At 43.9% G+C, this 46,566-nt stretch carries 38 protein-coding genes and 1 other annotated feature (1 of these 39 only partly in view); of the genes, 16 read left to right on the top strand and 22 right to left on the bottom strand.

All coding sequences use genetic code 11. The features are described from left to right. Window positions 1-600: 600 nt before the first annotated feature. From clpB to rluD, 3 genes are all read right to left on the bottom strand, one after another. Window positions 601-3,174 carry an ATP-dependent chaperone ClpB gene (gene clpB / locus AACT19_RS06310; RefSeq protein ID WP_076645745.1) on the bottom strand — a complete coding sequence of 858 codons (2,574 nt, stop codon included), beginning with the start codon at window positions 3,172-3,174 and terminating at the stop codon, window positions 601-603. Between the two features lie 142 nt (window positions 3,175-3,316). Further along, window positions 3,317-4,057, bottom strand: a complete 741-nt coding sequence (pgeF, locus tag AACT19_RS06305) for a peptidoglycan editing factor PgeF (RefSeq protein ID WP_076645743.1) — start codon at window positions 4,055-4,057, stop codon at window positions 3,317-3,319. Window positions 4,058-4,059: 2 nt separating this feature from the next. Beyond that, a complete protein-coding gene (rluD, locus tag AACT19_RS06300; RefSeq protein WP_017077746.1) occupies window positions 4,060-5,034 on the bottom strand; it encodes a 23S rRNA pseudouridine(1911/1915/1917) synthase RluD in 975 nt (324 codons plus the stop codon). Window positions 5,035-5,171: 137 nt separating this feature from the next. Between rluD and AACT19_RS06295 the strand changes: the two genes are divergently transcribed. The 6 genes from AACT19_RS06295 (at window position 5,172) to yjjX (ending at window position 12,899) form a co-directional block, all read left to right on the top strand. Further along, window positions 5,172-5,900: an outer membrane protein assembly factor BamD gene (locus AACT19_RS06295; protein WP_004735032.1), complete on the top strand. Its 729-nt coding sequence runs from the start codon at window positions 5,172-5,174 to the stop codon at window positions 5,898-5,900. A gap of 137 nt (window positions 5,901-6,037) precedes the next feature. Beyond that, on the top strand, window positions 6,038-7,462 hold the full coding sequence (locus AACT19_RS06290) for a lytic transglycosylase F (RefSeq protein ID WP_339373538.1): 1,425 nt from the start codon (window positions 6,038-6,040) through the stop codon (window positions 7,460-7,462). 432 nt (window positions 7,463-7,894) lie between these two features. Next, window positions 7,895-8,230, top strand: a complete 336-nt coding sequence (gene hpf, locus AACT19_RS06285; protein ID WP_004735034.1) for a ribosome hibernation-promoting factor, HPF/YfiA family — start codon at window positions 7,895-7,897, stop codon at window positions 8,228-8,230. A gap of 110 nt (window positions 8,231-8,340) precedes the next feature. Continuing rightward, window positions 8,341-8,462 (top strand) — a sequence feature (Phe leader region). Between the two features lie 12 nt (window positions 8,463-8,474). Next, window positions 8,475-9,650 (top strand): prephenate dehydratase, encoded by a 1,176-nt coding sequence (gene pheA, locus AACT19_RS06280; protein WP_076645739.1) that lies wholly within the window; start codon window positions 8,475-8,477, stop codon window positions 9,648-9,650. Window positions 9,651-10,036: 386 nt separating this feature from the next. After that, window positions 10,037-12,415, top strand: coding sequence for a putative bifunctional diguanylate cyclase/phosphodiesterase (locus AACT19_RS06275; RefSeq protein ID WP_076645737.1), 2,379 nt, complete (start codon window positions 10,037-10,039; stop codon window positions 12,413-12,415). Continuing rightward, window positions 12,378-12,899, top strand: coding sequence for an inosine/xanthosine triphosphatase (gene yjjX / locus AACT19_RS06270; protein WP_076645735.1), 522 nt, complete (start codon window positions 12,378-12,380; stop codon window positions 12,897-12,899). The genes AACT19_RS06275 and yjjX overlap by 38 nt, the downstream gene beginning before the upstream one ends. A 123-nt stretch (window positions 12,900-13,022) precedes the next feature. On the opposite strand, the gene trpR is transcribed toward yjjX, so the two are convergent. Continuing rightward, window positions 13,023-13,316: a trp operon repressor gene (gene trpR, locus AACT19_RS06265; protein WP_017077742.1), complete on the bottom strand. Its 294-nt coding sequence runs from the start codon at window positions 13,314-13,316 to the stop codon at window positions 13,023-13,025. A gap of 172 nt (window positions 13,317-13,488) precedes the next feature. Next, window positions 13,489-15,438, bottom strand: coding sequence for a transglycosylase SLT domain-containing protein (locus AACT19_RS06260; RefSeq protein WP_076645733.1), 1,950 nt, complete (start codon window positions 15,436-15,438; stop codon window positions 13,489-13,491). Between the two features lie 264 nt (window positions 15,439-15,702). Between AACT19_RS06260 and ettA the strand changes: the two genes are divergently transcribed. The 3 genes from ettA to AACT19_RS06245 all read left to right on the top strand — a co-directional run bounded on the left by ettA (window position 15,703) and on the right by AACT19_RS06245 (window position 18,890). Beyond that, a complete protein-coding gene (gene ettA, locus AACT19_RS06255; protein WP_004735040.1) occupies window positions 15,703-17,370 on the top strand; it encodes an energy-dependent translational throttle protein EttA in 1,668 nt (555 codons plus the stop codon). 90 nt (window positions 17,371-17,460) lie between these two features. After that, complete coding sequence (locus tag AACT19_RS06250) at window positions 17,461-17,829, top strand: PilZ domain-containing protein (RefSeq protein WP_029225872.1); 369 nt, start codon at window positions 17,461-17,463, stop codon at window positions 17,827-17,829. A gap of 50 nt (window positions 17,830-17,879) precedes the next feature. After that, window positions 17,880-18,890 carry a M23 family metallopeptidase gene (locus AACT19_RS06245; RefSeq protein ID WP_017091345.1) on the top strand — a complete coding sequence of 337 codons (1,011 nt, stop codon included), beginning with the start codon at window positions 17,880-17,882 and terminating at the stop codon, window positions 18,888-18,890. Window positions 18,891-19,051: 161 nt separating this feature from the next. Here AACT19_RS06245 and tyrA read toward each other — a convergent pair whose 3' ends face one another. The 3 genes from tyrA to nagZ form a co-directional block, all read right to left on the bottom strand. Beyond that, the gene (tyrA, locus tag AACT19_RS06240) at window positions 19,052-20,179 is read right to left on the bottom strand and encodes a bifunctional chorismate mutase/prephenate dehydrogenase (RefSeq protein ID WP_017084805.1); all 1,128 of its coding nucleotides are present in this window, start codon (window positions 20,177-20,179) and stop codon (window positions 19,052-19,054) included. Window positions 20,180-20,296: 117 nt separating this feature from the next. Further along, on the bottom strand, window positions 20,297-21,370 hold the full coding sequence (locus AACT19_RS06235) for a 3-deoxy-7-phosphoheptulonate synthase (RefSeq protein ID WP_010434849.1): 1,074 nt from the start codon (window positions 21,368-21,370) through the stop codon (window positions 20,297-20,299). A 247-nt stretch (window positions 21,371-21,617) separates the two neighbouring features. After that, window positions 21,618-22,607, bottom strand: a complete 990-nt coding sequence (gene nagZ, locus AACT19_RS06230; RefSeq protein WP_076645731.1) for a beta-N-acetylhexosaminidase — start codon at window positions 22,605-22,607, stop codon at window positions 21,618-21,620. Window positions 22,608-22,728: 121 nt separating this feature from the next. On the opposite strand from nagZ, the gene AACT19_RS06225 reads away from it, so the two are divergent. Both AACT19_RS06225 and murQ read left to right on the top strand, forming a co-directional pair. After that, entirely contained in the window at window positions 22,729-23,844 is a 1,116-nt protein-coding gene (locus AACT19_RS06225; RefSeq protein ID WP_076645729.1) for an anhydro-N-acetylmuramic acid kinase, read from the top strand. 45 nt (window positions 23,845-23,889) lie between these two features. Beyond that, on the top strand, window positions 23,890-24,810 hold the full coding sequence (murQ, locus tag AACT19_RS06220; RefSeq protein WP_017077730.1) for an N-acetylmuramic acid 6-phosphate etherase: 921 nt from the start codon (window positions 23,890-23,892) through the stop codon (window positions 24,808-24,810). A gap of 109 nt (window positions 24,811-24,919) precedes the next feature. Here the strand turns inward: murQ and AACT19_RS06215 are convergent, their stop codons facing one another. Then, the gene (locus AACT19_RS06215; protein ID WP_017091341.1) at window positions 24,920-25,270 is read right to left on the bottom strand and encodes a DUF2799 domain-containing protein; all 351 of its coding nucleotides are present in this window, start codon (window positions 25,268-25,270) and stop codon (window positions 24,920-24,922) included. Window positions 25,271-25,522: 252 nt separating this feature from the next. Between AACT19_RS06215 and AACT19_RS06210 the strand changes: the two genes are divergently transcribed. From AACT19_RS06210 to btsR, 3 genes are all read left to right on the top strand, one after another. Next, complete coding sequence (locus tag AACT19_RS06210) at window positions 25,523-27,013, top strand: carbon starvation CstA family protein (protein ID WP_076645727.1); 1,491 nt, start codon at window positions 25,523-25,525, stop codon at window positions 27,011-27,013. Window positions 27,014-27,315: 302 nt separating this feature from the next. Further along, a complete protein-coding gene (locus AACT19_RS06205) occupies window positions 27,316-28,986 on the top strand; it encodes a sensor histidine kinase (RefSeq protein WP_017077727.1) in 1,671 nt (556 codons plus the stop codon). A 105-nt stretch (window positions 28,987-29,091) separates the two neighbouring features. Then, window positions 29,092-29,823, top strand: a complete 732-nt coding sequence (btsR, locus tag AACT19_RS06200) for a two-component system response regulator BtsR (protein WP_017087547.1) — start codon at window positions 29,092-29,094, stop codon at window positions 29,821-29,823. Between the two features lie 157 nt (window positions 29,824-29,980). On the opposite strand, the gene ispH is transcribed toward btsR, so the two are convergent. From ispH to murJ, 6 genes are all read right to left on the bottom strand, one after another. After that, the gene (gene ispH / locus AACT19_RS06195; protein ID WP_012603278.1) at window positions 29,981-30,937 is read right to left on the bottom strand and encodes a 4-hydroxy-3-methylbut-2-enyl diphosphate reductase; all 957 of its coding nucleotides are present in this window, start codon (window positions 30,935-30,937) and stop codon (window positions 29,981-29,983) included. 127 nt (window positions 30,938-31,064) lie between these two features. Then, complete coding sequence (gene fkpB / locus AACT19_RS06190; protein WP_017088633.1) at window positions 31,065-31,496, bottom strand: FKBP-type peptidyl-prolyl cis-trans isomerase; 432 nt, start codon at window positions 31,494-31,496, stop codon at window positions 31,065-31,067. Window positions 31,497-31,690: 194 nt separating this feature from the next. After that, window positions 31,691-32,191, bottom strand: coding sequence for a signal peptidase II (gene lspA, locus AACT19_RS06185; RefSeq protein ID WP_004735054.1), 501 nt, complete (start codon window positions 32,189-32,191; stop codon window positions 31,691-31,693). A gap of 160 nt (window positions 32,192-32,351) precedes the next feature. Further along, window positions 32,352-35,210, bottom strand: a complete 2,859-nt coding sequence (ileS, locus tag AACT19_RS06180) for an isoleucine--tRNA ligase (protein ID WP_004735055.1) — start codon at window positions 35,208-35,210, stop codon at window positions 32,352-32,354. A 63-nt stretch (window positions 35,211-35,273) separates the two neighbouring features. Further along, the gene (ribF, locus tag AACT19_RS06175; protein WP_076645725.1) at window positions 35,274-36,209 is read right to left on the bottom strand and encodes a bifunctional riboflavin kinase/FAD synthetase; all 936 of its coding nucleotides are present in this window, start codon (window positions 36,207-36,209) and stop codon (window positions 35,274-35,276) included. A gap of 70 nt (window positions 36,210-36,279) precedes the next feature. Then, on the bottom strand, window positions 36,280-37,842 hold the full coding sequence (gene murJ / locus AACT19_RS06170; RefSeq protein ID WP_050546228.1) for a murein biosynthesis integral membrane protein MurJ: 1,563 nt from the start codon (window positions 37,840-37,842) through the stop codon (window positions 36,280-36,282). A 251-nt stretch (window positions 37,843-38,093) separates the two neighbouring features. Between murJ and rpsT the strand changes: the two genes are divergently transcribed. Then, a complete protein-coding gene (gene rpsT / locus AACT19_RS06165) occupies window positions 38,094-38,354 on the top strand; it encodes a 30S ribosomal protein S20 (RefSeq protein ID WP_012603273.1) in 261 nt (86 codons plus the stop codon). Between the two features lie 412 nt (window positions 38,355-38,766). On the opposite strand, the gene AACT19_RS06160 is transcribed toward rpsT, so the two are convergent. Together AACT19_RS06160 and nhaR are read right to left on the bottom strand one after the other, a co-directional pair. Beyond that, the gene (locus AACT19_RS06160; protein ID WP_004735028.1) at window positions 38,767-39,060 is read right to left on the bottom strand and encodes an ArsR/SmtB family transcription factor; all 294 of its coding nucleotides are present in this window, start codon (window positions 39,058-39,060) and stop codon (window positions 38,767-38,769) included. A gap of 99 nt (window positions 39,061-39,159) precedes the next feature. Next, window positions 39,160-40,050: a transcriptional activator NhaR gene (gene nhaR / locus AACT19_RS06155; protein ID WP_004735027.1), complete on the bottom strand. Its 891-nt coding sequence runs from the start codon at window positions 40,048-40,050 to the stop codon at window positions 39,160-39,162. Between the two features lie 389 nt (window positions 40,051-40,439). Between nhaR and AACT19_RS06150 the strand changes: the two genes are divergently transcribed. Beyond that, window positions 40,440-41,585, top strand: coding sequence for a Na/Pi symporter (locus AACT19_RS06150; protein WP_076645723.1), 1,146 nt, complete (start codon window positions 40,440-40,442; stop codon window positions 41,583-41,585). Window positions 41,586-42,072: 487 nt separating this feature from the next. Here AACT19_RS06150 and AACT19_RS06145 read toward each other — a convergent pair whose 3' ends face one another. The 5 genes from AACT19_RS06145 to AACT19_RS06125 all read right to left on the bottom strand — a co-directional run. Continuing rightward, window positions 42,073-42,549 carry a hypothetical protein gene (locus tag AACT19_RS06145; RefSeq protein WP_029224686.1) on the bottom strand — a complete coding sequence of 159 codons (477 nt, stop codon included), beginning with the start codon at window positions 42,547-42,549 and terminating at the stop codon, window positions 42,073-42,075. A 217-nt stretch (window positions 42,550-42,766) separates the two neighbouring features. Further along, entirely contained in the window at window positions 42,767-44,167 is a 1,401-nt protein-coding gene (locus AACT19_RS06140; protein ID WP_076645721.1) for a winged helix-turn-helix domain-containing protein, read from the bottom strand. A 140-nt stretch (window positions 44,168-44,307) separates the two neighbouring features. After that, the gene (locus AACT19_RS06135; RefSeq protein ID WP_009848438.1) at window positions 44,308-45,159 is read right to left on the bottom strand and encodes a thymidylate synthase; all 852 of its coding nucleotides are present in this window, start codon (window positions 45,157-45,159) and stop codon (window positions 44,308-44,310) included. 9 nt (window positions 45,160-45,168) lie between these two features. Further along, on the bottom strand, window positions 45,169-45,990 hold the full coding sequence (gene lgt, locus AACT19_RS06130; RefSeq protein WP_004735021.1) for a prolipoprotein diacylglyceryl transferase: 822 nt from the start codon (window positions 45,988-45,990) through the stop codon (window positions 45,169-45,171). A 58-nt stretch (window positions 45,991-46,048) separates the two neighbouring features. After that, window positions 46,049-46,566: the 3' portion of a sulfite exporter TauE/SafE family protein gene (locus tag AACT19_RS06125; RefSeq protein WP_076645719.1), read on the bottom strand. It continues 274 nt past the right edge of the window; the window shows 518 of its 792 coding nt (coding positions 275-792); its start codon lies off the right edge, out of view — the gene reads right to left on this strand; its stop codon occupies window positions 46,049-46,051.

Below are 46,566 nucleotides of genomic sequence, written 5' to 3'. Positions count from 1 at the left end.
ACTGACTTCAAAACTAATATTCATCGAAATAAACATGTAATTCTAAAGCTATTACCATTCCAACAGAATGGTAATGAATTGACTGTGCCGCTTGTTGTTTTCACTTTTTAATAAAAAGCAAAACCAAAAAGCATTCGAACTATTTCTAGCTCAGGTCACTCAGTTCATTGAAATCAAGTTTGTTACCGAAGTAACTGTTTTACCCAAAGGATAAAACGTTTTGATATTCATCAACGAGTGCCCACACAGATTGATAGGTTTAAATTGTTAAAGAGCTTTACTTATTGAGCGTTCCTTTTAGTAAGGAGCCTCTCTAAGTGGACGGCCATTCTAGCGAATTGGGTTCCAGTGTCAAACACTTTTTCCAGCTAATTTTTCAAAGCATCTTAAATGCTTAATGTCGTCTCGTTACTTAGTTCAAACCGCTTAGTTATCCCTGGCAACGGAGGCGCATTATAGAGAGAATCCCCCTTTGCACAAGGCCAAAAACGAAAAAAGACCGCAGCAGGCGATCGTTCGGACACTATTCACACAAAGCGTTCAAAATAGGTACGATTACGTCTTAATTTTGACTAATCGTACCTATCGTTCTTACCTTGATTATTGGTGAGCAATAATTCGGTCGTTATTCACTAATAGCTGCACTTTCTTATCCGGATTGATTTTTCCTGCAAGTATCGCTTTCGCTAATGGGTTCTCAACACTCTGCTGAATTGCTCTTTTAAGAGGCCTCGCACCATAGACAGGATCAAAACCGACTTGAGAGATCAACTTCAGTGCTTTGTCCGAAACTTCAAGCTCATAGCCATTGTCTTCCATTCGTTTCTTCAAATGCTCAAGCTGAATAGCGGCTATTGACTCGATGTGAGCTTGACCTAATGGATGGAACACGACACTTTCATCAACACGGTTCAAAAACTCAGGGCGGAAATGCTTACCTACCACTTCCATCACCTCATTCTTTATTCCTTGGTAATCGAGCGTATTGAAGTTTTCTTGAATTCTCGAAGAGCCAAGATTAGATGTCATGATCACTACAGTATTTCTGAAATCGACCGTGCGACCTTGTCCATCGGTTAATCGTCCATCATCCAAAACCTGCAATAGAATATTGAAAACATCAGGGTGCGCTTTCTCTACTTCATCAAGCAGAATCACAGAATAAGGTTTTCGACGAACAGCTTCAGTTAAGTAACCACCTTCTTCATACCCAACGTAACCAGGAGGAGCACCAACCAAACGAGCCACTGAGTGTTTCTCCATAAACTCAGACATATCGATACGAACCATGGCATCGTCACTATCAAACATGAAGTTAGCCAATGTTTTACACAGTTCGGTTTTACCTACGCCCGTTGGACCAAGAAATAAGAAAGAACCAATCGGCTTATTTGGATCGGATAAACCAGCACGACTACGACGAATCGCATTCGATACCACTTCTACCGCTTCGGCTTGCCCAATAACCCGCTTATGCAGAACACCTTCCATTTTCAGAAGCTTCTCTTTTTCTGCCTCTAGCATTTTAGAAACCGGAATGCCGGTTTGCTTTGAAAGAACATCGGCAATTTCAGCGTCAGTTACCTTATTACGTAATAAGGTCATTTCTTGCATTTCAGCTTGAGTCGCGAGATCTAACTGCTTCTCCAACTCTGGGATTCGACCATATTGCAATTCAGACATTCGGTTAAGATCGCCAGCACGCCTTGCAAAGTCCATATCCATACGAGCTTGTTCTAACTCTGATTTGATATGTTGCGTCCCGGAAAGCGCCGCTTTTTCAGCGTTCCAAACTTCTTCAAGCTCAGCAAAATCCCGCTCCTTCTCAGAAAGTTCACTTTGCAGCGTGCGAAGCCTCTTTTCACTGGCTTCATCATTTTCATTCGTGAGAGCTTGCTGCTCGATCTTCAATTGAATGATTTTGCGCTCGAGCTTATCTAGCGACTCAGGTTTTGAATCGATCTGCATGCGAATGCTCGAAGCCGCTTCATCAATGAGATCAATCGCCTTATCCGGTAACTGGCGATCTGAAACGTATCGATGAGATAACGTTGCCGCCGCTACAATCGCTGGGTCAGTAATTTCTACATGATGGTGAAGTTCATAGCGCTCTTTCAAACCACGAAGAATCGCAACTGTGTCTTCAACGGTTGGCTCATCGACTATCACTTTTTGGAATCGACGCTCTAATGCAGGATCTTTCTCTATATACTGACGATGTTCATCGAGTGTCGTTGCGCCTACACAATGCAGCTCACCACGAGCCAATGCTGGTTTCAGCATATTACCGGCGTCCATAGAGCCTTCACCTTTACCAGCTCCGACCATGGTGTGAATTTCATCGATGAAGAGAATAATGTTGCCCTCTTCTTTCGATAATTCGTTGAGAACTGATTTCAAGCGCTCTTCAAATTCACCACGATATTTAGCACCTGCAATCAAAGAGCCCATGTCTAATGAAAGAACTCGTCGCCCTCTCAAGCCTTCCGGTACTTCATTATTGATAATGCGCTGCGCCAAGCCTTCAACGATTGCCGTTTTTCCGACACCAGGTTCACCAATAATAACGGGGTTATTCTTAGTACGGCGTTGAAGTACTTGGATAGTACGACGGATTTCATCGTCTCGACCAATCACAGGATCTAGTTTGCCTTGCTCTGCTCTTTCAGTCAGATCAATGGTGAACTTCTCTAATGCTTGGCGTCTGTCTTCGGCATTCGGGTCATCGACTTTTTGACCACCACGAACTTGCTCGATAGCTTGAGATAGTTTTTGCTCAGTAAGGCCTAACTCTTTAAGTAAGCTCCCTAAAGGACCTTTGTCTTCAATTGCAGCGAGTAGGAATACTTCTGAAGATATGTAACTGTCTTGGCGCTTTTGCGCGACCTTGTCACATAGGTTGAACAACGTTCCCATGGCATTCGAAAGCTGAACATCACCACCGATACCACTTACTTTTGGCACTCGGTCTAATATTTCACTCAATTTAGAACGCAATTGAACAACATCAATGTTCAGCATAGTAAGCAATGGACGAATCGCACTGCCATCTTGATTAAGCAAAGACACCATTAGGTGTACAGGTTCTATATATTGGTGATCACGACCTAATGCGAGCGACTGAGCATCAGATATCGCAATTTGGAATTTACTAGTGAACCGATCGAGACGCATGCCAACCTTCCTACTCTTAGATATGTTTATCTTATGGTTAGAAGATGGATACGGTAACGCGGATTTTCAAGGGATAAGAGTGAAGAATAGAGCTTATATGAAAATATAAATGAGCTGGATGAGTGGTTGTGCTAGCCAGAGATTACTCTAACCAAATAAATGTAGCCTGACGTCCAGTAATACCATCACGGCGATAAGAATAGAAAGCATCTGAATCTGCGTATGTACATAGATTCGAGTCTGTCACTGAAGTCACGCCAACTTTCATTAATCGTTGAGTCGCGAGTTGAGACATGTTTGCCAGCCATTTGCCCGGTTTAGCTTTGGCTTGAAATGCTAATTTCGCTTGAGGGTCAAAACGAACAAAAGCTTCCAACACATCGTTGCCAACCTCAAATGCATCTTTGCCAATTGCAGGGCCAAGCCAAGCCATGATCTGATTATCTGAATCTAGATTTGAAAACTTTGCGACGGCATTTTCAAGAATGCCACCAGCAAGACCACGCCACCCCGCATGAACAGCCGCGACTTGAGTGCCTTTGGTATCAGTAAGAATTACGGGCAAACAATCAGCCGTCATCGCTGAACACACAATACCCTTTGCAGAGGTAAATGCACCATCAGCATCAAGAACATTCGTCACCGGTTCTAAAACCGTAACGACATCCGTTGAGTGAGTTTGATTTAGCCATACTGGAGCTGTGGGCATCTTAGATTGTTGCTTTAGCCATATTCGATTGCTTTCAACAAGCGAAGTATCATCCCCAACGTGCATACCGAGGTTTAACCCTTGATAAGCACCTGTAGAACAACCATCGAAACGAGTCGAAGCAAATGCTTTCACGTTTTGAGGAGCGTTCCAGTCAGGGATGATCATTGACATGGTTAAATGTCGTCTTCGTGATTTTCGCGAGCATCAACACGTAATGCTTCAGCCATCACAACCATGTCATTTGGAACAGGTGCGTGGAACTCAACTTCTTCGCCAGTAATAGGGTGAACAAATTTAAGCATTACAGCATGCAGCGCTTGGCGATCAAAAGAACGAATCATTGTCGTCAGCTCTTCAGATGCACCTTTTGGAATACGTGCACGACCACCGTATGCAATATCACCTAACAGAGGATGCTGAAGGTATGACATGTGAACACGGATTTGGTGAGTACGACCTGTTTCTAGGCGTAGACGAATACGAGTATGTTCGCGGAAGTGCTCCGCAACACGGTAGTGAGTTACCGCAGGCTTACCTAATTCATTCACGTCCATTAAAGTACGTTTAGTTGCATGACGGCTAATGCCTTTCTCAACCACACCACCCGCGGTCATTTTACCAATAGCAATTGCTTCATATTCACGAGTAATACGACGTTTAGCAAGAGCACGTACAAGGCGAGTTTGAGCTGGAACCGTCTTAGCTACAACCATAAGACCGGTTGTGTCTTTATCAAGACGGTGCACAATACCCGCACGAGGTACTTCTGCAATCTGAGGGTAATGGAAAAGCAATGCGTTTAGTATGGTTCCATCCGGCGTACCTGCGCCTGGGTGTACAACCAGATCGCGAGGCTTATTGATAACCAATAAATCATCATCTTCATAGACAATGTTTAACGGAATATCTTGTGCTTCCCAGCGCTCTTCATCTGCAAGCTCCGCTTGTAGGATGATCGCTTCACCGCCCAAAACTATGGTGCGCGGTTTAGTGATAACTTCGCCATCCACTTGGATTTTGCCGTCAAGAAGCCACTCTTTAATACGAGAGCGAGAAAAATCGGTAAATAGTTCAGCGACAGCTTGGTCTAAACGTTGACCTAACTGGCTGCTTTTTACTGTGTCTGTTAATGTTATCTGCTGAGCCATATCGAACTTTTTTAAAAACCGTGAGACTAATACCCATTAGTATGGATAAAATAGAATAATTGCATCATTGTATCTGTTACTGGTTAGAAAGTAACGGAAGCTTACGAAATATTTAATTCAAGGAATCGACGCCTGACATGAAACACCTTACTTTATCGGGTCTATTAGCCGTATCACTCTTAGTTGGCTGTTCAAGTACTGAAGAAATAGTACCGGATGTACCACCATCGGTTCTTTACTCTGACGCTCAAGAGTCCCTACAGAGCGGTAGCTGGCTTTCTGCAATCGAAAAGCTAGAAGCCTTAGACTCTCGTTACCCATTCGGCGCCTATTCGGAACAAGTACAGCTAGATCTGATTTACGCGTACTACAAAAATGATGACTTGGCGTTAGGCCTTGCAACCATTTCTCGATTCCTACGCTTAAACCCGACTCATGAAAAACAAGACTGGGTGCTTTACATGCGCGGCCTAACGCACATGGCACAAGACCGTAACTTCATGCACGACATTTTTAATATCGACCGTAGTGACCGAGATCCAGAACCAGTAAAACTCGCGTTTGCTGACTTCAAACGACTACTGGAACGCTTCCCTAGTAGCCCTTATGCGGAAGATGCGCAAAAACGCATGTTCGCACTTAAGAACCGCCTCGCAGAGTATGACTTAGCAACCGCTGATTTCTACCTACGCCGTGAAGCTTGGATTGCAGCTGTAAACCGAACACAAGAACTGCAGAAGACTTACCCAGACACCATTGCTGCACGTAAGTCTTTGGATATTCAGTTAGAAGCTTATAAACAACTAGGTTTAGAAGACGCAGCTTCAAGAACAGAAAAATTGATTGAGTTAAACCCACTGCCTTAATCAACGTTGTCATATTCATTCGAAAACGCGCTAATTTATTAGCGCGTTTTTTTTGAACTTAATTTCGTAAACTTGATGAATCGCATAATACACGGTATCTTCAAAAGATAACTTTTAACAAAACATCAACATGGAGTGTGGATGTGAGTAGGTTGTTATTATTTATCTGGATATCGCTATTTAGCCAATTATCCTACGCATTAGAACTGTCCCCGTTAAGCAACGAGCCTTACATGGGTGACTTAGACGTGCTCAAAACCAAAGGAACGGTTAGAGTGCTCGTGTCTGCTGATCTTGGTTTTTATTATATCGAGGATGGCAAACCAAAAGGCATCGTGGCTGAAATGCTCTACCACTTTGAGAAGAGCCTTCGTAAGAAACACCCTTACCTCAATGTTCAAATCATCCCAGTGCAGCGAGATGATCTACTTCCCTCATTAGAATCTGGTTATGGCGACGTCGCTGTCGCGAACCTGACGATCACCGACAAGCGATTACGAATCATCGATTTTTCCGACCCAATGATTAAAAATGGAAAAGAACTGATTATCACAGGAAAGAACTCAGCCCCTATCACCGAAATCAAGCAACTGAGCGGTAAAGAGGTTTGGATCCGTGCAAGTTCGAGTTACTTCGAGAGTGTACAAAGAGTCAATAAAGAACTGAATGAATTAGACTTACCACCGCTGCATGTCCACTTTATTGAGGAGTCATTACAAGACTACGAGCTGATAGAGTTGGTCAACCAAGGCTATATACAAGGCACAATCCTAGATAGCCATAAAGCAAAGTTATGGACTGACGTAATGGAAAACATTCAGGTCCATCACGATTTACCCTTACGTGAAAATGGCCAAATAGCGTGGGCATTAAGAAAAAACAGCCCTCAACTAAAAAAAGAGATCAACAAATACGTCAAGACGGCACGAACAGGTACCCTACTTGGAAATGTTATCTATCAGAAATACATCGACAACACTCGCTGGTTAGGTAGAGCGCTCAACCCAAATAAAATAGACCGAGTGGCTAAGCTGTCAGATGTTTTTGAAAAGTATTCGAGTCGATACGAATTCGACCCTTTGATGATGTCTGCACAAGGTTTCCAAGAGTCTGGACTGGATCAAAGCCGAGTTTCTCACCGTGGAGCTATTGGTGTGATGCAGGTATTGCCAAGTACCGCCAAAGACAAAAACGTCAACATCAAAAACATACATAAGGTGGATAACAACATCCATGCGGGTGTGAAATACATGCGTTTCATTAAGGACAGGTATTTTGACGACCCTGCCATTACGCCAGATAACCAAATCTACTTCACTTTGGCTTCTTACAATGCTGGTCCTGCTAAGATCAGAAAGATGAGGCGCATTGCCAAGCAGAAAGGTTACAACCCAAACATCTGGTTTAAAAACGTAGAAATCATCACTCGTAAATACGTGAGCAAAGAACCGGTGACCTATGTCGCCAACATCAACCGTTACTTTGTAATCTATAAGCAGTTACAAGCTATCAATGCTATCCGAGAAAATGGGACAGCCAGACTACTCAAAACAAACGATTAGTTTGTCTTCAACCCTAAGAGCCAGGGGAGCTAAGGCACTAAGGCACTAAGGCAAATTAAAAACACAAAAGCCGCATAAGAAAACTTATGCGGCTTTTGTTTATCTAATTCTGAAGAAGCTTACGTAGCGATCTAGAACGCGAGACCTATATCACAAAACACTATTGAGTAAATTTCAATCAAGCACTTTCCATAGGCTGTAGGACGCCCCTAAAAACTGGTTTAATTTTTAGCGAAGCCTTGCCTCCAAGTTATCGTTTTTCATAGAGATAACAAGCATTTTTCGCCAAAAAGATACTAAGATTTGCGTGAGATCACATTTGATTTTAATGCTTATCCCACCCAACCAAAACAAGATCTAGATCACATTCTTTATTCCTAGAAGTCGTAATCTGAAGTTAACCCATGAGGGATACAACAGAGGAAAACTTCTATGAAAATGAACATCACTGGTAAAAACATCGACATTACCTCTGCAATCCGTGATCACATAGAAAGCAAATTTAAAAAGCTGGATAAATGGCAAGTAGACATCATTGGCTGCCAAGCGAGCTTTAGCGAAGAACCAAACAAGAAGAAAAAATTTGAAGCGGTTCTAACCGTACCAAAAGGCCAACTTGTTGCTTCATCAATCCATGACGACCTCTACGTAGCTATCAACGAAGTAGAACAAAAACTAGAGCGTCAACTCAACAAGCTACGCCATAAACCTGAAGCGCGCCGCGCTGAAAAGCCTGAAATCGAAGAGCTAGAAGCTGAAGTAGAATAAGGAAAGAGAACAGATTAAAAAATAGCGCCTCAGGGCGCTATTTTTTTGCTTGACGCTCGTAGCTCGCTTGCTTATTGTGTTTAAACATTCATAAAACAATCACTTTTTATGCACACTCAATCTTTGTTTATTTTTGACTTCTTTTTTCTTCCGTAAATCGGAGGCTGAGTCGTTTTAGAAAAACAAGTCAAAAACGAACAAGAAGCCTCCCACACTAGGGAGGCTTTTTTATAAGGACACATTTATGACTGACCGCTCAATTTCACTGGATGATATCCGCCTTCGTCTTAATGATTTAGATGACGAACTGCTGAGTTTACTTTCCGAACGTCGCAAACTCAGTATCGAAGTTGCGAAAAGCAAGGTAGAAACATCAAAGCCTGTACGCGATGCCGTTCGTGAGCAGCAGCTTCTGGTTAAGCTGATTAACAACGGTAAAGATAAATATGAGCTTGATGCACAGTACATTACTAAACTGTTTCACACCATCATCGAAGATTCCGTTTTACTACAGCAGTCATACTTACAAAACCTAGCGAACCCGCAAAGCCGTAAACCTCTGGCTCGCGTTGCATTCTTAGGTTCTAAGGGATCATATTCTCATCTTGCTAGCCGTGAATATTTCAGCCGTAAGAATATGGAATTGATAGAGCTTAACTGCAATCATTTCAAAGAAGTGGCATCGACGGTGGAATCTGGTCATGCCGATTACGGTGTGTTGCCGATTGAGAACACCAGTTCAGGTTCAATCAACGAGGTCTACGACCTACTGCAACACACAACGCTTTATATCGTTGGTGAACTGTCTCAACCAATTGAACACTGCTTGGTTGCGAAAAATGATATTCGTTTAGAGGACATCAAAGCCCTCTATTCACACCCACAACCTCACCAACAGTGCAGTGAGTTTTTGAGTCGTCTTAAAGGTGTCAGCCTTGAGTCTTGCGCAAGTACAGCTGATGCAATGAAGAAGGTTAAAGATCTGGAAGGCGATGATGTGGCAGCAATTGGCAATGCATCGAGCGGCAAGCTTTATGGGCTTCAGCCAATCCAAGGCAACATTGCAAACCAAACTGAGAACCACACTCGTTTCATCGTTGTGGCGCGTAAACCGGTAGAAGTATCAACTCAAATCCCAGCTAAAACGACACTGATCATGTCGACTTCTCAAGAGGCGGGTTCTTTGGTAGAAACTCTACTAATCCTACAACGCTTGGGCATCAACATGACTAAGCTGGAATCTCGTCCTATCATGGGCAACCCATGGGAAGAGATGTTCTACGTTGATTTAGAAGCACATTTGGATGCAGATAATATGCAGCAAGCGATAACGGAACTAACTGCCATTACTCGTCACCTTAAAGTGTTGGGTTGTTATCCAAGTGAAAACATCAAAGCCACGCAGGTTAAGTTGTCATAGCTTTTAACGAACATAAGCTTTTGGCGAACATAAGTTTTTAACGAACAAACGTTTAAAGCTGGCATAAGTTTAAATCTGCTATAACCATTTGGCCTACAGTAGGCCAAATGCTAAAACCAGCGGCTAGTGGAATAACTCGTACTCAGGAATACTCACACTACGTATTCCTGAGACATGACTCGATTATTTCACTGGCTGTACATACCTTCTAACCCACACCATTCAACACCTTCTTAACAAAAAACTCATTAGTGGCTTTTTTATCAATAAAGACAAAACCTTACCCCCTTCACAGGAAATCATCGAACTACGTGTAATTAATAGCGAGTAAGTATTAAGTAACATAAACTTACGCGCTTAAATTATAAATAGTGTTGTCATTAACTATGAAGCTAAGTACTAAAATCTTACTACTGATAACCCCTGTGATACTGATCAGTGCCGCAGCTTCTAGCTATATTATTTATTCAACGCAGAAAAGCAGTTTTATCAAACGCGAAGACAACGCACTTCAGCTAAACATGGAAAAGTTGGCAGGATATTTTCGACAGTCTCGCTCGTTCCTAAATAGCTACTCTTACACCTTGACCCAAAGTGACATGGTGAAGCGTTACTTTCTCACTGAACAAAACCTATCTCGCGATCTTGAACTGGTTAGTAACCTTCGAGAAGCCATACACTTCTTGCAAGATGACGATGAAAGCTATACCGGGTTAGCGCTTCTCAATAGTCAGCGAAAATTGAGTTATTACGCTGATAATAACAGCGACTCACGCACTCAGATTGACAGCAAAATATTGGATTTTGTGGATCAGTACTATCAAGACACCTTAGCAACATCAAGTACCAACTATATTCAAAACTCTCAAGGTGAAGGGATGTTGGTTCACTACGAGAAGGTAGACAAAAAAACGATTTTCCCAACCGCAAACAATCACCCCGACGATGTGTTCTTTGTTGTTGTGTCAGTCTCTCTCGATAAATTTAATGCGCTGAGAAAACAGATAGAGTTCGACTACCAAACCAGCTTATTCTTCACATCTATAGCGGTTTCTCTGGAAAATAATGTCACCCACTCAGTTAAGCTTGCACCAGAACTATACGCCACAGTTGACCCGGCGCCATTCCTATTGGAAAACAAGCTCGAATCAATTTGGAATAAGCTGAGTTTGTCTTTTGCACTATCCGCGTTTGTGACGGTTGCTCTGCTACTCATGCTTTTGTCTCGCAGTGTGATATCCCCGATAACACGACTCGACCGACAACTGCAGCAAGTCGAAAAAAAACAACGTAAGAACATCGAACGCTTAGGCACTCGTGATGAGCTTGGCCGCCTCTCACAGCGTTTTTATGATATGTACCAAGAGTTAGATAACACCTACCAACAGACCAAGCTATTGGCCGAGAATGATCAATTAACCCAAATAGCCAATAGGCATCAATTTCAAACCTTCGTTCAGCAATCATTACCCAAGCCTAGCTCGAATACCGAAACCTGGGTTCTCTACTTTGATCTAGATAACTTCAAGTTTGTGAACGACAAATATGGACATCAAATCGGCGACTCCATTCTGGTCAGTTTTGCTCAGCGTATTTCCGATATTTGTAACCACTATAAAACAGAATTTGACGCTCATTGTATGCCCGCCCGACTTTCTGGAGACGAGTTCGTTGTGTACATTAACGCCCCTACTCGACAAGGGAATATCGCGCATAGATTCTCTGATAGCTTACTGACGCCACTACAAAAAGGCTTTATCACAGAATCAGGGAGCTTTCCGATCACGGTCAGTATTGGTATTGCGACCTACCCCAACGATGGCCACTCCATCGAAAAGCTACTGTCGAACGCTGATACCGCGATGTACCAAGCCAAACGCGCAGGTAAAAACCAATTTGCTGACTATTCACGAGATTTAGACAAAGCGATTCAACGCCAAGCAAACATTGAACGCGCACTCAGAGACAAGAACTTTGATGATGAATTTAGACTCGTTTATATGCCGTACATGGATTCAACAGGAACCCATGTTATTGGTGTTGAGGTGTTATTACGTTGGAATTCGGAGCAACTAGGCTTGGTTCCACCTGATGAATTCATTCCAATTGCCGAGCAAACAGGATTATTCGATCAGGTTGATCAGTGGGTCATTCAGAATGCATTTGCTTCTTTTCATCGACTTCAGGCTCAATTTGATCACTCAATTCAGTTATCGATTAACTTATCTTCTGCTGGGATTGAAACGACTGATCTTGCTGACTTCATAAAAGAGCACGCCGATTTAAATCGAATTCCGCCAAGTTTGATTGATTTTGAAATTACCGAAACCTTTTACTCAAACTCTGAAGGTTTTCCGCTGCTTAACGAACTCTCTGATATGGGATATCGATTAGCCATTGATGACTTTGGATCTGGCTACACCTCCATCACTCAACTGGTGCAGTATCCAACTCAAAAAATTAAGCTCGATAAAGCCTTTTTAGACACCTTAATTGAGACCGATAATCAGAACATAGTGAAACCGGTTATCGGGTTATGTCATGCTCAGGGTAAGAAGGTCACAGCCGAGGGCATCGAAACTGAAAGCATGCATCAGTGGTTGCAAGAAGCACAGTGCGATATGCTGCAAGGCTATTACTTCGGTAAACCTATGCCATTAGAAGAACTGAGTGATTGGTACCGACAACATCAACTCAATTTAATCGATAAAAAAAAGAATCCAATACATGAAATCTGTAATCATCGCATCGCTGAACCCAGCTAAAATTAACGCCGTTAAAAGTGCATTCTTATCTGCTTTTCCTGATACTGAATTTGATTTCAAAGGCATCAGCGTCCCTAGCGGTGTCGCCGATCAACCGATGAGCAACGACGAGACCTATCAAGGTGCGGTAAATCGCGTTCACAACGCAACTCAAGCTCAACCTGATGCGGATTTTTATGTTGGATTAGAGTCTGGAATAGAAGGAAAGGTTACATTTGCTTGGATGGTCATTGAAGCAAACGGTCAGCGCGGAGAATCTCGCTCAGCAAGCTTAATGCTGCCACCCGTTGTGCTTGATAAACTCCAGCATGCGAATGAGCTAGGTGATGTGATGGATGAAGTCTTCGGCACCGACAACATAAAACAAAAAGGCGGTGCGATTGGCTTATTGACACATAACCAACTATCTCGCAGTTCTGTATATAGCCAAGCTTTAATCCTAGCGCTGATCCCATTTGTTAACCCTAAGCACTTCCCTGCTTAGTCTTGTTTAAGAAACACGATATTTCGCCTCTCTAGAGGTAATATCATTGAGCGGGATAAAAACAAAAAACGCTAACCTATGGTTAGCGTTTTTATCAAGTTCTTAGGCTTACTGTTTAAATGCTTACTTAAGTAACAGCTCTACAATTGCCGCTTTCTCTTGCTCAGATTTAGCCTTTAGCTCATTAGAGCCTCGCGTGATCGTAGCCACACCCACACCTAACATTTGGCTCACCTGTCTTTGTGACATGTCCCCTTTCATGAGTTCACAAAGAATATTCACTCGAGCGACCAAAGCATCTCGCTCATCAGGTGTCATCATCATGGTCAACAACAGTTCATGCTGATCTTTCTCAGCCGCTGTTTTTACCAAATCCATTAGTTGTTGCCAATTCTCATATTCAGGTTGTGATGCCATATTTCTACACTTACTTTTAAATTTTGGCTTGAAGTAGCCGCTTAATGATTGAAAGCGTTTAACACTTTATACCGAAACACTTGCTTTGATCCAATGTAAAAAGGCAGCAAGTGGAACTGGTTCGCACTCACTGCCTTTAATATTACTCAGTTTCAGAGAAAGTACCGAACCCCTAGTATTTCGTTTCGGCCTCATGGGGCGCTAAAAACATCCCTTTCTCGCCCAAGATATCTCGATAGTAGGTCTCAAACATCAAGATATTCTGAACATAGCCACGAGTCTCTTTGAATGGAATCATTTCGATAAAAGCAAATGCATCGAGCTTTTCATCGCTGCGTGAACGCCATTGTTTGACACGACTCGGGCCTGCATTATAAGCAGCAAATGCAAAAATACGGTTGTTATCATATTGAGCTAATAGGCCATCTAGATAGTGGCTACCAATCTCAATGTTCTTGCCGACATCATAAAGGTCATCGCTGCCCTGGTACTTAATCTTATGTTTCTTAGCCGTATATTGCGCCGTCTTTGGCATAATTTGCATGATGCCACGCGCGCCAACTGGAGAGCGAGCTTCTGAATCCATCGCACTCTCTTGTCTCGCTAAAGACATTAAGGTGATTGGGTTAATATCGTGCTTTTCGGCGTAGAAGTTAAACCACCACTTATGAGCAACAGGGAAGCGTAGGTCTATGTTGTCCCACATCTTCGCAGAGATGCTCGCTGTCACTGTAAAGTGGTTCCAACGCTGCGTCGCAGCATGAGCTGCGAGCATTGATTTCTGATCTTTATCAGCATTGGTTAACAACCAACGCCACTCACTCTTCGCTGCCGCAATTTTATCTCGGTCAATCAGCTCGCCAATTCGAACCAAAGAGGTCTCAAATGGCTTTACTGTTTCAGCGTTGTATTTGAGTGTCGATGTTGGGTACTGAACTGGCTTACCTAACTGCTTAGCCGCAGCCACACTGTAGAAATTACGCTGACCCAAGATATCTGACAGTCGTTTGTTACCCTTAGCAGTATCACCGAGTGCTATCTCTGCTCGACCCTGCCAATACTGCCAGCGAAGCGAAGCCTGATGCTTATCATCTAAGCGCGCAATCCACTCTTTCAAGCCAGTCCAATCTGCATGCTGAATCGCTAAGCGAGCACGTCTTTCCAACAAGACTTGCTTTGATGAACTCGCGAGCATTTTGTCTCGCCACGCCATCAACTCTTCAGAGTCGGTATTGATCAAGCGGAACGTTAGGTAGTCCGCTAGCTCTTGGGATTTTTCTTTCGAAAACTTTTGAGCTTTCACAACATCATCAAAAACCTCTTGAGCGCTGCTTGCTGATTTCCTTGCTAGCTTCTCGAAAGCAAATTCGGTTTGAGCTTGGTAGAATTCATTCGCTGGGTGCTTCTTAGCAAACACGAGTACATTTTCAGGCTTGTTGTACAACGTCTTCATCTGCTTAGCTTGAGCAATTGACTCATCATGATCCAATTGCTTGATCAGATAGGTCATTAACTTGCCGTTTCGTTTATCAAACGCCAATAGCATCCGCTGTAATATCAGCTCATCCGTTCTTAAATCCGCTTCATCCCAACTTTCGAAGAGCGGATCACAGCTATCATCGACACCACTGCCACTCAACCAAAGCTGCTTCGCCCCCTTAAAGGCGAGCTCTTTGTTTCCTTGCTCATAATTCGCACGGTAGTAGATACATTGATATTTTTCACCAACAGGCTCTTTGGTTTGAAACTCAAGGATCGTCTTCCACTGTTTTTGAGCCGCCAATAAATCTAAATAAGGCGCACGCATACGGTTCGAAAATGGTAGGGCTTTATTCTCTTCAATAAAGGCATCCACTTCAGCAGGTGTGCGATCACCTAAGCCTAATAAGAAGGCGCGATAATCAGTGTAAGGCGTTAACGGATATGTTTGAATTTTGTTACGTAGCGCAGAGTAAGCTTCTAGATCACGGTTGTCTAAAACCTCTTGCGCTCTGTCATAAACATCACGCTGCATTTCAAGCTCGGAGGCATTGCTAGCCATAGCCATCGGAGCCAGTGAAAATGAAGACAAAATTGCCGATGCAGCCACAGCAATTTTCGTATTACCAATGCGGAAAAACATTCGCTCTTTCCTTAGTGCGTGTATGAATACGTGAAGTCTATTTACGCCCGACATCACATCAAATGTAAAGAGATTGAGTGTAAATATTATTAATATTTAACACTTCGCCTCAGAAGCTTATTAAATATAGTTTTAATGACCAATGTGACAATAATAGGTAAGGATTAGTTCAAGAATGGCTTTTCTGTCCTAGGAGTAACATCTTTGGGGATATTGGTATAAAATAGACGACAATTTTGAACAATAAATTAGGATCGATCGGCAATGGCTGAATACGTATATACCATGTCTCGGGTGAGCAAAACTGTTCCACCTAAGCGTCAAATTCTTAAAGACATTTCTCTTAGCTTTTTTCCTGGCGCTAAAATCGGTGTTTTGGGTCTAAATGGTTCAGGTAAATCTACCCTACTACGTATCATGGCTGGTATTGATACTGATATTGATGGTGAAGCTCGTGCACAACAAGGTCTTAAAGTCGGTTACCTACCGCAAGAGCCTGTACTAGACGAATCAAAAACAGTACGTGAAATCGTAGAAGAAGCGGTTTCTGATGTTGCAGACGCACTTAAGCGTATCGATGCAGTATATGCAGCTTACGCTGAACCAGATGCAGATTTTGACGCTCTTGCTAAAGAACAAGGCGAGCTTGAAGCTCTGATCCAAGCGAAAGACGGCCACAACCTAGAGACAGCTCTAGAGCGCGCAGCTGACGCACTTCGTCTTCCTGAGTGGGATGCGAAAATCGAACTCCTATCCGGTGGTGAACGTCGTCGTGTTGCGATCTGTCGTCTACTTCTAGAGAAGCCAGACATGCTGCTTCTTGATGAACCAACTAACCACTTGGATGCAGAATCAGTTGCTTGGCTTGAGCACTTCCTTGTTGATTACAGCGGTACTGTTGTGGCAATTACCCACGACCGTTACTTCCTAGACAACGCTGCTGGCTGGATTCTAGAACTTGACCGTGGTGAAGGTATTCCATGGGAAGGTAACTACACATCTTGGCTAGAACAGAAAGATGAGCGTCTGAAACAAGAAAAATCAGGCGAAAGCGCACGTCAAAAGACAATCGAGAAAGAACTTGAGTGGGTTCGTCAAAACCCTAAAGGCCGTCAGGCTAAGTCTAAAGCTCGTATGGCTCGTTTTGAAGAACTGACGACTGGCCAATACCAGAAGCGTAACGAAACCAACGAACTGTTCATCCCGCCGGGTGAGCGTTTAGGTGACAAGGTACTTGAAGTTAAGAACCTAACTAAGTCATTTGGTGATCGCGTTCTTATCGATGACCTATCATTCAGCATGCCTAAAGGCGCTATTGTGGGTATCGTAGGTGCCAACGGTGCAGGTAAATCAACACTATTCAAGATGCTAAGCGGCGCAGAACAGCCAGATTCAGGTTCAGTTGAATTAGGCGAAACGGTTAAGCTTGCTTCTGTTGATCAGTTCCGTGACAGCATGGACGACACCAAAACAGTATTCCAAGAGATCTCTGAAGGCGCTGATATCATTAAGATCAACAACTTCGAAATCCCTGCACGTGCTTACTGTTCTCGTTTCAACTTCAAAGGCAACGACCAACAGAAAATCATCGGTCAGCTTTCTGGTGGTGAACGTAACCGTGTTCACCTTGCTAAACTGCTGAAAGCGGGCGGCAACGTACTGCTACTCGATGAACCAACCAATGACCTTGATGTCGAAACTCTACGTGCACTTGAAGAAGCGCTGCTTGAGTTCCCTGGCTGTGCAATGGTTATCTCGCATGACCGTTGGTTCCTTGACCGTATTGCGACCCATATCTTAGACTACCGTGATGAAGGTCAAGTTAACTTCTACGAAGGTAACTATACTGAATACACAGAGTGGCTGAAAAAGACTCTGGGCGCACAAGCGGCTGAACCGCACCGTATCAAGTACAAGCGTATTGCTAAGTAAATTAGCTTGTATTTTGAACAAAGGCCGCGATAATAGCGGCCTTTGATATATCTGGCTTACTATTTACCTATTGATATAGAGAAATTACCTATGCTTGAAAGACGTCAATTTTCACGAGTTATTTATCAAGTCCCGACTGAGATCTCACAAGGACAAGTAAAAGTATCAGGCTCGGTGCAAGACTTATCTCTTCATGGTTTACTCATTCAGTGTGATAAATGGCAGCAACTCAGCCACGATGCTCCTGTTCAAGTCAGCTTTAAGCTCACCAACAGTGATATCAATATTCAGTTAGAAGCAACGATAGTCTCTACCATCAATACCTCAATGCGTTTACGCATAGAGCATTTAGATATTGATAGTATTAGCCACCTTAAGCGCCTTGTTGAGCTTAATGTCGGCGACGATGAACTGCTTTATAGAGAGATTGAACACCTTACCGATTTGGGTAAGGAATAATATCTCCATTACCCTTTTTTCTATTAGAAGCATTTAGTTAATACAGAACCATGTCTAAAAAAATTTCCATTACTATTCCCTCTAACCAAGGGGAACAGACGTTTTACTTCGGCCGAAAAGCCGTGCTCATGTGCACCACTGCCATTTTTTCAGTGCCACTGTTAATTGGCGGAGCTGCATACATGCACTTCGAAGGTAAACAAGAGCTCGCGATGCAAGCAGGCGATGCACAACAGTTGATTGAAACGCTGATTGTTGAAAAAGAGCAAACCGAGTTTCTTTACGCTGAGCAGGTAGAAACCAATCACTCGTTATCGCAAACACTGACAGAAAAAGAAGGCACCATTCAACTGCTTGGTAAGCGTGTATTTGATGTGGAATCCGTGCTGGGTCTTGCTGATGAAGAACTGCTTACCGATGATGTCTCTTTAGAAGATCGCATTGATGCTGCGGCGGTAGATTCAGCAGTAAGAGCGACGATGTTCCGTTTGATTCCAAACGACAGTCCTATGGCTTATCAACGTATCTCTTCTTCTTATGGTAGCCGCACTAACCCTATTTCAGGTAAACGCCATGTACATACTGGTATCGATCTAACGTGTAAGCGTGGTGAAGATATTGTAGCGCCCGCAGATGGAGTCATTGAAACGGTACGCCCAAGTAAAAAAGGCTTCGGTAACTTTATTACTATGCGTCACTCGTTTGGTTTCATGAGTTCTTACGCGCACCTACAAAAATTCAAAGTTCGCAGCGGTCAGTTTGTGAGTAAAGGTGATGTGATTGCAAGCTGTGGTAACTCAGGTAACTCAACCGGGCCACACTTGCATTATGAAGTACGCTTCCTTGGTCGTTCATTGAACCCTCAATACTTGATGGATTGGACACCGGAGAACTTCAACTACGTGTTCGAGAAAGAGAAAAAGGTTAAGTGGGGTCCACTGGTTCAACTGATTGATAATGTGGTTCGCTTGCAAATCAACCTGACGAATGTGCCTTACATTAGCTCGACCATCGACACAGTATCGAGTGAAGAGAGCAAAAAACCTATCACGACTAACTAGTTGTTAATGGCTAACTAGTTGTTAATAGATAAGATCTGTTGGTTTGGCCTATGATGATCTAATTGCTATTAGCCTACTGTAGGCCAAATGTTTTCATAGCGTTCAGCACAAACAAAAAGAGCGACCAGATGGTCGCTCTTTTTTATGATTTCAAATCAGTATCAGCCACGATGAATCGAGTCATGCGCTTGCTTTAAAAGATTTTGGCTCTCTTGCAAGAACTGCTGCGAGTAGTCGCCAAACCAATCACTGACTTGATTAAAGCTATCAACGAATTTGGCTTTATCTTTCCCATCCAAGATTTCTAATGCTTCACCGAAACGACTATGGAAACGTCGAATCATCTCAATATTCTCATCCGAAGAAAGAATGATATCACCGTATAAGTTCGGGTCTTGAGCAAACAGACGACCAACCATCGCAATCTCAAGTCGGTAGATTGGCGAGCTTAGCTTCAGAAGTTGATCAATGTTCGGGTTCTCTTTACTTAGGTGCAAGCCGTAAGCAAAAGAGGTGAAGTGGCGTAGTGCTTGAATCAGAGTCATGCCATGGTCGTGTTCAGCAGCATCCATCTGGCAAAGGCTCGCGCCCCAAATACCAAATTGATTCAGTAACCATTGGTAGCTTTCAGAGCCACGCCCATCGCTGTAAACAATCACTTGTTTCGCAAGGCTTGGAACATCAGGACCAAACATTGGGTGCAACCCAACCACTGGGCCTTGGTGCATGTTCATCATTGCTTGTAGAGGCTTTGATTTAATCGACGTCAGATCACACAGAATACAATCGCTTGGTAGGTTACCCAGCTTCGCAATCACACCTTCTGTCAGGTGAATTGGAACCGTTACAACTACAAGGCCAGCATTATCTAAAATCTCGTCGGCTCTATCCCAATCTTGGCTGCCAAGGATTTTAACTTCGTAACCAGAAAGCTTGAACATACGGCCAAACAGACCACCAAGTTGACCATTACCACCAACGATAACCACTGAACGTAACTCTGGGTTAAGGCACTTAAAACCAGAATCTTTCTCACTGGCATAAGACTCACGCATAGTACGACGCAAAATATCTTCGATTAACTGTGGCGGAACCCCTATTTTCTCGGCTTCTTGACGACGAGACGCCAACATCGCGGCTTCACGTTCCGGTACATAAATAGGTAAACCATGCTCACTTTTTACTTCGCCGACTTTCTCTACTAGAGCCAGTCGTTGAGCCAGTAAATCCAACATTTGTTTATCGACAGCATCGATTTGGTCGCGTAATTCGTTCAGTTCAACGGCCATTTTATTCCTTACTAATCTATAAGCCCGTACTAATCTATAAGCCTGCACTGATGCAAGTTCGTTAGCAACAGATCTTAAAATGCCCCATAAGATGAGGCACTTAAATTTAAACTCTGACTAACCTTTCAGGCGGTTCTCTAAAAACGGGACTAACTCCGTATGTGCATGTTTCAATAGTGCCTCAGTTGACTCCCAATTGATACACGCGTCGGTAATAGAAACGCCGTATTTCATCTCATTGAGAGGAATATCTGACGGCTGATTACCTTCGTTAATGTGGCTCTCAATCATCAGGCCAATAATCGATTTATTGCCTTCACGCACTTGGTGGATAACGTCTTCAGCAACCAACGGTTGACGGCGGAAATCTTTACGAGAGTTTGCGTGGCTGCAATCAACCATCAACGCAGCTTCTAAACCAGATTTACCCAATTCTTGTTCACATTCATGTACTGATACTGAATCGTAATTCGTTTGCTTACCGCCACGTAAAATAACGTGACCGTTTGGGTTACCCTGAGTCGTTAGCAGTGCAACCTCACCTTCACGGCTGATACCCATGAAACGGTGACTAGAAGAAGCAGCCTGCATCGCATTAATTGCAGTACCTAAGTTACCGTCAGTACCGTTCTTAAAGCCGATTGGCATTGAAAGGCCACTTGCCATTTCACGGTGAGTTTGAGATTCAGTAGTACGTGCGCCAATCGCAGCCCAGCTGAATGTATCTGCTAGGTATTGTGGGCTGATTGGATCTAGCGCTTCTGTCGCTAGTGGGATTTCCATCTCAGCTAACTCAACTAAAAGCTCACGACCAACATGCAGACCATGCTCAATATCGAACGTACCATCTAGATGTGGGTCATTGATCAAGCCTTTCCAACCAACAGTGGTACGAGGCTTTTCAAAGTAAACACGCATAACAATATACAGTTGGTCGCTCAGTTCTTCAGAAAGTGCTTTGAGGCGTTTTGCGTATTCTTTCGCAGCTTCTAGATCATGAATAGAACATGGGCCACACACGATTAGCATACGGTGATCTTTCTTATGAATGATATTCGCAATCGTTTCACGAGACTCTTGAATAAAACGACGAGCATTATCGCTCAAAGGTAATTTCGCTTTTAACTCCTCTGGAGTAATCAGTACCTGTTCGTCGATGATATTGACATTGCTTAATTCACTTTTCTGCATAACTCAACCTGTATATTTATTTTTACACCCAACCATTTACATTTGGGCTAACAATCTTTAAAAACACAATAACAGCTACAAAAACGATTGCAAGTGTAAACAATAAAAAACATTTAATGTAAATTAAAATTTACACTCTCTATTTAATTCACTCTGATACACAAACCAGCTTAAACCGCGCCCCACACATAAAAAAAAGGCGATATTTCTCATATCGCCTTCTTCAAACTTATAGAGTGTTTATTTATCACCCAGCGTTAAACATTCGCTTAATTTGCTCTGAGGCCTTTTTCCATCGACTATCCGAGTGAAGCGTCGATAAATCAAAGCTGTGCTTTTTAAGCAATGAGTTGGCTAAAGGCACCTCTTGAATCGCTAAGTGATCAAGAGCCTCAATTTGTGCATCTCGCTTATTACACATCAGCACCATGTCACACCCCGCATTCAGAGCAGCCTTCGCTCTATCGGCTGGCCCACCCATAATCGCAGCACCTTCCATAGTTAGGTCATCAGAGAACACCAAGCCTTTAAATCCAAGCTGTTGCTTCAATACTTTCTGCAACCAATACTCAGAGCCACTCGCTGGCTGATCATCATAGTGCGAAAAAACCACGTGCGCAGGCATCATCGCATCTAATATTCCAGCTTCAATTTGAGCCTTGAAGATGGCCATGTCGGTTTCAAAGATGTCGTCTCTAGGATCGTAAGGCGTTTCAAGGTGCGAATCAGCAATCACACCGCCGTGTCCTGGGAAGTGCTTCCCTGTTGTCGCCATTCCAACCGATTTCATGCCCTTAATAAAAGCACTACTGTGGCGAACGATGGTATCAATATCTTCACCAAACGCTCGGCTACCAATCGCTTTACAGTCGTGACCTTTATCTAATACAGGCGCAAAGCTCAGATCGATATCATGGGCAATCAATTCCGCCGCCATCAACCAACCCGCCTGTTCTGCTAACTGCTCACCATTATTCTTAGTCGCGAATTCTTGAGCGGCAGGGATAATTGAAAATCCATCGCGGAAGCGCTGAACTCGGCCACCTTCTTGGTCAACACCAATCAAAATAGGACGTTTCGCTACCTTGCGGATCTCTTTGTTTAACGCCGAAAGCTGTTTGCTATCGTGGTAGTTTCGAGCAAATAAGATGAGACCACCAACAGTTGGATGCTCTAAAATTTCTCTGTCTTCAGCTGTTAGCTCATAGCCCGCAACATCTACCCACAACGGTCCCATATTTATCCCTTATTAAACCTAATTTCATAAACTTCCCGAGATTATTCTCTTTAAATTTGCTTTACAATGTTTTTAAACCAATCTGTGGAATACTTTAAGAATGCAGGGCAAGAGCTTAGGAATGGATCATAAAGAACTGTATATCGGTGTGATGTCGGGAACGAGTATGGACGGTGTTGATACGGCCTTAGTTTCGATAGAAGACACTGGTATCACATTACTCGCTCATGATGAGTTCCCTATGCCAGATGATCTAAAAGCCCGTCTGCTTGAGGTTTGTATTGGTCAGAAAACGGATTTGATTGCCATTGGTGAACTCGACCACCAGCTTGGTCATCTATTTGCTGATGCGGTTCTGCAACTTCTCGACAAATCAGGTACGCCTGCATCTTCTGTGACTGCGATAGGTAATCATGGCCAAACGGTATTCCACCAGCCAACGGGGGATTCGCCATTTACCATGCAGCTGGGTGATGCCAATATCATTGCCGCTAAAACACAGATTCAAACAGTCGCTGATTTCCGACGTAAAGACATGGCGCTTGGCGGACAAGGTGCACCGTTAGTACCGGCTTTCCACCACACTATTTTTCACCCGCAAGACAGCTCGGTTGTGGTGTTGAATATTGGTGGTATCTCGAACATTTCAGTATTGCGCCCTAATCATCCTACGCTTGGCTATGATACTGGCCCGGGCAATATGTTGATGGACGCTTGGGTAGATAAACACATCGGTGAGAAATTTGACCGTAATGCGCAGTTCGCACTAAAAGGCCAACTTAATCAAGCCTTGCTCGAACAGCTTCTAAGTGAATCTTATCTATCTCAACTGCCACCAAAAAGCACTGGTAGAGAGCTGTTTAATCTACCGTGGCTAGAACAACAACTTACAGAATTTAAATACCTTGCAGCAGAAGATGTTCAGCGCACACTTTGTGAATACACCGCATTGACGATAGCCAATGAAGTGGGAACTTATCGCTTGGGTAACCAACCTGCACTGTATGTGTGTGGCGGTGGTACACGAAACCCATTGTTGATGAAAAGGTTGGCAGAACTGCTTCCGAGTTGGGAAGTTGATTCAACGACCAGTAAAGGTGTTGATGCCGATTATATGGAAGCCATGGCCTTTGCGTGGCTTGCCCAACGTCATGTTCATCAACTGCCAAGCAATTTACCAGAAGTGACTGGCGCAAGCAAAGCGGCCTCTCTAGGCGTTCTCTATCGTGCTGTCTAAACAATTTTAGAACCATCATTTTAGAATTATCATTTAAGGATCATTATGAGTAACGACGCTCTCATATCAGCGCTCTCGCACCTCGTTTCGGAGGGGAGAAACCCTGACACTATGGATATTGATCTGCTCACCTCTCTCGAAGTGGTTGAAAAGATTAACCAACAAGATAAACAAGTGCCTTTAGCGATCGAAGCGGAACTGCCACAGATCGCGAAAGCGGTTGATAAGATCGCTCATGCCTTTCAAAACGGTGGCCGACTGATTTATATGGGCGCAGGCACCAGTGGTCGATTAGGTGTGTTAGATGCCTCAGAATGCCCACCGACTTTTGGCGTTTCAGACAAGATGGTTATCGGTCTCATTGCTGGCGGACCCGAAGCGATTTTGAAAGCCAAAGAAGGCGCGGAAGATTCGCTGACTCTCGGTATTGAAGATCTGAATGCAATTCAGTTTTCAGAAAATGATGTCGTGGTAGGCATCGCGGCTAGTGGCCGCACACCTTACGTAATTGGTGCACTCAACTACGCCAATCAGATTGGCGCGGTGACGGTTGCGCTGTCTTGTAACCCTGGCTCTCCGATTGCTGAGATTGCTCAAATCGCGATAAGCCCAGTGGTTGGCCCAGAAGCCTTAACCGGTTCCACACGCCTCAAATCAGGTACCGCGCAAAAATTGGTGCTCAACATGCTGACCACTGCCAGCATGATTCGTATTGGTAAGAGCTACCAGAACTTGATGGTCGACGTAAAAGCGACCAATGAAAAATTGGTTGCCCGCGCAGCTCGTATCGTAATCCAAGCAACGGAGTGTGACAAAGCCCTTGCAGTTTCGACACTTAAAACCACCGATTATGATGTGAAGCTATCTATTTTGATGATTCTAACAGGGCTAGATTTAGAACTGGCCAAGGCTCAACTTGATCAACAAAATGGCTTCTTGAGAAAAGCAGTCGAGAATAATCAGTAATCTCAGTTTGGTTTGTCGCATCTCATTTAGACAGCTACTTTAACGACATACAAAAAGACCAGTACACATACGGCACTGGTCTTTTTAATTTCGAATCGCTATCTTGAGCTTAGTAGTCGTTAGAAAACTCATCCCAGCCACGCTGCCATTCCATACGGAAACGTTGAGCGTCTTCCGTACCTGAACAAACGCCTTCATAAACCTGGCCAGATAAACCAATTTGATAAGCATGGTTTGGATTGCAGTATTCAGCAACACCTAGATAGTATCCTTTGCTGTAGCTTGATTGGTCTACCGTTCCAAGCTTAGTCATCTCTTGGTAAGAACGTTGAGTGTTACCTTTGATACCGTCACGATAGCCAATCTCTTGCCAATTGCCTTCGGCCGCTAAATCTTGAACATTGGCGCTGCATCCTGCAAGGCTAAATGCCACGGCGAATAGTGCTATTATTTTTTTCATTTCAATCCTTTATATTGTTACTTCACCACTTCCTGACGAAGCGCTGCCTTTGTGGCGATTCTCCGCTGAACACGTACTGATGTCCACTCATTGTATGTTGTTGCCCTCTTAAGCAAGAGAACAAACCGCTCAATCAGCTATAACACCACTTAATTAGCTATTCGACCACTCACTCTGATAGCGGAAGTTTCTTCTCATACACTCATTTAATATACACCCTGACTTAATTAATACATTCAGGGATAACAAATTATGATGTGGTTTCTTACCTGTGTTGCAGCACTCATTGGTGGCTACTTTATTTACGGTGCCTTTATCGAGAAGATTTTCGGTATCAATGAAAAGCGTCAAACACCCGCTCACACCAAGCAAGACGGCGTGGACTTCGTTCCAATGTCGACGCCAAAGGTTTACCTAGTTCAACTGCTTAACATTGCAGGTGTAGGTCCAATCTTCGGCCCTATCATGGGTGCCCTTTACGGCCCAGCAGCAATGCTTTGGATCGTGCTAGGTTGTATCTTCGCAGGTGCCGTACACGACTACTTCTCAGGTATGTTATCTATCCGCAATGGTGGTGCTTCGGTTCCAACTATCACTGGACGTTACCTAGGCAATGGCGCAAAACACTTTATGAACATCTTTGCCATTGTTCTACTGCTTCTTGTTGGTGTGGTATTCGTTTCTGCTCCAGCAGGCATGATCACTAACCTAGTGAACGACCAAACTGATTTCGTAATGTCGACGAGCACCATGGTTGTCATCATCTTTGCTTACTACATCATCGCAACGATTGTCCCTGTCGATAAAATCATTGGTCGCTTCTACCCACTGTTCGGTGCACTGCTTATCTTTATGTCTGTTGGCCTAATCACTGCGATTGGTCTATCTGACGAGCACCAAATCATGGGTGGCTTCGAGATGAAAGACATGTTCACCAACATGAACCCTAACGATCTACCGCTTTGGCCTGCTCTATTTATTACCATCGCTTGTGGTGCTATCTCTGGCTTCCACGCAACTCAGTCTCCACTAATGGCGCGTTGCATGGAAAACGAGAAAAATGGTCGCTTCGTATTCTACGGTGCAATGATTGGTGAAGGCATCATCGCTCTAATCTGGTGTGCGCTTGCTCTGTCATTCTTCGGTTCAGTTGAGTCTTTGTCTGACGCGATTGCAAACGGCGGCCCTGGTAACGTGGTATACAGCGCTTCATTTGGCCTACTGGGTGTATTTGGCGGTATCCTTGCTTTCCTTGGCGTGGTTATCCTACCTATCACTTCTGGTGATACAGCGTTCCGTTCAAGCCGTCTTATCCTTGCTGAATACTTCAACATGGAACAGAAGACACTGCGTAACCGCCTACTGATGGCTTTACCACTGTTCGTTATCGGTGGCATCCTGACTCAAGTAGACTTCGGCATCATCTGGCGCTACTTCGGTTTTGCTAACCAATCAACAGCAGTCATGATGCTATGGACAGCTTCGGCTTACCTACTTCGTCACAATAAAATGCACTGGGTAACAACGGTTCCAGCTGTGTTCATGACATCTGTATGTATCACATTCATCCTGAACAACAGCCAGCTGGGCTTCGGTCTACCAATGCAGCTTTCAACCATCATCGGCGTGGTGAGTGCATTCGGAATTGCGGCTTACGTTATCAAAATTTCAAAAGGCAAAGGCGATATCGACCTTGCTGATGAAGAAGAAAAAGAAGCAAAAGGCGTCACCAAAACCGCCTAGTTCTTTCAGACTATTGATAACAAGAGACACGTCTTCATAGAGAGACAAAAGAACAAGCCAAACACACTTCGCTTGCTCCCGTAATCACCCAGTGATTCGTGGAAATTAAGACTAAAGCCCGTCCTCTGTGATGGGCTTTACTGTATCTCAGCATTGGTACATCAACATACATTTGTACATCAATATTGGTATCTCCGCCTGACAAGCAATCGCAACTCGATATAACCAATGAAAACACAAGCAAAGCTACCGTTACCACGCAATGAGCTTTACACTTAACCAGCGTCTCAATAGGTGAAAATATGGAACTCATTCTCTCTCTGCTGCAACAAACCTGTGTCTACTTAGTGATTGCTTACATGCTCAGCAAGACTCCACTAATTCTTCCTTTGTTGAGCATCTCTTCACGCTTAAGTCATAAGATAAGCTGCTACGTTCTGTTTTCCCTGTTCTGTATTATGGGCACCTATTTTGGACTGCAGATTAATGACGCGATCGCCAACACTCGTGCGATGGGTGCCGTTATGGGTGGCCTGTTTGGTGGTCCGGTTGTCGGCTTTGCGGTCGGTTTTACTGGCGGAATCCATCGTTACTCTTTGGGTGGATTCACAGATCTAGCTTGCGCGATTTCAACAACAGCAGAAGGCTTGATTGGCGGCCTATTACACGTTTACCTAGTGAGAAAGAACAAAGCCAGCCAGCTGTTTAATCCATTGGTGGTTTTCTCGGTAACCCTGTTTGCAGAGATTATTCAGATGCTAATTCTGTTAGCGGTCGCGAAACCATTCGAGCAGTCCTATGCTCTGGTTTCTGATATTGCCGCGCCAATGATCATTGCTAACTCGGTCGGTGCGGCGCTGTTCATGAGCATCATCCAAGATCGGAAAACCATCTTCGAAAAGTATTCGGCAACTTTCTCACGCCGCGCATTAACCATCGCCGAGCGTTCAGTGGGTATTTTGCATGGAGGATTCAATTCGGATAACGCGCAAAAAATAGTGCGGATCATTTACGAAGAGACCAACGTTGGTGCGGTGGCGATCACCGACCGAGAAAAAATCCTCGCGTTCATCGGCATTGGTGACGAACACCATATTCCGAACACGCCGATTTCATCGCAGAGCACGCTCACTTCGATGGAACAGAACGACATCATCTACCTTGATGGCAAAGAGAATCCGTACCAATGCTCCCTTTCGCAAGATTGTAAGCTAGGCTCCGCGCTAATTATCCCGTTAAGAGCAGGAAACGAAGTCATCGGAACCATCAAACTGTATGAGCCAAAGCTGAAACTATTCTCAACCATCAATATGTCGATGGGTGAAGGTATCGCTCAGCTATTATCGAGCCAGATCCTATTTAGCAACTATCAGCAGCAGCAAACGCTGCTGACACAAGCGGAAATCAAACTGCTGCACGCTCAAGTGAACCCACACTTCTTGTTTAATGCACTTAACACCATCAGTGCCGTTACACGTCGTGACCCTGATAAAGCACGTGAGCTCATTCAACATCTGTCTCACTTCTTTAGAAGTAACCTGAAGCAGAACATCAACACGGTAAAACTCAAAGATGAACTGGCACACGTTAATGCTTATCTGACCATAGAGAAAGCACGCTTTACTGATCGACTAGAAGTGGAATGGGATATCGACCCACAACTGTATGAGTCGCAACTGCCAAGCTTTACCCTACAACCGCTAGTCGAAAATGCCATCAAACATGGGATTTCTAACATGCTGGAAGGTGGCAAAGTGAAGATCTATAGCGAGGCTTTCAAGGGTGGGGTCAAGTTGATCGTTGAAGACAACGCGGGCAATTATCAAAAGCCATCGAAAGATCATGTTGGACTAGGCATGGAAATTGTTGATAAACGACTCACTAATTTCTTTGGACAAGATTCAGCACTAAAAATAGAATCTCAACCACAGCAATTCACTCGAATGAGCTTTATCATACCTATACTGAAATAAGGGCATTTTCGGAGACGACTCGCTCCGAGTTGAAACATTTAGAAGCAGACATTTCAAAGAAAAGCGTGAACCAAGCAGGGATAGAACCAAGATGAAGATTGTAGGATGTTAAAGGCATTAGTTGTCGATGATGAGCTTTTTGCTCGCGAAGAACTGATTGAACTACTGACCGAAACTGGAGAAGTGGAAATCATCGGCCAAGCAAGTAACGCGATCGAAGGACTTAAACAGATCAACCTGCTCAAGCCTGACGTGGTGTATTTGGATATCCAAATGCCGCAGGTTACCGGAATCGAACTGTTAAGCATGCTTGATCCAGACACCATGCCTTACGTGGTATTCGTCACTGCCTACGACCAATATGCGATTCAAGCCTTTGAAGATAACGCTTTTGACTACCTACTTAAGCCAGTTGAACCTTGTCGATTAAACAAGAGTGTTTGTCGTCTGAATAAGGTCATCAAGCAGAACCACAAAGCGCCAGAACAGAACATCTCCGCGATTGCTCCCTGTCACTTAGAACAAATACCATGTATTGGTCACAACCGCATTGTGATCATGGCAAGCCAAACGGTCGAGTGCGCGTATTCAGATATCAGCGGTGTGCATGTTCGTAGCTCATCACAAACCGCCACTTCACAGTTAACCCTGAAGATCCTAGAAGAAAAGACCGATTTGATCCGCTGTCATCGCCAGTATTTGATCAACATAAAATCGATCCAAGAGATCAAACTGTTGGAAAATGGATTAGCGGAGATCATCACTCTGACTGGCTTTGAAGTGCCTGTCAGCCGCCGCTACCTCAAGACACTGAAAGAGCTACTCGGTCTCCAGTAACCTGTTAGAAATTCGACGCCTTGTTCCAAAGCACGATCAAAAAAGCCAACGCATCAACGTTGGCTTCCTGCTGTTTACAAATCAATAGTGTTTACAAATCGATAGTGTTTGCGAATCAATAGAGTTACGAATCGATCTTGTCACAAATCAATAGCGATTAGTCGACTTGCTTAATCTGCAGCTCTTTTGGTACTTCGAAGAACATGTTCTCTTCACGACCTTGAATCTCTTCAACCTCGGTAGCACCCAGCTCACGAATACGATCTAAGATTTGGTTTACCAACTCTTCAGGAGCAGAAGCACCGGCTGTTACACCGATTTTCTTTTTCCCTTCAACCCATTCAGTTTGAATGTCTTCAGGGCAATCGGTTAGATAACCTGGCGTGCCTAGCTTTTCAGCCAGCTCTTTCAAACGTGTTGAGTTCGATGAGTTCTTAGAACCAACAACTATCACGACATCAACATCACCGGCCATCTCACGGATAGCATCCTGACGGTTTTGAGTCGCGTAGCAGATGTCGTCTTTACGTGGGCCTTGGATCTCAGGGAACACGCGACGTAACTCTTCAATCACATCCGCAGTTTCATCAACTGACAACGTGGTTTGGCTCACGTAATGCAAGTTACTTGGATCATTCACCACGAGGTTCTGTACATCCTCTGGTCTTTCAACCAAGTACATACCACCAGTTTGGCTAGCGTACTGACCCATGGTGCCTTCAACCTCAGGGTGACCCGCGTGACCAATCAGTACCACTTCCATATGTTTGCGGCTCGCACGAGCAACTTCCATATGAACTTTGGTTACCAAAGGACACGTTGCATCAAATACGGTGAGTTCGCGCTCTTTTGCTTCTTTACGAACAGCTTGAGAGACACCGTGAGCAGAGAAGATCACGATGTTGTCGTCTGGCACTTCACTCAGTTCTTCGACAAAAATAGCACCACGCTGCTTGAGCCCCTCAACAACAAAGCGGTTGTGCACCACTTCATGGCGAACATAGATCGGTGGCTGATACATTTCCAGTGCGCGTTCTACGATGCTGATCGCACGATCGACACCAGCACAAAAGCCACGAGGGTTAGCTAACATTATTTTCATTTCATTGCTCATCATTTACCGCGGTACTAAGGTTGTTTCTATAGAGTTCGCTGTCAGCGAGGTTCGCATTCTACAGTGAAGCGCCTAGACAGTGAAGCTCTGGGTTGTGCCACACCTGTAAGGCGATGTTATTCTATCGTTATTCCACCGCTAAGATGTTAACGTCAAACGTAACGTCTTGGCCTGCTAATGGATGATTAAAATCAACCGTCACTGAATCGCCCGCGATCTCAGTGATAATACCTGGAATTTCCATACCATCAGGACCAGAGAAAGCCATAATAGTGCCAACTTCGACTTCAGAGTCGCCAACAAACTTAGCACGATCCATATGATGAATGTGATCTGGATTTGGCATACCAAACGCGTCTTGCGCCTTCAATTCGATAGACTTTTCAGTCCCCGTTTCAAGACCAATCAGGCACTGTTCAAAGTTCTCACTTAGGCTGCCATCACCCATAACGAACTTCGCAGGCTTACCCATATTTTCGGTGCTATCGGCAACTGAACCATCCTTCATTTTAATCGTAAAATGTAGAGTTACTGCTGAATCATTTTTAATTGCTGCCACGTTACTTTCCTTAGATTTCTTTATTATTTGAGGATGCGCTGTGCTTTGCTTCCTTGTTGACTGAAGCATAAAAAAAAGCGCCGCCGGAATCAACCGACAGCGCTTAGGGCTATTCCATTCTGTGAGTCATAGACTGACTTTAGGGCAATCTAATTCAAAGCGATTTAGTTAATACTCATTAATACCTGAGTCGCCTATTTGCTTTCATCTTTCTTGCGGAAGCCATCTAGGATGATCATCGCAGCACCGATACAGATCCCCATATCAGCCAAGTTGAATGCAGGCCAATGGTAAGTACCCCAGTAGAAGTCTAGGTAATCAACCACAAAACCATGTACAACACGGTCGAACACGTTACCTACCGCGCCACCAATGATGATCGCATAAGCAATGTTATTCCACTTTTCTGCTGCAGGTAGTTTGCTCATCCAGTATGTCAGCATACCCGTTACCGCAAATGCGATACCCGTAAACAACCAACGCTGCCAGCCGCTCTGATCGCTCAGAAAGCTAAATGCCGCACCATAGTTATGAACATACAAAAAGTTAAAGAATGGCAACACCTCAATACGGTTTGCCCAGCCATAACCCATGTTGTCCATGACAAAGAGTTTGATGCCGATATCAGCAAGGAAGACCAACAGAGCCAGCCATAACCAACGCACACCAGATTGTTTTAACGAAACTTCACTCATTTCTATTCCTAGTATTTACGAAGCCAGTACCCATTTAATCATCCTGTTTAAGGGATGATGAGCACTCAACTCGGTTAAACACATTTCCTATAATTAAAAATAACCCCAGTTGATACTGGGGCTATGATTTTTACAAAAAGTTCAGTCTTTCTCTGAGTCGTTATGCGTATTTACGCACTTCGCCTTCACCGTCGATGTTCGACACACAACGACCACAAATTTTCTCGTGACCTTCGATTGTGCCTACATCTGGAGTGTGGTGCCAGCAACGGTCACACTTCTCAGCTTCAGTTGCTGCAACTTCAACGTATAAACCTGCAACGTCTGTCGCTTGAGCTGTATCAGACTTGTCGCTAAGCGGCTTAACAACAGCAGCAGAGGTGATAAGTACGAAACGTAGCTCATCTTCTAGCTTGTTGATTTTAGCAGCCAGTGCGTCGTCAGCGTATAGAGTCACTTCAGCCTGCAATGCACCACCGATCGTTTTCTCTTTACGAGCATCTTCAAGAAGCTTGTTCACTGCGCCACGAACTGACTGGATTTCAGTCCAGAATTCGTTGCTTAGCTCTTCGTCGTCAGCAAGACCAAATAGGCCTTCGAACCACTCGCCAGTGAATACAAACGTGTCGCGCTCGCCAGGCATTTCGTTCCAGATTTCATCTGCAGTAAACGACATGATAGGCGCCATCCAACGAACTAGAGCTTCTACGATGTAGTAAAGCGCCGTTTGACAGCTACGTTGAGCATGGCTGCCCTGTTTCGCTGTGTACTGACGGTCTTTAATTACGTCTAGGTAGAAAGAACCCATTTCGATAGAACAGAACTGCATTAGACGCTGAGTCACACCGTGAGTGTTGTACTCACCGTATGCTTTAACAATCTCTTCTTGTGCAGCTTGAGCACGGCCAACAGCCCAGCGATCAAGTGCGACCATTTCTTCAGCAGGTACTAAGTCAGTTTCAGGGTTGAAACCGTTCAAGTTCGCTAGGAAGAAACGAGCCGTGTTACGAATACGACGGTATGCATCAGCAGAACGCTTAAGGATCTCGTCAGAAACCGCAACTTCGTTAGTGTAATCCGTAGAAGCAACCCATAGACGTAGGATATCTGCGCCTAGCTTGTTGGTTACATCTTTAGGAGCAACAACGTTACCAATAGATTTAGACATTTTACGGCCGTTACCATCAACCACGAAACCGTGCGTTAGCACTTGCTTGTATGGTGCTTCGTCTTTCATCGCGATAGATGAAATCAAAGATGACTGGAACCAGCCACGGTGTTGGTCAGAACCTTCAAGGTACAGATCAGCACTGTGCGTTCTTTCTTCATTCGGGAAGTTGTACTCTTCACGAGAATCCACAACAGAGAAGTGCGTTACACCTGAGTCGAACCATACGTCTAACGTATCAAGTACTTTCTCGTACTTGTCAGCGTCTTCAGCACCCATCAGTTCAGCAGCATCTACATCCCACCAAGCTTGAATGCCTTTTTCTTCCACAAGCTTCGCTACTTTTTCAATAAGAGCTGGGCTATCTGGGTGAAGTTCTGATGTTTCTTTATGAACGAACAGAGCAATTGGCACACCCCAAGTACGTTGACGAGAGATACACCACTCAGGGCGACCTTCGATCATACCTTCGATACGGCTTTGACCCCATTCTGGCATCCATTCAACACTCTTCGTTGACTCTAGTGCTTTTGCACGTAGGCCAGCTTGATCCATAGAGATGAACCACTGTGGTGTTGCACGGAAGATGATTGGAGTTTTATGTCTCCAACAGTGTGGGTAGCTATGCTCGTAAGCGTGGTGATGCAGTAGTGCACCTTTCTCTTTTAGAACTTCTAAAACAGAATCGTTCGCTTTGAATACATGCTGACCAGCAAATAGCTCAGTATCTGGCAGGTAAACGCCGTTTGAGCCTACTGGGTTAGCGATTTCTAGGTCGTACTTCTTACCAACCACGAAATCCTCTTGACCATGACCAGGCGCAGTGTGAACCACACCAGTACCTGAATCCGTTGTAACGTGGTCGCCAAGAACAGCAGGAACAGTAAAGTCGTAGAACGGGTGGTTGAACTGAGAAAGCTCAAGATCAGCACCAGTCGCAAAACCAAGGTTATGGAAGTGCTCGATACCTGTACGATCCATTACGTCTTTTGCTAGTTCAGAAGCAACAACGATACGTTGAGCTGGCTGTTCGCCATTCGCTTCAACTTGGATAAGTACGTATTCAAGATCATCACGTAGACATACTGCGCGGTTAGCAGGCAGAGTCCACGGTGTTGTCGTCCAGATAACGATAGAGATTTCGCCCTGACCCGCGTGACCTTCCGCTAGAGTAAATTTCTCTAGAAGCGCCGCTTCGTCAGCTGCTGTAAATTTCACATCGATAGATGGAGAAACTTTATCTTTATATTCAACTTCAGCTTCAGCCAAAGCAGAACCACAGTCAGTACACCAGTGAACGGGTTTAAAACCTTTAAGAAGGTGACCTTTGTCTGCGATTTTGCCTAGAGAACGAATGATGTTCGCTTCAGTGCCGAAATCCATAGTGCGGTAAGGTTTATCCCACTCGCCCATGATACCAAGACGTTTGAAGCTCTCTTTCTGACCTTCAACTTGGCCCGCAGCGTACTTACGACACTCTTCGCGGAATTCAGCAGCTGAAATCTTCTGACCAGGCTTACCTTTCTTCTTCTCAACCATTAACTCGATTGGAAGACCGTGACAGTCCCAACCTGGGATGTACGGTGCATCAAAACCAGAAAGGGTCTTAGATTTGATAATAATGTCTTTAAGAATCTTATTCAGCGCGTGGCCAATGTGAATGTCGCCGTTCGCGTATGGAGGGCCATCATGCAGCACGAAAGATTTTTTACCTTTCTTTGCCTTACGGATTTCGCCGTAAAGATCTTCTTTGTACCAACGCTTCAGCATTTCTGGTTCACGATTTGCCAGATTGCCGCGCATTGGGAACCCTGTTTCTGGTAAGTTCAGGGTATCTTTATAATCACTCATCGATTCTTAATTCCGTTATATTGGGCGAAGTTAGACATTATGTTAATCGGTGGAATCATCCGACTAATTCTTTAGCTGAAGCAGCCACACCCTTGCGGCTTCAGCATCCAATTCTATTTGATTCTTTAGTGCGTCGAACGATTCAAATTTTATCTCGTCGCGCAGTTTGTGCAAAAGTCGTACTTCTAACTGTTTACCATATAAATTGGCTTTAAAGTCAAAAAAGTGCACTTCTAATTGCTGCCTTACACCATTAACCGTTGGTCGTTGTCCAATATTAGCAACGCCACCGACAGGAACACCGTCGATATCCAATGCTTCAACAACATACACTCCCGATACAGGAGAAACACAACGCTTTAATGGAATGTTAGCGGTAGGGAAACCGATAGTTCTCCCTAGTTTTCGACCATGAGACACACGACCACTAATACTGTAGTCACGCCCTAACATGGTAGCACTTGCAGCCAAATCATCGACCGCTAGTGCATTCCGTATCTCAGTGCTGCTTACTCGTAATTGATTTAAGCAATAGCTTTGGGTGCTTACCACCTCAAAACCATATTTTTCGCCCGCATCTTTAAGCATCGCGAAATTACCTGTTCGACCTTTGCCAAAGCAAAAATCGTCACCAACCACCAAGAATTTCACACCAAGCTTATCAACCAAAAGATCCTTAATGAATGCTTCTGCGGATAAGCTTGCAAAATACTGATTGAAATTCACACACAACAACCGACTGATATCTAGCTTACTCAGTTGCACATATTTATCTCGTAAGCGAGTTAAACGTGCTGGCGCTTTACCTCGGGCAAACAGCTCCATAGGCTGTGGTTCAAACGTCATGACAACAGAAGGGAGCCCTAATGCTGCAGCTTGTTTAGAAACCTGACTCAGAACCTCTTGATGTCCTAAATGAACACCATCGAAGTTACCTATGGTTAATACACAGCCATGATGCTGCGCTTTAATATTGTGTATACCTCGGATCAGTTCCATTATGATCAGCTAAAACCTGTTATTTGCATCATTTATTGTGTGAAACCGACGGATTATATACTAATCAGTATTAATCTGTCGCTGCTTTTAAATGTTTTACTCGGATACCTAAAATCAGTACCGAAACAATATAAACAAAGCCACCAAGTCCAATCAAGCCTGTTAATGTCAGCGCTCTCTGGCTAAAGCTCCATTCAAGCCAATGTTGCATATTATCCAACTGCCATAAAATCGCCGCAACCATCACTACGCCTGAGATAATCAATTTGGCACTGAACAACAAGGTTGTCTTAGATAATTGATACACACCTGCAAGATGCAATCCACGATACAACAAGGCCATATTCACAAAGGCAGACAATGCCGTCGCTATCGCCAAACCAACATAACCATAGAAATACGCAAAAATCGCGTTGAACACCATGTTGGTGACCATGGCGATAATGCCGTACTTCACAGGAGTTTTAGTATCTTGGCGAGAGTAATAGCCCGGAGCTAACACTTTAATCAGCATGAAGTTAAGCAAACCCGATGCGTAAGCAACCAATGACATTGATGCCTGCTGTACATCGTGTGGCGAAAACTCACCACGCATGAAGAGCACCATCAGCATCGGCTTAGCTAAAACTATTAGGCCTAACATCGCAGGAATGCCAAGCAGCAACACCATACGCACCCCCCAGTCCATGGTGTGCGCAAACCCTTCACCTTGAGCTTCAACGTGTTTACGAGACAAAGCAGGAAGAATGACAGTCGCAATCGCAATACCGAATAGACCTAGTGGGAATTCAAGCAGTCGGTCTGAATAATACAACCAACTGATCGAACCGGTCGCTAGGAAGCTAGCGATAAAGGTATCAAACAATAAGTTAATTTGGCTGACCGATACACCGAACAGAGCTGGGATCATTAGCGTGCGGATCTTAACCACACCCGGATCTCTCCAGCCCCACTTCGGCTTAACCAGAACACCCGCTTTTATCAAGAAAGGCATTTGGAAAAGAAATTGGACTAAACCACCAAGAAACACACCAATTGCCAAGCCAATTTCAGGCTGTTCTAAATTAGGAGCAAGAAACCAAGCACAAGCAATGATCATTACGTTCAAGAAAACAGGTGTAAATGACGAAACCGCAAATTTACCCATGGTATTGAGGATTGCACCAGATAAGGCAACAAAGGTAATAAACCATAAATAAGGAAAGGTAATCTTGAGCATAAAGCTCGCCAGCTCAAATTTAGGGGCTGCTGGGCCATCATTCAACCAGTCGATAAACCAACCTGCACCAAACATCGCAGTGATCACGCCAGAGCCCAATACCCCGATAACGGTGACAATAGATACTAAAACCCCGAGCGTACCCGACACTTTAGCAATTAAATCTCGTGTCTTATCTTTATCACCTGCGGCGTGATATTCTGTTAATACAGGAACAAACGCTTGAGAAAACGCACCTTCTGCAAAAAGTCGACGTAAGAAATTAGGAATTTTATTAGCGAAGAAAAATACGTCTGCACTCGCTCCTGCTCCCATCAAATTTGCTACTACTACATCACGTACTAGCCCCAACACACGGGAAACAAAAGTCATTGCACTGACAATCAGGCCTGACTTTAATAGTCGTTTACTCACAGAAACCTCTGACACTGGTTGATTACTTTCAAGCAAGGATAAATACTATCCTGTCCTTAGAAGCATAATTATTAGCATTGGTCTAAAAATGCTGTTAGAATCCCCGCCATCTTAACCGCGATGACCTTTCCATACCAAAATTTGTTTTGGCTGAGATTGGTTTTTGCACAAATCATTTGACAATTAAGCGCCTATGAGGGATAGTCCTCGCCCTTAAATTGTCACCGAACTAAGTTTTTGGGAGTTAGACCTTGGCAAACAGTAAATCTGCTAAGAAGCGCGCTATCCAAGCTGAGAAACGTCGCCAGCACAATGCTAGCCGTCGTTCTATGATGCGCACTTACATGAAAAAAACTATTGCAGCTATTGAAGCTGGCAATAAAGAAGCTGCAACTGCTGCTCTTGTAGAAGTTACACCTCTTCTAGACCGCATGGCGACTAAAGGCCTTATTCATAAGAATAAAGCTGCACGTCATAAGTCTCGTTTCGCTGCTGCAATCAAAGCTCTTTAATAGAAATTTGATTACAACGCAAAACGAAAAAAACCGGCCTCGGCCGGTTTTTTTATATTTAAATTTTGAGTAACACAGCGATTTTTCTTGCTGAACATTACTTAGCTTACTTAAAAGCACGTGATTTACCGGCAGATACCAGCTTACTAAAAGGCATTTGGCTAACTGACACGTATTTTCTTACTAAAAGGCATATCGCTGACTAAAAGGTATATCGCTGACGACAAGATGTATCGCTTACCGATAGACAACTAAGCATATAAAAAACAGACAACTAGAAAATAAACAGACAAGAAAATAGATAAATAGATAGGTTGGTAAATAGATAGGCACTAACATTCGACATGAAATACTGACACTTCCTTGTGTCATTCTATCACTGATAAGAAATCCCCCTCCCACCAGCAATAAGCTACTTGCAGTAAATACCATGCAGTAGGTTAATCATCGCTTTTACTTCTTCACTGCTCAATGTGTAATACACAGTTTGAGCTTCTTTGCGAGTTTCGACCAAACCATCTCTTCTCAACCAAGCAAGATGTTGAGATAAAGCAGACTGACTCAGTTCCAACTTGCCACACAACTCCCCAACTGACAGCTCAGTACCATGTAATAGGCACAAAATCTGTAAGCGACGCTCGTTGGCCATGGCTTTGAGTAGAATCACAGCTTGCGCTGAGTTCTTCTCCATCTCTTTTAAGTTCATAGTTTGGCTCCCTACAACCTTTACACCAACTACGGCTATTAGTATTTCCGGCATATGGTGGCGTTATGATAATCGATATCAATTCATTAACAAACCGCCTCACTCGAACAATTTGCTAAAATCTGCGTCACATACATTTTTTACTGCTGGATGTTGGATCATCCTCTCAGCAAATATGACGTAGTACTCCTCTTTTAATTCTTCAATACCAACCAATAATTGCAGTGATGAATCCTCTTCAACTTCAGACATATAAAGCGTAGGCGCTAAGAAGATAGCGTCATCGTGATAACGAGCAAAGGCCTTCATCAATGCCGCGTCATCAAACTCACCCAAAATATCGGGTTTAAGTCCTTGTCTATCAAACCATTGCAGCACTTTACGCCCCATCGAGGTTCGACTTCCTGGGATCAAAAGCTTTCTTTGCTCTAATACAGCCGGGAAGCTAACACCTTCAACCTTACCCGAACTGAAAAAACTCATTCCACTCTCACCCAACTTCTTACTAAACAGGCCAGGACTTTGACTCGAATCCACCGGACAGTCAGACAAGATCATATCGAGCTTATGTTGAGACAGTTGCTCAAGTAGCATTTCATGGGTCGATTCAAAGCAGCGTAAATGAATACTGTTATCAGGGGGAATAGTCGACATCAGTATCTTGCTGACAAGTCTTTTAGACAGCGCATCTGCAACACCAACATCAAACAGAATATTGGAGTGCTGGCTGTAATTCACGATATCCAGCATCTCGTAGCTCAGGCCAAACATACGGTCGGAATATTTAAAGACTAGCTGTCCAAGCTCTGTAGGCTCAACACTGCGACCATTGCGCTTGGTCAACTTGCCATCCATACGCTCTTCTAACGCTTTTATCTGACCTGTTACCGTTTGTGGTGTTAGGAATAGAGCTTCTGCTGCTTTAGTAACAGAGCCTTGCTTGCAAACCATCCAGAAGTAATAAAGGTGGTTATAGTTGAGGTGCGACATAGATGTGCCGTAATAAAAGAGTAGATACCCTTTTATATCAAATATGACACCTTCGCTCAACAAACTCGGAAAAACCTAACCAAACTAGTTATTACCACTTATTTTTTCGAAGTGTCTGATTTCATAATGTAATATTTCAGCAATTATTTTTAATTTTTCTCTAACTTTTAAGATCTATATCACCTATCAAAAATACGAATAAAACCCCACAAAAACAATAAGTTAAACCACAACCATTTCAAGGCCAAATATTTAAAGGGCAAATCATCACAAAAAAGTCTCACCTAAACCAAAATGTAATATTACTGAAATATTTGTTCTCTAACATCACGCTCAGATTAAACAAACAGACCAAACACAGACTTAAACGGTCCAATGGAGAAAACATTATGAACCAAGCTACTACTGCAGCAGCGCCTATCTCGAGCACAACTCGTTGGCTACGCTGGGCTAACTTGGCATTCATGCTTTACCTACTATTACTTTCAGTTTCAATGGTTGGTACAGGCTTCAAATGGGCAACAGGCGAGCAAGCAAAAGTTCTTTTCGAATTTGCTTCACACCCAGTTGCAGGCTTAATGATTGGTTTAGTGGCAACAGCACTTATTCAATCATCAAGTACAGTTACTTCAATTATCGTTGGCCTTGTGGCAGGTGGTTTACCTGTTGGGCTAGCAATCCCTATGATCATGGGTGCAAACATTGGTACTACAGTAACCAATACGCTAGTTAGCCTTGGTCATGTTCGTTGTAAAGATGAGTTCAAACGTGCATTCGCAAGTGCGACGATTCACGACTTCTTTAACCTATTAGCCGTTGCTATCTTCCTACCACTAGAGATGGCGTTTGGTATTCTAGAGAAGATTTCTCACTGGTTAGTATCACCGATGCTAGCAACAGGTGATATGAGCATGGGTGGTCTTAACTTCATCAAGCCAATCACTAAACCAGTAGTCAGTGCGATTAAAGAGCCACTATCGACATTTGGCGACACTGTTGGCGGTATCATGCTTATCGTTCTAGGTATCGCGACTATCTTCGTAGCTATCACGGTAATGGGTAAGCTAATGAAGAGCCTGATGGTGGGTCGTGCTCGTGAGATTCTAAAGAATGCAATTGGTCGTGGTCCTATCCACGGTATCGCTTCTGGCTCTATCGTTACTATCCTTGTTCAGTCTTCTTCAACGACAACAAGCTTGATGGTTCCACTAGTAGGTTCAGGTGTTCTTAAAGTACGTGACGTTTACCCATTCACTCTGGGTGCAAACATCGGTACGTGTATTACCGCTCTATTAGCCGCGACAGCAGTATCTGGTGAGTTCGCAGTATTTGCACTGCAGATTGCTCTAGTACACTTGGTGTTCAACATCATGGCAACGGTATTCATCTTTGGTATTCCGTTCCTACGTGAACTACCAGTAAAAGCCGCTGATATTATTTCTGACATGGCTGTGAAGAACAAATCTGTAGTGGCTGGTTACCTTATTGCGGTATTCCTTGTACTGCCTGGTACCGTGTTAGCACTGACGGCTTAATCGCTAAATAATTAGATAGCTTAACCGCTAACAAGACACATCGCTTATAACAAAGCCCGCAACCTCCTAGGTTGCGGGCTTTTTCTTTTTAAGAGCAGGTGAGGGAAGCAAAAAGCAGATACTGGATGCGAGTAAACGAGTAACGAAGAGCTAAAAGAAGATACGAGATTCGGGTAGAGAGTGACGAAAAGCGACTTCCTCTCATTATCTGCATTTGATATTTCGTATCTTACTGACTCAAATTTAAAGACGCCCTTCGTATCCCGCATCTCGTTTACTCGTATCTAAACAATCTCACACCTAAACACCCGTCATTCCCTACAGCGAGGAACGAGCGTGATAGGGAATCTATCTAACACACAACACTCAGAGATTCCCTACTCCTTCCTTCGTCAGTCTAGGGAATGACAGGGGCTTTTGATCTTCGTATCTCGCATCTCGTTTACTCGTATCTAGCTACCCTTCGTATCCCGCATCCAAAAAACGCTTACTTACCTTGCTCATTACGCAGATACATAATGGCAACCATGCCAAAGCCGATAAATTGCCATAGATACTGCCCGTCGCTTGCGCCAGTGATGGTTTGAGTGAAAGCCATACAAGAAGTCACAAATAAAGAAGCAAAGGCAGCATAGAGTAACCACGGACGCTCCTTGCCAGACATGAACTCACCTGCAAATACCGAACGGATAACCAGTAAAAACGGCACACATTGCAAAGCAATCAAAATAGGGAACATGAAATCGAATGTTGGACTCAGTAGAGCATGACCGATTTGGCTCTTATCCCAAGTTCCTACAATATAGCCTTTCCAGCCAGCCCAAGTATCACCTGAATAAGCGGTATCTGGCGTAATAAAGCCAAGCACAACGCCCATCACTTTATCGACAAAGCCATTTTTGAACCAAAAGACGAATAAGAAGATCTGAATTGGAATGATCTGAAAAGCAAACTTCTTCAACATGTGTGTACCCCAAATAATTAATGATTTGGTTACCAGTATGTGGAAGTCGATGTTTTTACGCTTGATGCAAGGCAATCGAGCCTGAGTCCAAACAATAATCAAACATGTTGAGAAGTCTGTCGGCACAAGAAAACCTTGCGGAAGAGCCGTTACTATTAGCGGTAACTCAACGTCTTCACTTCAGAGAGAATTTTGTGGTTTAGGAAAGGTTTGTTTTTTATAAAGATTCAATAAGATCAAACAGTTGACCATTATACTCTTTTTTCACTTCGGTATAGCGCTGATAGTTGTATTGCGAACCTTCGGGATTATCCGACAGCTTGTCAGCCACACTAAGTAGATAAAAACTGATTGGGCTCGGTGTACTTTCGGCCGCGTAAAAAAGGTAAGGGAAAGCTTGATTGGCATGTTGGTTGATTAACAATGCAAGACCCAAGGTAAGATTAGCGATGTCACAACGTGGGTTCATCTCGAAGGCTTGCTTTGCCAGTTGCAGTGCATGTTCGCGATCTTCTTGCTCATGACTTTGCAAATAAGCCAAAGATTCCGAATACGACAATAAGGCATTGACCAAATAATTGTCTCTTCCTTGCTGTTGAATCGTATCCAACTGAAGTGCGATCTCTGCAAATGGCTGTCCACCTTTACCTTGGTAGAAAAGCGATATTCCCTCTGAAATAACCTTCCAATCATCGTAGTTATCAATAGAAGTCACTCGATGACTGACGACGCCGTATTCTGAACTCATTGGGGCAATAATGGCTTTAATCTCAAGAATTACATCCCCAATGGCATCAAAGAAGTTATCTTGGCTAAAGCTCTTTTCCACTTTCTGGCTTTGATTGGGCTGGCGGTTGTTTTGTATCAGCACGCTCAGTATATAATCACTGCCCTTTTGCTTGAGCCAACCTTTGAGTTCGACACCATTATTGGCAAGTGATTGCTTGCCCTGTTTCGATAGCTGAGAGAAGTGGTAACCCGATAAATTTCTCGCTGAGTTCAGCCCGTAGAATAGGTAGTTGTACACGCTTTCCGACACCTCATAATCGTCCGCAGAATCGAGTGTTATGTCATGGATATAAACGGGAATCACATCACTTTGAGGCGCAGAAATAACAGCTGTGTCATTGGTTGAGACATCAATTTGCCACGCCCAAGTTGCTATTAAGCCAACAGAGAATACTGCGGTTGTAATCAGGGCGATGGTTTTCTTTTTCGAATTAGCAACAAAAGGTTTAGGCTCAGATTCAGGTAGAGAGGCGTCATCAACGGAAGTTGGTTCGACACTCGGCTGAGTCACCTCAACATCGAACAGGTAACCTTGCTTAGGAATGGTCTGAATGATGCGATACGGGCGTGACTTATCCTGAAGCTGACTGCGCAGTAAGCTGATGACCTGTCTAACCAAGTTGTCAGACACTTGAGTTCTTTGCCACACATCCGCCGCTATCTGCTGCGTACTAACCACTTGCCCGCACTTGTCGATGAAATAGCTGAGCAGCCTTGCTTGTAGTGGCTCTAAATGAATCTCTTCACTATCAATCACCAACTGGTTTTTATCAGGGTAGAAAGAAATAGGAAAGTCGTGTTGCAATACAAAGCAATGCGAGCGAGTCATAGTAGTTCTGTGGTTAGAAAAGACCACTCAAGATTATTGGTTTTACGAATAGTAAGCAAGCCAAGCATCAGAAATAAAAAAGGCTGCGCAGAGGCAGCCTTTCGATCAATCAGTCAATCAAACAAACAAAGCAGATTAGATTAAACCGAGAATGGGTACTTAATCGCTTCGTGGCATTCGTAGCCTTCAACCCAGAAGTCATCCATCGTCACCCACGTTTCCAAATCTTCTAAAGACTTAATCTCAGGATTGATATGGAATGTTGGCCCCGCTAAAGGCTCACGCTTCAACTGGATATCACGCATAGGTGCGAGTTGATCTTCGTAGATATGAGCATTAACCAGCTTGTGGTAAGCCACACCGGCTTTCTTGCCCGTGATTTGCGCCATGATTGCTAGGAACACATACACTTGAACCATGTTGAAGTTCAGGCCTAATGGAACATCACAAGAGCGCTGAGTACTGTTTAGGTACAAAGTGTCACCAAGTAGAGAGAAGTGGTGGCTGTACATACACGGACGTAAACAACCCATGTGGAACTCACCTGGGTTATAGAAGTTTAAGATCTCGCCGCGATCATCAATGCCGTTCGTTAGATCATCAACAATCTTCTTCAGTTGGTCGATATGACCGCCGTCAGGTTTTGCCCATGCACGTCCTTGAACGCCATAAACACGGCCCATGTCGTCTTCACCCTTGCGGTAAGGGTTATTTAGCCATGCTTCATTCAGGTTAGAATTCGCATCCCAAGTTTTAGTCCCTAACTTACGAAAATCTTCCGCATTGTCGTAACCACGGATATAGCCAAGCAGCTCAGCAACTGCGGCTTTCCAAAAACTTTTACGTGTTGTTACCAGTGGGAATTGGTTATTACCTACATCATATTCAAGGTCAGCATTGATTACGGTTAGGCAGCGCTTGCCTGTGCGTTCATTTTCAATCCAAGTACCGTCATTAACGATACGCTGACAGAGATCTAAATACTGTTTCACACCAATTCCTTACTTCGTTTGTTGTGGTAATTCATCTTTGTAGTGACCACGCTTGTATGCCCAAACCATCATCAGCACACCGATGATAACCATTGGCAGTGACAAAATTTGTCCCATAGAGATAAATCCACCGAACAAACCTAGCTGAGCATCAGGTTCACGTACGTATTCAACTAGGAAGCGGAATGTACCATATCCTGCTAGGAATAACCCTGATACAGAACCAAGAGGACGAGGCTTTTTGATGAACCAGTTCAAGATGAAGAACAGTACAATACCTTCAAGCGCCATTTCATAAAGCTGAGATGGGTGACGAGGGAGTGGACCACCGTTAGGGAATACAATCGCCCATGGCACATCAGTCACGCGACCCCATAGCTCACTGTTCATGAAGTTGCCCATGCGGCCCATACCTAAACCAAATGGAACCAATGGTGCAATCATGTCAGCGACACCAAAAAAGGTTCGACCGTTCTTTTTGGCATACCAAAGCATCGCGGTGATCACACCAAGCAAACCACCGTGGAAAGACATACCGCCAGTCCATACCTTAAATAGGTAGAGTGGATCATCAATGAAAAGGCCAAAGTTGTAGAAAAGTACGTAGCCAATACGACCACCAAGCACCACACCTAGAAAGCCAGCAAACAGTAGGTCTGATACTTGCTCTCGAGTCCAACCACTACCGGGTTGATCAGCTCGGCGATTTGCTAACCAAAGAGCAAACATAAAGCCGACAAGGTACATTAGGCCGTACCAACGAACTGAGATTGGTCCTAGTTCAATAAGAACAGGATCGATATTTGGGAATTCGATAAAACCCTGAGACATACTTGGCTCTCTATCTAAAATTGAATAACGGTTAACTCAACAGCTAACAGAAAAGACACTACAGCAGCATAGTGGCTGCTATAAACATTAAAAATACCGCAAAGAATTTCTTCAGCACGGGGGTTGGCAATTGAGTGGCCAGTTTAGCGCCAACTCGTGTGGTCAGTACTGAGGTACAAGATATCGCTATCAAAGCCGGTAGATAAACATAACCCAAGCTATACGCCGGAAGATCATCGACAGAAGAGCCATGCCAAATAAAGCCTAGCATTCCCGAAATCGCGATAACACAACCACATACAGAGGATGAGCCTACAGCTTTGCGCATTTCCACACCGTGATGGTTAAGGAAAGGCACCGATAAAGAACCACCACCAATACCAGCCAAGCTTGAAACCAAACCAATACCGCCACCACATAACATGGTCTTAGCTGAACCCGGCATCGACTTTTGACTCTTAGAGCGGATCGACAACAACATCTGCAACGACAATACCAAGACAATCACACCAAAGACTTTTGGCAGATATTGAGCAGGAATAACGTCGGCGACAAAAGAACCTAGGAAACCACCAA

Source organism: Vibrio sp. 10N.222.47.A9, from assembly GCF_963872585.1.
Taxonomy (GTDB): Bacteria; Pseudomonadota; Gammaproteobacteria; order Enterobacterales; family Vibrionaceae; genus Vibrio; species Vibrio splendidus.
Note: the sequence above shows the minus strand (reverse complement) of the source record. Positions and strands in the feature narration are given on the sequence as shown.

What these genes read in the sequence shown, in the direction of transcription:
- AACT19_RS06295 (WP_004735032.1), top strand. Translation starts at nt 5,172, where the DNA reads ATGAAACACCTTACTTTATCGGGTCTATTAGCCGTATCACTCTTAGTT.
- ispH (WP_012603278.1), bottom strand. Translation starts at nt 30,937, where the DNA reads ATGAGCAATGAAATGAAAATAATGTTAGCTAACCCTCGTGGCTTTTGT.
- yjjX (WP_076645735.1), top strand. Translation starts at nt 12,378, where the DNA reads ATGAAATCTGTAATCATCGCATCGCTGAACCCAGCTAAAATTAACGCC.
- AACT19_RS06250 (WP_029225872.1), top strand. Translation starts at nt 17,461, where the DNA reads ATGCTTGAAAGACGTCAATTTTCACGAGTTATTTATCAAGTCCCGACT.
- btsR (WP_017087547.1), top strand. Translation starts at nt 29,092, where the DNA reads ATGTTAAAGGCATTAGTTGTCGATGATGAGCTTTTTGCTCGCGAAGAA.
- pgeF (WP_076645743.1), bottom strand. Translation starts at nt 4,057, where the DNA reads ATGTCAATGATCATCCCTGACTGGAACGCTCCTCAAAACGTGAAAGCA.
- AACT19_RS06145 (WP_029224686.1), bottom strand. Translation starts at nt 42,549, where the DNA reads ATGTTGAAGAAGTTTGCTTTTCAGATCATTCCAATTCAGATCTTCTTA.
- pheA (WP_076645739.1), top strand. Translation starts at nt 8,475, where the DNA reads ATGACTGACCGCTCAATTTCACTGGATGATATCCGCCTTCGTCTTAAT.
- AACT19_RS06150 (WP_076645723.1), top strand. Translation starts at nt 40,440, where the DNA reads ATGAACCAAGCTACTACTGCAGCAGCGCCTATCTCGAGCACAACTCGT.
- AACT19_RS06160 (WP_004735028.1), bottom strand. Translation starts at nt 39,060, where the DNA reads ATGAACTTAAAAGAGATGGAGAAGAACTCAGCGCAAGCTGTGATTCTA.
- lgt (WP_004735021.1), bottom strand. Translation starts at nt 45,990, where the DNA reads ATGTCTCAGGGTTTTATCGAATTCCCAAATATCGATCCTGTTCTTATT.
- murQ (WP_017077730.1), top strand. Translation starts at nt 23,890, where the DNA reads ATGAGTAACGACGCTCTCATATCAGCGCTCTCGCACCTCGTTTCGGAG.
- AACT19_RS06215 (WP_017091341.1), bottom strand. Translation starts at nt 25,270, where the DNA reads ATGAAAAAAATAATAGCACTATTCGCCGTGGCATTTAGCCTTGCAGGA.
- AACT19_RS06275 (WP_076645737.1), top strand. Translation starts at nt 10,037, where the DNA reads ATGAAGCTAAGTACTAAAATCTTACTACTGATAACCCCTGTGATACTG.
- lspA (WP_004735054.1), bottom strand. Translation starts at nt 32,191, where the DNA reads ATGAGTGAAGTTTCGTTAAAACAATCTGGTGTGCGTTGGTTATGGCTG.
- AACT19_RS06205 (WP_017077727.1), top strand. Translation starts at nt 27,316, where the DNA reads ATGGAACTCATTCTCTCTCTGCTGCAACAAACCTGTGTCTACTTAGTG.
- AACT19_RS06210 (WP_076645727.1), top strand. Translation starts at nt 25,523, where the DNA reads ATGATGTGGTTTCTTACCTGTGTTGCAGCACTCATTGGTGGCTACTTT.
- rluD (WP_017077746.1), bottom strand. Translation starts at nt 5,034, where the DNA reads ATGGCTCAGCAGATAACATTAACAGACACAGTAAAAAGCAGCCAGTTA.
- nhaR (WP_004735027.1), bottom strand. Translation starts at nt 40,050, where the DNA reads ATGTCGCACCTCAACTATAACCACCTTTATTACTTCTGGATGGTTTGC.
- ettA (WP_004735040.1), top strand. Translation starts at nt 15,703, where the DNA reads ATGGCTGAATACGTATATACCATGTCTCGGGTGAGCAAAACTGTTCCA.
- AACT19_RS06225 (WP_076645729.1), top strand. Translation starts at nt 22,729, where the DNA reads ATGGATCATAAAGAACTGTATATCGGTGTGATGTCGGGAACGAGTATG.
- ileS (WP_004735055.1), bottom strand. Translation starts at nt 35,210, where the DNA reads ATGAGTGATTATAAAGATACCCTGAACTTACCAGAAACAGGGTTCCCA.
- clpB (WP_076645745.1), bottom strand. Translation starts at nt 3,174, where the DNA reads ATGCGTCTCGATCGGTTCACTAGTAAATTCCAAATTGCGATATCTGAT.
- ribF (WP_076645725.1), bottom strand. Translation starts at nt 36,209, where the DNA reads ATGGAACTGATCCGAGGTATACACAATATTAAAGCGCAGCATCATGGC.
- AACT19_RS06140 (WP_076645721.1), bottom strand. Translation starts at nt 44,167, where the DNA reads ATGACTCGCTCGCATTGCTTTGTATTGCAACACGACTTTCCTATTTCT.
- AACT19_RS06245 (WP_017091345.1), top strand. Translation starts at nt 17,880, where the DNA reads ATGTCTAAAAAAATTTCCATTACTATTCCCTCTAACCAAGGGGAACAG.
- trpR (WP_017077742.1), bottom strand. Translation starts at nt 13,316, where the DNA reads ATGGCATCACAACCTGAATATGAGAATTGGCAACAACTAATGGATTTG.
- AACT19_RS06235 (WP_010434849.1), bottom strand. Translation starts at nt 21,370, where the DNA reads ATGCAGAAAAGTGAATTAAGCAATGTCAATATCATCGACGAACAGGTA.
- hpf (WP_004735034.1), top strand. Translation starts at nt 7,895, where the DNA reads ATGAAAATGAACATCACTGGTAAAAACATCGACATTACCTCTGCAATC.
- AACT19_RS06260 (WP_076645733.1), bottom strand. Translation starts at nt 15,438, where the DNA reads ATGTTTTTCCGCATTGGTAATACGAAAATTGCTGTGGCTGCATCGGCA.
- nagZ (WP_076645731.1), bottom strand. Translation starts at nt 22,607, where the DNA reads ATGGGACCGTTGTGGGTAGATGTTGCGGGCTATGAGCTAACAGCTGAA.
- tyrA (WP_017084805.1), bottom strand. Translation starts at nt 20,179, where the DNA reads ATGGCCGTTGAACTGAACGAATTACGCGACCAAATCGATGCTGTCGAT.